Source organism: Tenacibaculum ovolyticum DSM 18103, from assembly GCF_000430545.1.
GTDB lineage: Bacteria > Bacteroidota > Bacteroidia > Flavobacteriales > Flavobacteriaceae > Polaribacter > Polaribacter ovolyticus.
On record NZ_KE387165.1, the window covers coordinates 116070 to 173740 of the forward strand.

The window sequence follows — 57671 nt, forward strand, 5'->3', positions numbered from 1 at the left end:
TGAATCATTTTTTCCTAAAAACTCTCCTACTCCTTCTAAATATTTTAAACCATACATATACACTATTTGCCCTAAAGCCATACCAATACCAGCTAATCCAAAACCATAGTGCCATCCATATTCCGCAGCTACAATACCTACAGCTAAAGCACCTAAGAAAGCACCTAAATTTATTCCAATATAAAAAACATAAAACCCTTTATCTCTTCTATCATCACCTTTTGGGTATAACCCACCAACCATTGTTGAAATATTTGGCTTTAAAAACCCTACTCCTATTACAATAAATAATAAACCTGTAAAGAAAGCCCATTGTGTATCAATAGCTAAAATACCATGACCGATACATAAAAGAACACCTCCTAGCATTACTGCTTTTTTCTGACCGATATATTTATCAGCAATCCAACCTCCTGGTATTGATGTTAAATAAACTAACATTGTATAAGTTCCGTAAAAAGATATTGTTTCTGCATTTGACCACCCAAAACCAGATTGAGGATTCCCTAATAATATAGGTGCTGCTAAATATAATGTTAAAATGGCACGCATACCGTAGTATGAAAATCGTTCCCACATTTCTACAAAAAATAATACATACAGTCCTTTAGGATGCCCCCAAAGATCTTCTTGCTTTACAGTGTTCATATTTGTTATATTTTATAAATTATTTTTAATGAAATTCGTCATTTTGGTATATAAATGTAAACGAGTATTACCACCATAAATTCCGTGATTTCTATCAGGATACATTCCCCATTCAAATTGCTTATTCGCTTGTATTAATGCTTCTGCCATTCTATAAGCATTTTGCACATGTACGTTATCATCACCTGTTCCGTGAATCAATAAATACTTCCCTTTTAATAACTCTGGGTAGTTTAATGGTGAATTTTCATCATATCCTGCTGGATTCTCTTCTGGAGTTCTCATATAACGTTCAGTATAAATACTATCATAAAAACGCCAAGTTGTAACAGGAGCTACTGCTATTGCTGTTGCAAAAACATCATTTCCTTTTAATAAACAGTTAGTACTCATATGTCCTCCAAAAGACCATCCCCAAATACCAATTCTCTTTGCGTCTACATAAGGTAAATCAGCTAGTTTCTTTGCAACTGCTATTTGATCTTCAGTTTCGTGTTTTACCAAGTTCATGTAAGTAACTTTTTTAAAGTCTCTTCCTTTAAATCCTGTACCTCTACCATCAACACAAACAACAATATAACCGTCTTGTGCTAACATTTGATGCCAGTAATCATTTGCTCCGTTCCAGCTATTCTTTACATTCTGCGATCCTGGGCCAGAGTACTGGTACATTAATACTGGGTGTTTTTTATTTGCATCGAAATTAGCAGGCTTAATTGTATACATATTTAAGTCGTTTCCGTTTACATTAATAGTAGAAAACTCTTTTTTACTTAAATTATACTTCGCTACCACTTCTTTTAAAGCTGCATTATCTTTTACCGTTTTTAAAACCTTTCCTGCATCATTTCTTAAAGAATACACTGTTGGAGTAAATGCATCAGAAAATGTATTGATAAAATAATGCATATTTTTACTAAACGATGCGCTATTAGTACCTAAAGGATTACTTAAAACTTTTTTATTCTCTCCTTTTAAAGAAATACTATAAACACCTCTGTTTATTGATCCATTTTCAACTGACTGGTAGTAAACTGTTTTTTTATCAGCATCAAAACCATAATAAGAAGTTACCTCCCAATTACCTTTTGTAACTTGATTAATCAATTCTCCTTTTTTATTGTAATGATAAATGTGATTGAAACCATCTTTTTCACTTGTCCAAATAAAACTATTATCATTTAAAAAAGTTAAATCATCATTTACCTCTACATAGGCTTTATCTGTTTCATTTAATATTAATGAAGTATCATATGTTTTAGCATTTATAAAATACATTTTTAAATCATTCTGATGACGATTTAAAGTACGTACTGCTAAAATATTATCATCTTTTGTCCAATTAATTCTTGGTATATATTCATAGTCTCCAAAAATAATTTTGGCAGTTCCGTTTGTTGCTAAAGAATATACATGTAAAGTAACCTTCGCGTTATCTTCACCTGCTTTCGGGTACTTAAAAACTTCTTGTGTTGGGTATTTTCCTTTACCATACACATCCATAGAAAATGTTTTTACAGCACTTTCATCAAAGCGTAAAAAAGCTAAATTACTTCCATTTTCACTCCATTCAAAAGCTCTTACAAAACCAAATTCTTCTTCGTAAACCCAATCAGTAATACCATTTATAATTTTATTTTTTTCTCCATCAGTTGTTACTTGAACAAGTGAATTACTTGAAAAATCTCTTATAAATAAATTATTATCTTTTGCATATGCTACTCTTTTACTATCTGGCGAAAAAGTGGGTCTTTGAATATCTTCTCCTATTAGCCTTAATGTTTTTGAAGCAATGTCATACATATAGAATGTCCCTAAAAAAGAATGACGAAATATTGGCTTAAAGTTAGTTCCTAAAATTAACTTCGTTTCATCACTATTAAAACTATATGATTGAAACGTTTTTAACTCGTTTAAATCTTTACTATCTACAATTGTTGCAACTTTCTCTAAAGTTTTATAATCGTATTTATCAACAGAAGAGCTACCTTCTTTATAGTTCAATAATGAATAATAATCTCCATTCATTGAATTTAAAGAGTTCATGTAATCAGCTCTAAATGTGCCTTTTCTCCATATATCTTCTAAAGAAATATCTTTTTTTTGTGCTTGTAAGAGCGTAGATATCCCTATAAAAAGTAGTACTATTTTTTTCATATTGAGTTGTTGTTTACCTAAAAAGTTTGCCAAGTTTACGGAAAAATCACCAAAAAACGCACCAAAAAACTAGAAATCCTAAATAAGAACTCTATTTTAACAAGATTCATTTATCTTTGGAGCACCTAAATTTTACTAAGAATGTCTAAAATTATTGCTGGATTTTCTAAACTTACGAAAGAAGAAAAAATAGACTGGTTAGCTAAAACATATTTCAATAGCCAACCTGAAATTACACAAACATTAAAACAGTATTGGAATGTAGATGCTAAATTACAGCAACTACATGATGATTTTATAGAAAATACTATTTCTAATTTTTACATGCCTTACGGAATTGCGCCAAATTTTGTTATAAATGGCCGTGATTATGTAATACCAATGGTTGTTGAAGAAAGTTCTGTCGTTGCCGCAGCATCTCTGGTTGCTAAATACTGGAGTACTCGAGGTGGTTTTAAAACTGAAGTTATTTCAACTACTAAAATTGGTCAAGTACACTTTATGTACGAAGGCAATAAAACCGATTTAGAAAACTACTTTAATCAGCAAAAACCCTTATTATTAAAAGCCACAGCTTCTATCACCAAAAATATGGAGAAACGAGGTGGAGGTATTTTAGATATTCAACTTATTGATAAAACAGATAAACTTAACAACTATTATCAATTACATGTCACTTTTGAAACAAAAGATAGTATGGGTGCGAATTTTATTAATTCGTGTTTAGAAGCTATGGCTAATCAATTTAGGCGTAATGATATTGAAATTGTAATGAGCATATTATCTAATTATGTTACTGACTGTATTGTTAAAGCAGAGGTTAGTTGTAAGATAGAAGATTTAGGTGGTGAAAACCCACAAAAATTTGCTCAAAAATTCCATCAAGCAATTCAGATAGCTGAAATTGAACCCTACAGGGCTGTTACCCATAACAAAGGAATTATGAATGGTATTGATGCTGTTGTTTTAGCGACTGGAAATGATTTTAGAGCTATTGAAGCCGGTGCACATGCTTACGCTTCAAAAGATGGACATTACAAAAGCTTAACACATTGTGAAATTAAAAATGGTATTTTTCGATTTTGGATTGAAATTCCATTAGCATTAGGAACTGTTGGTGGCTTAACAGCATTACACCCAATGGCAAAATTATCATTAGATATGATGCAAAAACCATCAGCAAAAGAATTAATGGAAATTATTGCCACTGCTGGTTTAGCTCAAAACTTTGCTGCTTTACGTGCTTTAACAACTAAAGGTATTCAGCATGGGCATATGAAAATGCATCTGCAAAACATTTTAAATCAACTAGAAGCAACGACTAAAGAGAGAGAAGTTATCACCACTTATTTTGAAAGTAAAACTGTTTCTCACAGTGCAGTTGTTGATAAATTTAACGAGTTAAGAAAATAGTGCTACTTATCGAGCGCAGTCGAAAAGTTTTAATTTTAATAAGGTATCGACTGCGCTCGACCAAACATTTGTAAATGAATTTTTATTCTAACGGAAAACTATTATTAACTGGCGAGTATGTTGTTCTTGATGGAGCAACTTCTTTAGCAGTACCTACAAAATTTGGGCAAAATTTAATTATTGAACCAATAGAAGAACCGCAACTTATTTGGGGAAGCTTTACGAATACTGGTGAATGCTGGTTTGAAGCCACCTTCGATTTACCAAAACTACGCTTAACCTCAGCTACTTTTAATTCGAATAAAGAAGGGAGCGCTGAGTTTATTGCAGAAACGTTATCGGATATTTTACTAGAAGCTAAAAAATTAAATCCAGAATTTCTAACTACTAAAAACGGCTTTGTTGTAAAAACAAATTTAACTTTCCCTCAAAATTGGGGACTTGGAAGTTCATCTACTTTAATAAATAATATTGCTACTTGGGCAAATGTAAATCCTTTTACCTTATTATGGAATGCTTTTTCTGGTAGTGGTTATGACATTGCTTGCGCAAGTAATAATTCACCTATTTTATATCAATTAAAAAAGAGCCTCTCAACTACGCTCGAGATAACACCTATTATCGAGGAGGTAGAATTCAAACCGATTTTTTTGGATGAGTTATTTTTCGTGTATTTAAATCAAAAACAAAATAGTAGAGAGGGAATTGCTCAATACAAACAACATAAAGAAGAAGCACATACATTAATTTCTGAAATTGACATACTTACTCAGGAGTTTTTAAAAGCAGACTCTTCTATAAATTTAAATAAAATAATATTTGAGCACGAACAATTAATTAGTTCAATTATTAAACAGACACCTGTAAAAAAACGATTATTCCCTGATTATTTTGGAGAAATAAAAAGTTTAGGTGCATGGGGTGGCGATTTTGTTCTGGCTACAGGAAATGATGACACCTTACCTTATTTTAAACAGAAAGGCTACGATACAATTGTACCTTATAAAGAAATGGTTTTATAATTTAATGTCATATCGAGTGAATTTACTGAAGAATGAAATAAATTTGCATCGAGATAATTTAATAAAAAGTTCTCGGTACAATTTTGAATAAAAATCAAAATTACTCGAACTGACAAAATACAAAATGAAGAAAGTAATTATAATTGGTGGTGGTGCAGCAGGATATTTCACAGCAATAAATGCAAAAGAAAATAATCCTGATTTAGATATTACGATTCTTGAAAAAGGAAAAGAAGTTTTACAGAAAGTTAAAATCTCAGGAGGTGGACGTTGCAATGTTACACACGCTTGTTTTGAACCTAAAGAACTCGTAAAGTTTTATCCTAGAGGAGAAAAAGAACTTTTAGGGCCTTTTCATCAATTTATGACCGGTGATACTTTTGAGTGGTTTGATAACAAAGGGATTCCTTTAAAAATTGAAAGTGATAACCGAGTATTCCCAGAAGCAAATACCTCACAAGCTATTATAGATTGTTTTGAAAGTACTGTTGATAATCTTGGAATTAAAGTATTGAAAAACCACGGAGTAAATTCAGTTAATCAACAGGCTAATAAGTGGATTGCAAAAACCAAAGATAAACAATTTGAAGCTGACTACTTAGTAATTGCAGCAGGTAGCTCTAAAAAAGTTTGGGACTTGTGTAAAACATTAAGTCATACTATTATAGAACCTGTACCTTCTTTATTTACTTTTAATATAAAAGATAAACGAATTATTGATTTAGGTGGAATATCGGTACCTAATGCTGATGTAAAATTAGTAGGAACTAATTTAGAAAACTCAGGACCTCTATTAATTACGCATTGGGGGTTAAGCGGGCCTGCTATTTTAAAACTATCTGCTTTCGGAGCACGTATTTTAGCTGATAAAAACTATCAATATAATGTTGTCGTAAATTGGCTAGGTCAAGATTTTGATGTCATTTTAAATGAATTAACTGAATTAAAAAAATCACAAGCAAGAAAACAGGTGAATTTAAAATCTCCTTTCTCAGATATTCCTCGTCGTTTATGGGAGCGCTTTGTTGCTGCTTCTGAAATAAAAACATCTCAAAACTGGGGTGATTTAAGCAATAAACAACTTAATAATTTAACCTCTCAATTAACAAAAGGGTTGTTTAATGCGAACGGTCGAACAACTTTTAAAGATGAGTTTGTAACAGCTGGAGGTGTAGATTTGAAAGAGATTAATTTTAAACGATTTGAAAGTAAATTACACAAAAACTTGTTTATAGTTGGTGAAGTTTTAAATATTGATGCCGTTACTGGTGGATTTAACTTTCAAAATGCTTGGACTGGTGGATTTATTTGTGCTAGAAGCATTTCTGAATAATACTATTTTACATATAAAAAAAGACCATTTACTAAATTTAGTAAATGGTCTTTTTTTATGTTGTTCGATTTTAGACTAAACCGTAGCTGACGCTTTCATTGACTTTCTATAAGTAAAAGAATTAAAAATATTTCTTTTACCAAAGTTATTAATAGACTTCGCGTTTATAAACTTAAGAAATATTTTTTTACTTACTCCAAAATATTCATATGTATTACCATCTGTAAAAGTCACCTCTAATAACATACTTTTATGCTGATAATCTTCTACTCTAAATTCAGTAATAGTAGTATTATATGCTTCTAAGTTATCTTCTTTTGTTTTTGGTGCTATACTTACTAAAAAATGATATCCGTCAATAATTTTAGTACTTACCTCTTCTGCTTCTAACTTTTTTTCTTCGTCTTGAAACTTATCTGGATGCCATTCTTTTACCAATCCACGATAAGTTTTCTTTAATTCTTTTAAATCAATCGCTCCTTCAACATTAAAAAGCTTCTTATATTCTTTGATACGTTTCATTTGTATGAAATAATTTAGCCCGCGAAATTAATCAAATTATCTGAATATGAGAGAGAAAGCTCTTTTTATTTAAAAGTTTTTATTTTACTTAAAAACAACACTTAATAACTCATAACTGTTCCAAAATACAATAATTGAAAAGTTTTTACATCTAACAATAAACAATTCATAGCCATCATAATACCGTAATTTGATTTATCATAAAAATGATATTGAAAATAATCTAATTCATTTTCATCAAAATCATAAAAAACATCAGCTGTCTTAAAATGATCATTATAAAAATTCTCTAGCTGAGATAATTTATGAACATTAATTTTAACTGAATGATTATATAAACTATCTATTTTCCTCTTAAGCTTCCTACCTTTATAAGACAAGTTTTTACTATCATTAAAAAGAACTTTTTTATAAAAATCACTACCTAACATGTCATATAAAACCTGCTCAGTATTTACCTCTTTCTGAATTGTCTCAATATATTTTGATAAGCTATTTGACAACCTGTTAAATTCTTGTATTTTTATTTTTGTATTTTGAAACATAAGCGGCTTAGCCGCTGCTTGTTTTTCGAAAAAAGAAGTTCTCCCTGCTATAAGTTCGTTATTTACCCGAATAGCCTCAGTTATTGATTTATGAGCAGTATATGTAGAAAAATTATACTGAGTGAAGCCTTTAAAAGAGAGAAAAATTGCGGTAAAAAAAAGAAAACTACCTTTCATTATAAATAATTTTAGTGAAAGATAGTCTATTTTAATTAACCTTTATATAAAAATTACTCCTCTTCATAACAATTAAAAACGATTGTATAACCGTACTCCACAGCTTCATTATACAATTCTATTTGATCCTCATCAACATCATCTATAGAATCTAGCGTAAAGTACTCTTCTTCTATTTCTGTCACTTTCCAACCTTCATCTTTTATATAATGTTTCGCTAGCTTAAGCGCTCCTTCAATATCTTTATAATCTATATACAAGCTTACATAAGCTCCGATAACTTCATCATAATGTTCTGATGATTTTTTTGGTTTTGCTAAGGCATTTATTAAAAACATAATTTTATTTTTTAAATTTTATTTAATTAAGCTAATTCTCCTCGATGAGGCTTTAAAGCGTCTCTAAAAATTTTCATATTACTTTCATCAACTATAATAAAAGCAATAGTATGCATAGGGTTAAACTCTTTATGATTTACCTCATGATAAGCTAAACCATCTATTTGAGCAAATTCTTTTAAATGAATACAATGGTGCTTTGCTGTTGCTAATCCATCTGGCCCTTTAAAATCCCAAATTAATTTTATTTTTCTACTCATTATGTTCAATTGTAAATTGCAAAATTAACGTATAATTTGCACTTCAACTCTTCTATTATATTTATCTTCTCTACCTAAAGGTTTTCTATACGCCATTCCTTTATAATAAAGCCTGTTTTTACGAATACCTTTATCTATTAAATATTTAAAAACTTTCTTTGCTCTGGCTTCTGAAAGATTTCTTTTCCCTGTTAATGAATTATAAGCATCTGTCTTAGGGTTATCTGTCTTAGGGCAGCAAATATGGCCTGTTATTTTTATTCTTACTTTAGAATTTTCTATTAAGAACAAATAGAGTTCTACTAATGATTTAGCACTACTTTTCTCAAAAGAATTTGTACCAGGTAAAAATAATACGTTTTTTAAAACTACCTCATCTCCTAACTTTAATTTAGCAAAATTATTTATTCTTTTTTCATCAATACCCTGAATCACTTCAATTAAAACTTTTCTATTATTATAGGTAACTCCTCTTAACTCTCCTCCTGCCTTACTATTTAAAACTTTATAACCTTTAAATAGTTTCTTAACAGCATTTACTCTTTTTTTTGAAAGAATTAAATTATAGTTACTACTACCTAATTCATCTGCGTATCCAACTAAATTTAACACTACTTTTTTTGAATTGTATTTATCTTTTATGCTATCTATTTTTCTTGTTTGCAATAAATCAACATCAAATTCATTAAAGTCAAAAAATATTTTATAAGTGTTGTTTTTTTGAGAATGAACTGTTGTACTTATAAATATAATTAAGAGTAAGATCGTTTTTATTTTCATAATATCATTTTTCTTTAGCAAATTATATAACAAAAATACCCAATTCAAAATTGAATTGGGTATTTTATTTTTCTGTAAAATATTAATTCGTATTAAAAAACTACGCTTCTCTTTTCCACAATAACAAGAGAGCTCCTAATCTCCCCATTAAAAAAATCACTAAACCAAAAGTTGGAGCATATAGACTAATCCTCATACCTCCCGCTAAAACTTGTGGTGCTATATCTAGTGCTATTGCAATCTTCTCCAATCCATCTAACCAACCTATAATAAAACATAAAACACCAAAAACAATAGCCAATAAACTAATTTCTTTTATTAAATTCGAAATTTTCTCTGTGTTATTTTTCAATCCTTTAAAAAAAAGGAGCAATATAAACATTAATAAAATTAATAATGGAAGCATAAACTCCAAAGGTGAATCTGTAATAAATTTCATAATATATTATTTTAAATTATTTTAGGTAAAAGTATACCCAAATCATATTTACTTTCATTTAAAATCGATGAACTAATAATTTAAGCAGGCAAATGACAAAAACTAATTTTTGATACCTAATCTGGTAAAACATCTTATAAAACAGTTACTTCATCTATTGTTACCCTTTATTTAATAAAAAAACACCTTTTTTGCATAATGAAAGAAAAAATTCTACAAATTTTGAAAAAATCCATTGTACATTTATTTTTTTGGACAATAGTATGGTATTTTTTTTATCTTTTTTTCAGTATTGGTACCAACACTCCTCTTTTCTTACTTTATTTTTCAACAACACTTTCCTTAATAGCAATAACCTCATCATATGTAGCGGGATACAAACTAATACCTGATTTCCTAATATTAAAAAATTATTGGAAATTTTCACTTTACACAATTTACCTTATAATTTTCATAATTTTTGGTGTTTTAATTACTGTTCTTTTTGGGTTTATTTTCTTTTTTAACTTGGAATATAAGCAAATGCCTGAACTAACAAAAAACACTTCTGTTATTTTTATCTGTGTTATATTAATAGTAGTATTCTTTTCTAGCTTTAAAATATTAAAACATAATTATAAATCAGGGGAAGAAAAGAAAATTATAGAAAACAAGTTCCTACATACTCAATTACAACTAAAAGAGCAAGAGCTTAAGTTTTTAAAAATGCAAATTCACCCACACTTCTTATTTAACACATTAAATACATTATATGGGTTTGCTTTAAAAAAATCTGACGATACACCCAGTATGATTTTAAAACTATCTAATTTATTAGACTACATTTTATATCAAGTAGATAAACCTTTCGTATTATTAAACGATGAAATTAAACACATTGAAAATTATATCTCTTTAGAAAAAATGAGATTTCAGGATAGTTTATATGTTATTTTCAAAAAAGAAACTCGTCAAGTAAATATTGAAATCTCACCAATGCTTTTATTACCATTTGTTGAAAATGCTTTTAAACATGGAACACAAATCAATGGCGTTTTAAAAGTTATTCTCGAGTTAAAAACAACAGAAGATTTTTTAATTTTTAAAATAACAAATTCAACAAAAATTAATTTTAAAAATAAAAAAGGAATAGGATTAGAAAATATTAAAAAAAGATTAGAAATGCTATACGGAACGGCCTATTCTTTAAACATTTATCATACTGAAAACTCTTTTAAAATTAAATTAAAAACTCCTTTAAAAAATGTCTAAAAAATTACAGTGTGTTATTGTTGATGATGAACCTGTAGCTAGAGAAATAATAGCCTCGTTTATTGAAAAAACTCCAAATATAGAATTAATTAAAATGTGTAAAAATGCTTCAGAAGCAATCCTTTTCATGCAAAAAAATGAAATAGATTTATATTTTTTAGACATTAATATGCCCGAAATTACAGGTTTAAGCTTAGCTAAAATAATTGATAAAAAATCAAAAATAATTTTCACAACTGCTTATAGGGATTACGCTGTAGATGGCTTTAACTTAAATGTAGTCGATTATTTATTAAAACCGATTTCCTTTGATCGCTTTTTACAAGCAATTCAAAAAGTATTTAACTTACAAATAAGTAAAAAAACTAATGATATAAAAAAAGAAACCTCTAACAACTATATATTTGTAAGAGCAGATAGAAAAATGGTTAAAATAAACTTCAATAACATCCTTTATATAGAAAGCTTAGGTGATTATGTTAAAATATTCACAGAAAACTCAATGATAACTACAAGAGAAACAATTAGCAATTTAGAAACAAAGTTAGCATCTTATAAATTTATTAGAATCCATAGATCATATATTATTTCGCTTGAAAAAATTACTTCTTACACAAATGAATTCATAGAAATTAGCAAAAAAGCATTGCCTATAAGCAGAAGCTACAAAAAATATGTTTTTCGAAAACTAGAAAACAAATAACCTCTATTTCACCAAAAAAAACAACAAAACATACATTATTACCTAAAGAAAGTACCTTATTACCATTAATTTGTTAATTGAAATTTTATTCTCTTTTTTTGAGAAAACAATTTAAATTTTCAAACTATGAGAGTAACATTATTATTGTTGTCTTTTCTGATTACGCAAATTACATTTGCTCAAGAAAAAACAATATCTGGGATTGTCTCAGATGAATCTGGGGGACTTCCAGGTGTTAGTATTATCATTAAAGGGACTACTTCGGGAGTAGAATCTGATTTTGACGGAAACTTCACTATTCAAGGAAAACAGAACGACATACTAATTTTTAGTTTTGTTGGAAAAAAGACAATTGAAAAAACAATTGGATCTTCTAACAGAATTAATGTTTCAATGGTCGACGATGAAAATCTATTAAACGAAGTTGTAGTTACCGCCTTAGGAATAAAAAGAGAAAAGAAATCTTTAGGATATGCAACTCAAGAGGTAAAAGGAGGTGATCTAACAAAGGTTAACTCAGGAAACGTAGCTAATTCTATTTCTGGGAAAATTTCGGGTATAGAAATTAGAAGAAATGGAAATATTGGAGGTTCTACAAATGTTATTATTAGAGGTAGTTCTTCTTTAAGCGGAACAAACCAAGCTCTATGGGTAGTTGATGGAGTCCCTTTAAATAACTCAAACACAAATACTGCTGATCAAAGAGCAGGTGGAAATACAGGTGGTTACGATTACGGTAATGCTGCATCAGATATTAACCCTGATGACATAGAAAGCATGAATGTGCTTAAAGGTGCAGCTGCTACAGCACTATACGGAGAGAGAGCTTCGAATGGTGTTATTATCGTTACTACAAAAAAAGGGAAAGCAGGTAATGGATTAGGTGTAACAATAAGCAGTGGTGTAACAATAGGATCTGTTGATTTTAACACACTTCCTAAGTATCAAAAACAATACGGAAGTGGATGGTGGAATCCATTTACTGACGCTTCTAACAATATTGACTTAGGGGATGGATCACATCCTTATGAACTTACAGATGATGCTTCTTGGGGACCTGCTTATGATGCTAACCTTTTAGTATATAGATGGAATTCATTTCATCCATCATTATCTACTTACGGAAAAGCAACTCCATGGACAGCTCCTGTAAATGATGCTAATAGCTTTTATCAAAATAGTATTGCATATACCAATACTGTTGCTTTATCTGGTGGTAACGACCAAGGTAACTTTAGATTTAGTTATTCTAAATATGACTTAGACCAAGGTATTCTACCTAACAGTTCTTATAATAGAGATATATTTAACCTATCATCTAGCTACAACCTAAGTGATAAAACAACAATTACTGCATCAGCAAACTATACAAAAACTAAAGGTGAAGGATTAAACGAAACTGGTTATGGTGCTGGAGGAAATAATTTTTCTAGTAGTATTCGTCAATGGTATTCTTCAAGTGTTGATTTTAACGATTTAAAAAAAGCCTATAACGAAACTGGTGAAAATACCACCTGGAATGTATGGGGGCCAAACAACTTAGGTGTAGCATTTCATGACAACCCTTACTTTCAAAGAAAAGAGAACTACAACAACATGAGTAGAAGTCGCTTTTTCGGAAACTTTAGCCTTACTAATGAAATTAAAGACTGGGTAAGTGTAACCGCAAAAGCAAGTATTGATACCTACAGTCAATCTCAGGAAGAAAGAATAGCTGTCGGTTCAAAAAGAAACGCTCAATTAGTTGGAGCATACTCAAGACTTGACCGTACATTTTCTGAAATGAATTTTGACTTAATGCTTAACTTTAACACTGAAATTACTGATCGCATATCTTTTCTTGGAATGCTTGGAGCAAATGCAAGAAGATCAAAAATTGATCAAACCCAAGCTTTTACCAAAGGAGGTTTAGTAATCCCAGGGATTTACGCTATTTCAAATTCAAAAGAAAACCCTAATGCTCTTACAGAAGCAGTTTCTTCAATAGGAACTAATAGTGTTTTTGCTAGTGCTTCTTTTAGTTATGATGATACTTTTTTTATTGAAGGAACTTATAGAATTGACAAAAACTCAACTCTACCTGCCAGTAATAATGTATATAAATATCCCTCAATCTCTGGAACATACCTTTTTAGCAAAAACTTAAAAACTGATTGGCTTTCTTTTGGTAAATTAAGATTAAACTATGCTGAAACAGGAGCTGGAACAGGATTTGATAACATCGTATCTGGCTATGATAAATTCACTAATTTCGGAGGTCAAATTCGTTTTTCTAATCAAAACACAAAGAAAAACGCAAATTTAAAACCAGAAATAACATCAGCATATGAAGCTGGTTTAGAATTAAAATTATTCAAAAGCAGAGTAGGTTTAGATTTATCTTTATACACAAAAAGTACAGTAAACCAAGCAATAGCTATTGGTTCTTCAGCTTCTACAGGATACACAAATGCATGGGTAAATGCTGGAGAAATTGAAAACAAAGGTATTGAAGTAAGTTTAAATGTAGTACCTGTTAAAACAGAAGATTTTTCTTGGGAGACACAAATAAACTGGTCTAAAAACAACAGTAAGGTAAAAAGTTTAAATGATGGAAGCCAACAAATGGAAGTAGGTCGTTTTCAAGGAATATCATCTGTTGCTAAAGTAGGAAGTCCTTTAGGATTAATGGTTAATACAGGTTACGAATATTTAGATGGTAAACGTGTAATTGGAAATGATGGGTATTACGTTCGAGTAAATGATCAAGTAATTGGTGATGTAAATGCCGATTGGTCTGGAGGTATCAATAATAAACTAAGCTACAAAAAACTTAGCTTTAGCTTCTTAGTTGACATGAAAAAAGGTGGTGATGTTTGGTCTTTAGATCAAAAATACGGTCAAAGAACAGGTATTTACGAAACTTCTGTGGGAGATAATAATTTAGGAAACCCTATGAGAAATCCAATTACTACAGGTACAGACAGTGGAGGTATTATACTACCTGGTGTATTAGCTGACGGAACTGTAAATCAAAAAAGAATTCCAGTATACTACAGTACTAAATACCCTGAACAACAATTTGTATACGATGCTTCTTACATAAAACTAAGAGAAGTTTCATTAAGCTATAGCCTACCTTCATCTTTCCTTGAAAAATCAATGTTCAACGATATTACTTTTTCAGCAAGTGGAACTAATTTATGGATTATACACAAGAATTTACCTTATGCAGATCCAGAAGCAGGAGCGTCTTCAGGAAACTTACAAGGTTTTCAAACAGGAGCAATGCCTAGCACAAAAGAGTATAGCTTTAATGTAAAAGTTAAATTTTAAAAAACAATAAATATGAATTTATTTAAAAAAATAAAAGCAATTATTGTCGTAGCACTATCAATAGTACTACTCAATTCTTGTGAGAATTTAGAAGATTTAAACGTTAACGGAAAAGGGTTTTTAAATACCGTTCCAGAAGCTTTAATGACAAAAGCTCAAGTATCGTATGTTACATTTTTAACAAACACCGATCCTAATAGCAATAATTTCAGAAAATATGTTCAACAATGGACAAATACTGAGTTTGCTGATGAAGACAATTACAATCAAGAAAACAGAAGTTTAGGTCTAGGGTTTTGGACTTTATACAGAGATGTTTTAGGGGAATTAAATACCGCAAAAAACCTTGTAACAAAACAAACTGTTACACCTGATAAGATTGCTGAGCAAAAGAATCAAATTGCTATCCTAGAAATACAAATGATTATAGTTTATCAAACTTTAGTTGATATTTTTGGAGACGTTCCTTATACAGAAGCTCTTGATTTTGAAAACTCTCCACAACCTAAATACGATGATGCAAAAACTATATACTTAGACTTAGCTAATCGCTTAACTGTAGCAATTAATACTTTAGACACAAGTAGTGGTAGTTTTGGTACTGGAGATCTTTTTTATGCAGGAAACACTTCTTCATGGAAAAGACTAGGAAATAGTGTAAAATTAAAAATGGGAATGCATTTAGCTGATATTGATGCTGTCTTAGCAAAAAACATGGTAGAAGCAGCTTACGCTTCAGGCGTTATTTCTAATAATAGTGAAAATGCTTTATTAGATTATTATTCAGAAGCAGGCGAAAGAAATCCAATATTTGCAGCTCTTACAACTGAACAACACTACGTACCTACTACCTATTTAGTAGATGAGATGAAAGCAAAAAATGATCCAAGAATGGACATCTTTTTCGACCCTTCGTCAAAAATTGGAGGTGAATATATAGGTTTTCCATATGCCGAAGCTGGTGCATTAGGTAAAAAATATGCAGATGTATCTAACACAGGTCCTAAGTTTAGAGACCCTACTTTAGCTGGTGTTCTTTTTGACTATGCTGAAACAAGTTTTTTACTTGCTGATGCCGCTGACAGAAACTTTAATGTTGGTGCAACTGCTGATACTCATTATGTAAACGGTATTACTGCTACTATGGAATACTGGGGTGTATCAAATGCAGGTATAACTACTTATATAACTAGACCCGATGTAGCTTTTGCAACAGCAGCTGGAACTAATAAAGAAAAAATAGCTTATCAGTTATGGATGGGGTATTACAATAGAGGGTTTGAAGCATGGACAGAGTACCGTAGATTAGACTTCCCTAATTTTGTAGCTCCTGCAACAGCAGTGGCGGAATCAAACGGAAAAGTACCAGTTAGAAACATCTACTCTAATCTTGAATCTACATTAAATACAGCCAATTACAATTCTGCTTCAACCGCAATTGGAGGAGACTTAATGACAACCAAAATATTTTGGGATGTTAATTAATAAAAAGATAAAATAAATATTGTGTAATTATTTGAATGTATATTTTTTTATCTAAAAAGAGGCTACCCTAAAAAGGTAGTCTTTTTTATTTTTTAATATCTACTACAACATATATCTTTGTCATAAATACTTAAAGCAATTGAACACAGTACAATTCATTCCAAAGTCATTAGAAAAAAAGGTGGAAAAAGCAACTTATACATGGCAAACACCAAGTAACATTGCCTTAGTTAAATATTGGGGAAAGAGCAATCCTCAAATCCCAAAAAACGCATCTATTAGCTTTACACTTAACAATTGTCACACAATTACAACAATCGATTTCGAAAAAAAATCGAATACAAATAAAGTTTCCTTTGAATTATTCTTTGAAGGAAAAAAGAAAGATGATTTTAAACCTAAAATCTCAGAATTCTTTAAGAGAATAGAAAAATACTGTCCATATATTTATGAATATAATATGGTTATTAATTCAGAAAATTCTTTTCCGCATAGTAGTGGAATCGCTTCTTCTGCAAGCGGTATGAGCGCTATAGCGATGTGTCTATTAAGTTTAGAAAAAAAACTAACTCCTAATTTAACTGAAGAGTACATTAATAAAAAAGCATCTTTTTTAGCTCGTTTAGGTTCTGGTAGTGCTAGTAGAAGTATTGAAGGACCTATAGTTGTTTGGGGAGAACATCCTGATATTATTGGTAGCTCTGATTTATTTGGTACAAAATTCCCGTATAAGATACATTCAATTTTCGAAAACTACTGCGATACCATTTTATTAGTTGATAAAGGAGAGAAGCAAGTTTCTTCAACAGTTGGGCATAATTTAATGCATGATCACCCATATGCTGAACAACGCTTTAAACAAGCAAACGAAAACCTAGCTAAGTTATCTAACATACTTCAAAACGGAAAAATTAAAGATTTTATTAATTTAGTTGAAAGTGAAGCCTTAACCTTACACGCAATGATGTTAACGAGTAACCCTTACTTTATTTTAATGAAACCAAATACACTAGAGGTTATTAATAAAATTTGGGAATATCGTGCAGAAAACGATAGTTCAGTTTGTTTTACTCTTGATGCTGGAGCAAACGTACATGTATTATATCCTGCATCTGAAAAGACTGAAATTGAGCTTTTTATTAAAAATTCATTAATTGATTACTGCCAAAAAAATCAGTATATTTGTGATAATGCTGGTTTTGGAGCTAAACTCCTGTAACCCTAAACCTTACTTTATGAAAAATTCAACATTACTAATACTATTGTTTATTGGATTTTTATCTTTTACAGCAAAAGCCCAAGATACTGCTTGGTTTGATGAAAATTGGCAAGAAACCTCTAAAGAGAATCATACATTTTATAGACCTACGCCAAAAAAAATAAAAGACGGTTATTGGATTGTTGATTATTATAAAAATGGTCAAATTCAAATGGAGGGCTATAGTACTATTAAAAAATCTAATGAAGAGCAGTTTGATGGCTTAGTCTTATATTATTACCAAAATGGAAAACCTTTTCATAAAGCAAATTATAAAAACGGAAAGTTAGACGGTGTTAGAAAAGCATATTATGAAACTGGAGAACTAAAAGAACAGGGACGATACAATAATGATAAAAGGCAAGGTGTATGGAAAACCTTTTACAAAAACGGAAAAATAGAAACTAAGGGGAAATACCGCAACAATGAAAAAGTTGGCGTTTGGAAAACTTTCTACAAAAATGTATACTAGTTTGTAAACTAACTCTTTTACTTGTACTTTTGTCTCGCAATTAAAACATCTATGAAAGGACCTTTATTTTACGCAAAAATATTACTCTTTGGTGAGTATGGAATAATAAAAGACTCTAAAGGGTTAGCAATTCCATTTAACTCATATAAAGGTGGTTTAAAAACGGTTAGCAACCTAACAGGTGAAGCTAAAAAATCTAACACTAATTTAGTTAAATTTTACAGCTACTTAAAAACGTTAGATTCAACTTTAGTATCTTTCGATTTAACTTCATTAAAAAATGATATTAAAAACGGAATGTATTTCGATTCATCTATCCCTCAAGGATATGGAGTTGGTAGTTCAGGAGCTTTAGTTGCATCAATTTATGATAAGTATGTTAATAATAAAATTACTGTTTTAGAAAATTTAACACGCGATAAATTATTAGCCTTAAAGCAAATTTTCTCTTTGATGGAATCATTTTTCCACGGAAAAAGTTCAGGGTTAGACCCTTTAAATTCTTATTTGAGTTTACCTATTCTAATTAACTCTAAAGAAAATATTGAGGCAGCTGGTATTCCATCACAAAAAGAAGGAAAGGGCGCTGTATTCTTATTAGATTCTGAACAAGTTGGAGAAACAGAACCTATGGTAAACATCTTTATGAATAAGATGAAAAATGAAGGTTTTCGCGAAATGTTGAGTGATGAATTTTCACTTCATACAGATGCCTGCATTGATGATTTCTTACATGGAAATGTAAAATCATTGTTTAAGAATGTAAAAAAATTATCAAAAGTAGTTTTAACAAATTTCAAACCAATGATACCTTCTGCTTTCCATAAAATTTGGGAAAAAGGAATTCAAACCAACGAATACTATTTAAAACTTTGTGGTTCTGGAGGTGGCGGTTATATCTTAGGTTTTACTGAAGATTATGAAAAAGCTAAAACAAGCTTAAAAGATTATAAATTAGAATTGGTATATCGATTTTAATCAATATTACCATGAGTACATTAAAAACGAGTACAATAGTCAAAAAACTTTTTAGTCTTTTATCTGTTGTTAGAGGATATAATATTTTAGTATTAATAGCAGCCCAATATTTGGCTGCTATTTTCATTTTCTCTGAGCAAAAATCAATAAAGCCTGTACTTTTCGACTGGCATTTGCTATACCTGGTTATAGCCACAATAACAACAGTTGCTGCAGGATATATTATCAATAATTTTTATGATAAAAATGCAGATAAAATTAACCGACCTATAAAATCTGGGCTAGACTCATACGTTAAGCAAGAAACAAAACTATCCTTATATTTCTTATTAAACTTTACAGGTTTTGGCTTTGGCTGGTTAGTTTCTTGGAGAGCTGCTTTCTTCTTCGCTATATACATATTCGGTATTTGGTTCTATTCTCACAAATTAAAAAGATATCCTTTTATTGGGTTAATGAGTGTAACCATATTAACAATACTTCCTTTTTTTGTGATTTTCGTGCACTATAAAAATTTTTCAAAAGTTATTTTTGTACATGCAATTTTTCTTTTTCTAATTATAATGATTAGAGAATTAATAAAAAAACTTGAAAACATTAAGGGAGCTATATTAAATAACTACAATACTTTTCCAGTAAAATACGGTGAAAAAAACACCAAAAAGTTAATCATTCTATTAATGATTTTAACATTAGTTCCGGTTAGTATTCTATTTAGCTATCCTGCTATTGAGTATATGAAATACTATTTCTACCTAACTGCAATTATTTTGTTTTTCATTGGTTTCTACACTTGGAAAGCAACAAAAACCAACCAATATCGACTGCTACACAACATATTAAAAGTATTATTATTAATTGGAGTATTCAGTTTACTATTTATTGACAAATCCTTAATTTTAGACAAAGTAGTCACAGCTTTAGATTAAAAATCAAATAATTACTGTACCTTTGCGCACTTTTTAAAATATTATTATGAATTCAAAAAACTCGTCGAGAGGACGACAGGCTGATAAGAACAGCAATCCTCGTGAAAAAAAATCATTTAGAACTGATAGGTCTGAAAAAAACGATAAACCTGAGAGAACTAATAACCTCTCAAGTAAAAAAAGATTTGCGACTAGCTCTTCTGATAATAAAAAACAATTTAAAAGAGACCATAAAAGATCTCAATCTAATAAACCAGTTCAGAATACAACTGAAGATGCAACTGGTATTCGTTTAAATAAATACATTTCCAATTCTGGAATCTGTTCACGTAGAGAAGCTGACACCTACATAGAACATGGTAGTGTTGCTGTTAACGGTAAATTAATGACTCAAATGGGCTACAAGGTACAACCTACCGATGAAGTACGTTTTGATGGAACATTAATTTCGATAGAGAAGAAACGTTATATTTTACTAAATAAACCAAAAAACTATATTACCACCATGGAAGATGATCGTGGTCGTAAAACGGTAATGGAAATTATTGCTGATGCTACCAAAGAGCGCATATACCCTGTTGGAAGATTAGATAGAAACACCACTGGTTTGTTATTATTCACAAACGACGGTGAATTGGCTAAAAAATTAACGCACCCAAAGCATAACGTCCGTAAATTATACCACGCTTCTTTAGATAAAAAATTATCAATCTCTGATTTAGATAAATTACGTGGTGATGTTGTTATCGAAGGTAAAAAAGTTTTTATTGATGCTGTTTCTTATGTAGAAGGAGAAAGAAAAACTGAAGTTGGAATTGAAATACATTCTGGAAGAAACCGAATTGTTCGTAAAATATTTGAAAGTTTCGGATATGCCGTAACAAAACTAGACCGTGTTGTTTTTGCTGGTATGACTAAACGTAATTTACCTCGTGGTAGATGGCGTGAGTTAACAGACCAAGAAGTTAACACATTAAAAATGTTATAAATAAAAAAAATCCCGAGTTTTAAACTCGGGATTTTTTATTTACATTTTTTTCACTTTATGATCTTCTTTAATTTCTTCATCTCGGTATTTACAACACGGATGTAAATTATCATAAGCTTCTTTTGTCGCTTTAATCTCTTTCGTATCATGCCCCACATTTGCTAAACTCTGCTGAATCGTTTTAACGCTTGTTTTACGTTCATCAACAATTAACTTTAACTCATGTGTGTTTACATTCCATTGCGCATATTTAACTCCTTTACAGTTTAAAGCAGCTTTTTCTATACGTCCTTTACACATTTTACAAACCCCATCAACATCTAAAGACACTTTAGCATTCTTCTTCTTTTGTTGTGCTGATGCTGTAACACTTATCAATAAAATCGATATTACTAATACTATTTTTCTCATCTTAATCTATTTTAAATCTTAAACCTGTATAAAAATTACTTCCAAATACTGGCGCATATATAATTGTTGTATCAAAATTTGAACCAAAAGGATCATCGCTACCTAAGATAGGATTTTTTTGTTTATAATTTGTAATATTCTCTGCGCCTGCATATATCTCAAACTTTTTTGAAAATACTTTTGTTACCTGTATGTTTACCAAATTATAACTATCAGAATACTCAGGCAATCTATATTCTATAGCATTGGTTTGTGTATTAGGCAATCGCTGCTCTCCCACCCAATTATAAGTAACATCAAATTTCCAATGAGCATCATTTTCTTTTTTCTCAGTTTCATAAGATACATTTGCAAAGAATCTATGTTTTGCCTGTAATGCCTTATCTAAATTACCAGACTTGTAATCAGTATTTACATCGTAATGTTTATATGAAAAACGAGTATTAAAATACGGTATTATATTCTGATTAACCTCTAATTGAAAGCTATTAGCAATACTATTTCCGTTTAAATTATAAAATGAAATTTCCTGTGGGTTTTCCCAATCTACTACAACCTGATTTTTAAAATCAGTTCTATAAAAATCAAACGTAATATCACCTTTCTTTCCAAACAACTTATATCCTTGCAAAAAAGAAACTCCATAATTCCATGCAACTTCAGGGTTTAAACCGTAAGCCTTATTACCCACACCATCAATTTTAACCTGTCTCGATGAAGCAAAAAACTGTTGGTTTTCAGCAAAGATATTTGCAACTCTCCTCCCCTTTCCTACTGAAGCTCTAAACACTCCTTTTTCCCATGCTGTATAACGAATATGCAATCGAGGTGTTAAGAAAGTTCCTAGCAAACTATGTTTATCTATTCTTAAACCTGCCGTTATACTTAAATCATCAGCATTATCATAAGCATACTCAAAAAAAGCACCAAAAGAGTTTTCTTTACGATCAAAATTACGAGCTACTCCTACTTTCACAAACTCATCATATTTATCATACGTAAAGTTAATCCCTGTCTTAAATTTACTACGAGTATCACCTATTATTGAATTAAAGATAAAATTACTGTAAAAACTTTGGTGTTGAATATTATAGTCACTTAAACCGAAATAAGAATCTTGCTTATGATTGCTATATGCTGCTTGAATACCCATGCTTTGAAATGGTAAATCAGGAAAAACATACCCCAATTTAGCAGAAGTATCAAAACGCTTCGTTTTAATTTCGCTCCCCCAAACAATATTAGAGCCTTTATGAATACCCGGATTAAAGTTAAATTGACCAACTTGCTTATTATCGTCTAAATATCTAAAATTAATAAAACTTACCCATCCTTTTTGTGCATCTACATATTGCCAACGATTCATTATATTAACTTGCTTTGCTAATGGATTGTCTAAAAAATCATCATTGTTTTTATCAAACTTCTCTCCCCTATAATTTCCATGAACATAAAGCCCAGTTTGCCATTTATCGCTTACCTTTTGATTAACATGAGTATTAAATTCCAATCTTCCTCCTGCCGAAGCATAGGCATTTGCAAAAAAGCGATGATTTGTATACGGCTTCACTAATTCGGCATTTATTTGCCCTGAAATACTTTCGTAACCGTTTACAACACTACCCGCACCCTTAGTTATTTGAATACTTTCAACCCAAGTACCAGGAGTAAAAGACAACCCAAATCCCTGAGAAGCTCCTCGTATAGATGGAATATTTTCTTGTGTTATCAACAAATAAGGACTTGTTAACCCTAACATTTGAATTTGCTTTGTTCCTGTTAAAGCATCAGAAAAATTAACATCTATTGACGGATTTGTTTCAAAACTTTCTGCTAAATTACAACAGGCAGCTTTTAGCAACTCTGCGCTATTAATCGTCATCACATTTTGAGATTGCAAGTATGATTTTTGAGTTGCATTTTTTTTCGATTCAATCGTCACCTCCTCTAAGGTATTATTTTCTTTTAAAAAATGATGCATTGGTTTTAAACCATTTACAATAATAGTATCAGTTTTAAACCCCACAAAACTAACAACTAGTTTTTTGTATGTTGATTTGTATGGTATATTAAACCATCCTTTTTCATTTGTTGTTACTCCTACATTTGTATTTAACCAATGAACGCTTGCTCCGTAAATTCCTAGATTATTCTTTGGCCCGTTTTTATCCATAATCATTCCCTTAAGTTTTTCTTGTGAAAAGGAAATTGTGGATACCAGTATTAGTATACTGAGTATATATTTTTTCATTATTTTATATCATTTTAATTCTACAATTCTTATTTATTAAAAAAAAGAACTATAAAATCATATGATAAAAACTTCGTGAAGTACTTGAATGTCTGAAACTAAATTTGGGGGGGAATAATATTCACTTGAAACCGTTTGTTTATCAAAATCTTGAAATAACAGCTCATATGAAGCATAAAAAGCAACAAAAAGTTTAACTTGATGAAAACTTATCTTATCTAAAGAAACTTTCTGTATTTCATCTTGCCCTTTAATTTGATGAACTTCATCTTTGCAACACTTCTTTTTCTTGATTATAGTTCCGCAATCATCTTTCATACCTTCATTACAGGTATCTGCTTCACCAACATAAGATACATCAACCAAAAAATCACCACAATAATGTTTTTCTACTGTAAAAGAAAAAGTAGAAAACAACACTAATAAAGCTAGTGTTATGGTTGATATTTTTGTAAATGCTTGTTTCATTGATTGCAAAGGTACAAAAAAATAGAATTTTATTTTTTAAAACAATTGTTAAATCTATTTTTGTAAGTTCTTAATTCAAAATACGAATAAGATAAAAACCAATTAATAATGAATTTACAAGAATTAAAAAATAACATAAACAAAATAGCAGATAGTAATTCTGTTAAAGAAGAAAAATTACAACAAATTTGTGACTACTTAGCTTCTGAAGTTTCTTATTACGACTGGGTTGGTTTTTATTTTAAAAATGGTGATAAAGATGAGTTAAAACTTGCACAATATAACGGAGAACCTACCGACCATACAATTATACCATTCGGTAAAGGTATTTGTGGCCAAGTAGCTGTTAGTAATGAAAATTTTATAGTCCAGGATGTACAAGAACAAGACAACTATATTTCTTGCGGATGGAAAGTAAAAGCAGAAATAGTGATTCCTATTTTTGTTAACAATGAAAACATTGGTCAGATAGACATTGACTCTCATACCATTAACCCTTTTACTTCAGATGACGAGCTTTTATTAAAATACACTTGTGAAAAAGTAGCTCTCTTTATATAATTACCCTCTAAACACTTGATTGTTAGGTTTTTTTTTCTTAAGTTTGCAAACTTATTAACCCCACATAATCCCCATATTATGAACCCTAAAAAACACCCCTCATACGCTGCGCTAGGCAATACTAGTGCTCGTACAGAATCTCAACAATCTTTACTAGAAAAATTTACATCATGGTTTCGTGATTTCTTAGAAAACGCAGAATAACCATTTTTTTCACAAGAAAAAACACCACCAAAATCCTATTAGATTTGGTGGTGTTTTCATTTACTAATAAGCCAAAATATTTATTGCGTAACCTTTACTGTTTTAGTAGCTTTGCAGGCTTAACAACACAACAACAATGAACAATACAAAAACTATTAAATCTGCTCTTATTTCGGTATTTCACAAAGATGGATTAGCTCCAATAGTGAAAAAACTTGACGAATTAGGTGTAACAGTTTATTCTACAGGTGGAACAGAAAGCTTCATCAAAGAACTAGGAATTAATGTCGTACCCGTTGAAGAAGTAACTTCTTATCCTTCAATTTTAGGGGGACGTGTGAAAACATTGCATCCAAAAGTATTTGGAGGTATATTAAATCGCCAAGATCATGATGGAGATATTACTGAGATGCAAGAGTATAATATTCCTCAACTAGATTTAGTTATTGTAGATTTATATCCTTTTGAAAAAACAGTAGCTTCAGGTGCTCCTGAACAAGACATTATTGAAAAAGTAGATATAGGTGGTATTTCATTGATACGTGCAGCTGCTAAGAACTTTAAAGATACTGTAATTGTTTCTTCAATGGAACAGTACGAAGGTTTCTTAAATTTAATTACAGAGAATAGCGGAAATACAACGATTAACGACAGAAAGAAATTGGCTGCAAAGGCATTTAACGTTTCTTCTCATTATGACACAGCTATCTTTAACTACTTTAATGAAGATGAGATTGCTTATAAAGCAAGTGAAAACACTTCTAAAACTTTAAGATATGGAGAAAATCCACATCAAAAAGGTTATTTCTTTGGTGATTTAGATGCTATGTTTGATAAGTTACACGGAAAGGAACTTAGCTACAATAATTTACTTGATGTTGATGCTGCTATAAATTTAATGAATGAATTTAAAGGAGAAGCACCAACTTTTGCTATTTTAAAACATAATAACGCTTGTGGTTTTGCTCAAAGAGAAACTATTTATACAGCGTATGTTGATGCCTTAGCTGGTGATCCAACTTCAGCTTTTGGAGGAGTTTTAATCTCAAACTCTAAAATTGATAAAGCTACTGCTGAAGAAATTCATAAATTATTTTGTGAAGTAGTAATAGCTCCTTCTTTTGATGACGAGGCTTTAGTTATCTTAAAAGGGAAAAAGAATAGAGTCTTATTAATTCAAAAAGAAATAGCATTACCACAACAAACTGTTAGAACCGCTTTAAACGGTGTTTTAATACAAGATAAAGATAACGTTACTGATAAATTAGAAGATTTATCTTACCCTACCAACAATAAACCAACCGATAGTGAGTTAGATGATTTATTATTTGCATCTAAATTATGTAAACACACAAAATCTAACACTATCATCCTAGTTAAAAACAAACAATTACTAGCAGGAGGAACTGGTCAAACAAGTAGAGTTGATGCATTATCACAAGCTATTATTAAAGCAAAGAGTTTTAATTTTGATCTAAATGGCGCTGTTATGGCAAGTGATGCTTTTTTCCCTTTTCCTGACTGTGTAGAAATTGCAAATAAAGCAGGAGTAAAAAGTGTAATTCAACCAGGTGGTTCAATTAAAGATCAATTAAGTATTGATTATTGTAACGAACATAATGTTTCGATGGTTTTTACTGGAACTAGACATTTTAAACATTAATAAGAATAATGTAAAATACCCGCAGATTTTTATTAGATTTGTGAGAATACATTAAAAATAAGTAAAACAACGGACATTATATGGGATTCTTCGATTTTATGACAGAAGATATTGCTGTCGATTTAGGTACAGCAAACACACTTATAATCCACAATGGTAAAGTTGTCATAGACAATCCATCTATTGTTGCACGTAACCGACTGACAGGTAAAATTATTGCTACTGGTCATGAGGCGAACAGAATGCAAGGGAAGACTCATGAAAATATTAAAACTATTCGTCCGTTAAAAGATGGTGTTATTGCAGACTTTCAAGCATCTGAAGAGATGATTAAAGAATTTGTAAAACAAATTCCTGCAATAAAAAAGAAACTTTTTCCACCTTCTTTAAGAATGGTTATTTGTATTCCTTCAGGAATTACCGAAGTCGAAAAACGAGCAGTTATCGATTCTGGACGTCATATGAACGCAAAAGAAATTTATTTAATTTACGAACCAATGGCTGCTGCTATTGGTGTTGGCGTTGATATTATGGAACCGAAAGGTAATATGATTATTGATATAGGTGGGGGTACCACTGAGATTGCTGTAATTGCGCTTGCAGGTATTGTATGCGACCAATCAGTAAAAGTTGCTGGAGATTTATTTACCAGCGATATTATGTATTATATGCGTACGCAACATAACTTATATGTAGGTGAAACTACAGCTGAGAAAATAAAAATCCAGATTGGTTCTGCTACTGAAGATTTAGACACCCCTCCTGAAGATATGATGGTACAAGGGCGTGATTTATTAAGTGGAAAACCGAAACAAGTACAAGTTTCATATAGAGAAATTGCTAAAGCTTTAGATAAATCAATCTTACGTATCGAAGATGCTGTTATGGAAACTTTATCTAAAACACCACCTGAATTGGCTGCCGATATTTATAATACTGGTATTTATTTAGCTGGTGGAGGATCTATGCTTAGAGGTTTAGACAAGCGTTTATCTAGAAAAACGGACTTACCTGTTTATGTTGCCGAAGATCCTTTACGTGCTGTAGTAAGAGGAACAGGTATCGCATTAAAGAATCTTGAAAAATACAAATCTGTATTAATCAAATAAATTGAAATGATTATTTATGCAACAGCTTATTTATTTCTTTCAGAGGTATAAAAACTTCTTGTTTTTTCTATTTCTAGAAATTATTGCTGTTGCATTAATATTTAATAATCATAGCTTCCATAGAAGTAAATTCATTAGCTCTACTAATTATATAACTGGGAGTTTACATGAAAAATCTTCAACTATTTCAGAATATTTAAACTTAAGAAATAGCAACGAGGAACTTGCTGAAGAAAATACAGATCTAAAAAATAAACTAGCTAAACTATACGCTCTTATTGATACTGTAAAAACTAGTATTAGCTATTTAGATTCAGTACAAAAGTACACATATATCAACGGAAAAATAATAAGTAATACATACAGTAATGCCAACAACTTCATTTCTGTAAACAGAGGAATCAAAGATGGTATTACTACAGAAATGGCTGTTATTAATAGCAAAGGTCTTATTGGTATTACAGACAATGTTGGCACAAATTATTCTAGAGTACAATCTATCTTAAATTCTAAAAGTAGAATAAACGCAGGTTTTAAAAACAATAATCATTACGGTACTTTAAAATGGAATGGTAAAGATTATAATACTGTTCAGTTAACTGATATACCACGCCAGGCTGTTTTTAAAATAGGTGATACAATTGTTACAAATGGTAAATCAGCTATTTTTCCTAAAGGTATTCCTGTCGGAACAGTTAATCAAGTCTCGGAAAAACTAACAGCTTCAAACACTATCGAAGTGAAATTATTTAATGACATGTCTAATTTAAGTCACATATATATAATTAAAAACTTTTATAGAGAGGAAATTAAAAAAGTAGAAAACAAAAATGAATAAGACAATTTACATCATATTTTTATTTATTTTCTTACTATTACTACAAGTTCTTGTTTTAAATAACGTACTATTTTTAGATTATATAAACCCTTATTTATATATTGTTTTTGTTTTCCTATACCCTTTAAATACAAACAGGGTTCCATTCTTAACCCTATCTTTCTTATTAGGCTTATTTGTAGATACCTTTTCAAATTCAGGAGGCATACATGCCTTTTCTATTTTATTTATAGCATATATAAGGTTATTTTTTGTCAAAGCTATTTTTAAAAAAAATGAATCTGATTACCTCTTATTTAACCTAAGACTACAAACATTTGGAAGTGTTTTTAATTATACGGTAATTTTAACACTTATCCATCACTTCATCTTATTTAGTTTAATTAATTTTAGCTTTTACAATTTTTCAGACGTACTTATAAGTACAATTTTTTCAAGTGTATTTACGTTAGTATTATATTTTCTAGGAAACTTTCTTTTTAGAAAAAAGCTTGTATAAAAAAAGCAATTAATTAAAGTCTTTTCATCAGAAAAAAAACAATAAATGAAACGGAGTTTCTTACTAATTTTCTTAATTACCGCTATTGGTTTAATTTACATTAGTAGGTTATTTCAACTACAAATTATTCGTGGGAAAAATCAGAACCCAACACAAAGTTCTGCTGTTAAAATTGAATATGATTATCCAGAACGTGGTCATATATACGATAGAAACAACAAATTACTTGTTGCTAATCAATTATCATACGATGTAATGATTGTTCCTAAAGATGTTGAACCTTTAGATACTTTAGAGTTTTGTTCTCTTTTAAAAATTGATAAAGAAAGTTTTAAAAAACGTTTTAAAAGCGCCGTAAAGTATGCTCGATGGCTACCTTCAAAATTCCTAAAACAATTAGCTAAAGAAGATTTTGCTTATCTACAAGAAAAGTTACCTAAATACAAGGGGTTCTATATTCAAAAACGTATTATTAGAAACTACCCTGTTAAATCTGCAGCAAATATTGTTGGTTTTATTGCTGAAGTAAATGAAAAGAAAGCTAAAACAAATGATTATTACGAACAAGGAGAATTAATTGGTAAACTTGGTATTGAAAAGCAATATGAACCTGCTCTTAGGGGTGTAAAAGGTAAAAAACATTTTAAAAGAAATAATTTAAATAAAATTACAGGCTCTTATAAAAACGGAAAATACGATACACTTGCTGTAACAGGAAAAGATTTAACACTTACCATCGATAGTGACCTTCAACAATACGGAGAGTTATTAATGACAGGAAAAAGAGGAGGAATTGTAGCGATTGAGCCTAAAACGGGTGAAATTCTAGCTTTAATAACCGCCCCATCCTACGACCCCAATTTATTAGTTGGTAGAAAACGTTCTCCTAACTCAGTAAAACTATTTAATGACACTATTAACATGCCTACTTTTGATAGAGGATTACAAGCAATGTATCCACCAGGCTCTCCTTTTAAAATACTTAATGGTTTAATTGGCTTACAAGAAGGTGTTGTTGATGAAAAATTTGGAGTTTATTGTCATCACGGATATAAATATGGTTTACGAAAAAATGAATTTATGGGATGCCATTGTGGTATAACAGGTAGGCTTATTCGTTTAAAAACTGCAATTGCAAAATCATGTAATAGTTATTTTGCAACAACCTATAAAAAAATCATAGACAAAACAGGAAACCCTAAAGAAGGAATGGATAACTGGAACAAACATGTAGAAAGTTTTGGTCTTGGTAATTATTTAGGCTATGATTTACCTGCAGGTAGAAAAGGAACCATTCCTGATGCCGAGTTTTATAACAAATGGTATAAGAACAGATGGAGATCTACTTATACTATTTCCAATTCAATTGGCCAAGGTGAAATACTTACCACCCCAATGCAATTAGCAAATATGACTGCTGCAATTGCAAACAAAGGTTATTTTCACACCCCACATATAGTAAAGAAAATAGATAATAAAAAAATAACTGACTCTATATATACTACTCGTAGAAATACCACAATAAACCCTGAACATTTTACAATTGCAATTGAAGCTATGCATGAAGTTTTTACAAATGGTACAGCTAGCTCAAGTCAGATAAAAGGTATTGAAATCTGTGGAAAAACAGGTACTTCTGAAAATAAGATTAAGATTATAAATGGCGAAAAAGTACAAGCTAGTGATCACTCTATCTTCATTGCTTTCGCTCCTAAAGATGATCCAAAAATTGCTATTGCTATTTTTGTTGAAAACGGTGGTTATGGTTCAACCATTGCAGCTCCAATCACTAGTTTATTAATTGAAAAGTACCTAAATAAAACTATCTCAAGAAAACATATTGAAGACCGCATGATTAATCTAAGTCTTCAAAAGGAATATGAGAAACTAATTAAAAAGAAAGATACCCTTGCGCCAGGAACGAAATAATATTTTTGAAGGCATCGACTGGATGCTTATTTTACTATACGCACTACTTGTTGGTTTTGGATGGATGAATATTTATGCTTCATCATCTACAGATGAAACAAGAGAAATATTTGACTTTTCGACTAAATACGGAAAACAATTTATTTTCATTTGCTGTAGTGTACCTGTAATTATTCTAGTTCTCTTTTTTAATTCAAAGTTTTACGAACAGTTTTCAAGCGTTTTATATATATTATCATTAATTTTATTAGCCGGAGTATTAATCTTCGGAAGAAAAATTAACGGAGCAAGATCATGGTATAATTTCGGAGGTATAGGACTACAGCCTTCCGAATTTGCAAAAGTATTTACAGCATTAGCACTCGCAAAATTAATGAGTGATAGACAATACGACTTAAAATTAATTAAAAACCAAGTAAAAACGTTTGTTGTTATATTTTTACCTGCTTTTTTTATTGCTTTGCAACCCGACATGGGATCTGTCTTAATCTACTTTTCCTTCTTTTTTGTTTTAAATAGAGAAGGGTTGAGTTTAGTCTACCTTATATTTGGTACTTTATCAATCATATTATTTATATTAACCATCTATTTTGGTGCAAATTGGATTCTTTTAATCTGTTTCTCAATAATTACATTAGCCATAATTTATGGTTTTTATAAAAACAAGCATTTTATTCGTTTCAATGCGATAAAAATAGTGTGTCTATATCTTTTTACAAGTATATTTATTTTTGGTATTGGATACACCTATGACAATATATTAGGACCTCATCAAAAAGATAGATTTGACATTCTTTTAGGTAAAACAACAGATCTTAAAAACAAAGGATACAATACTTATCAATCTGAACTAACAATTAGCTCTGGAGGTTTCTTTGGTAAAGGTTTTTTACAAGGTGATAGAACCCAAGGGAAATTTGTTCCTGAACAAGAAACAGATTACATCTACAGTACAGTTGGTGAAGAATGGGGTTTTTTAGGTAGTTCAATCGTTATCATTCTCTTTATGCTACTCCTATATAGAATCATTTACTTAGCCGAAATTCAAACAAATAAGTTTGGTAGAATATATGGTTATGGAATTGCTTCAATTATATTTTTTCATCTTATTGTAAACATAGGAATGGTTATCGGCTTATTGCCTACTATTGGAATTCCTTTGCCTTTTTTCAGCTATGGAGGATCATCTCTCTGGGGCTTTACATTACTTCTTTTTATTTTCATAAGATTGGATGCTCATAAGAAATACGATTGGTAATCAATTTACCTTCATACAAGCTATTTTAACAACTTGTTACAACATAAGTAAAGACTAGACTTAAACTATATAATAGAGTCAAAACATGAATCTATATTTAGTTAATTTTAATTGTATTAAGTAAAAATACAAAAGCTACTACAATAGGAGATATAAGCAACTAATTTAATTAACCAACTTTACGGGAGCTCCTCACACCCCAAAGTGATCACATACTAAATATTTTATTAACAAGATTTCATAAAAAATTAAATGCATAAAAAAACGTTTCAATAAAATTGAAACGTTTTTCAGGTATTTAAAAATACTTTTTTTTATAAAGCAGCTACGTGTTTAGCTAATTTAGATTTTAAGTTAGCTGCCTTATTCTTATGAATAATGTTGTTTTTAGCTAATTTATCTAACATAGACACAACTTTAGAAAACATTCCTTCTGCTTCTTTTTTGTCTTCAGTAGCTTTTAAGTTTCTAACAGCATTACGTGTAGTTTTATGCTGATATTTATTTCTTAAACGCTTTACGTCGTTACTTCTAATTCTTTTAATCGCTGACTTGTGATTTGCCATTATACTAATTCTTAATTGTTTATAAAAAACTTTGTAGTCCGTACGGGAATCGAACCCGTGTTACATGGATGAAAACCATGCGTCCTAACCCCTAGACGAACGGACCAAAACAATCGTTCTGATTGCGGGTGCAAATATATAAAAAATATCTATATCTGCAATGTAATTTTAATATTTTTAATCTTCTTTTGATAAAACTTTTAACTCTTATCTAAGTTAATTAAACTTGTAGTCCGTACGGGAATCGAACCCGTGTTACATGGATGAAAACCATGCGTCCTAACCCCTAGACGAACGGACCAGAACAATCATATTTCCTGATTGCGGGTGCAAATATAGAAACACTTTTTCACTTGCACAATGCTTTTTTAAAGTTTTTTATTTTTTATTAATTTAAATTCAACAAACACATAAAAACCAACTAATTATAAAATAATTTATTTTTCGTTAAATATTTGTTTTGAAATAAAAACATGGTAAAACAACAATAACACTCTATTAAAACATTAACTTATTAAAGAACCTAGATGAAAATTATTAGTCACTCTTTAGCTTTATCTTTTAAAATGAAGCATAAAAAACATTCTAGTTTAGTTATTTAATAACAACTGCATAAGACTATCCTAATATTACTAATAAAAAAACCTGCAAAAGCAGGTTTTTTTATTAGTATGCCTTTGCAAAAAGGACTCTTTTAGAAGATGGGTTGCCTGTAAAGACACATTTCCCTATTTCTTCTTTAGCATCGTTAGGAATACACCTAATAGTAGCCTTTGTTAATTCTTTAATCTTATCTTCGGTTTCAATCGTTCCGTCCCAATGGGCAGAAACAAAACCTCCCTTATTTTTTATTACGTCTTTAAACTCATCAAATGTATCAACCTCTGTTGTATGATTACTCCTATAGTCTAAAGCCTTTTTAAATAGATTTTCTTGAATATCTTCTAATAGTTTAACTGCAACGTCTACAACTTCATCAATAGCAACTGTTTTCTTTTCAAAAGTATCGCGACGAGCAACTTCAACGGTACCATTTTCTAAATCGCGATTACCCATTGCAATTCTTACAGGAACTCCTTTTAACTCATACTCAGCAAACTTTGCTCCTGGCCTATAAGTATCTCTATTATCAAATTTAACAGAAACCCCTTTTTTACGTAACTCCTTAACAATTACATCAACCTTTTCAGTAATTGCATTTAATTGATCATCTCCTTTATAGATAGGAACAATTACAACTTGAATAGGTGCTAATTTTGGTGGTAGCACCAAACCTGCATCATCAGAATGAGTCATAATCAACCCACCTATTAAACGTGTTGAAACTCCCCAAGAGGTTGCCCAAACATGCTCTTTTTTTCCTTCTTTAGAAGTATACTTTACATCAAAAGCCTTCGCGAAATTTTGTCCTAAGAAATGAGAAGTTCCTGCTTGTAATGCTTTACCATCTTGCATTAATGCTTCAATAGTTAAAGTATCATCAGCTCCTGCAAAACGTTCACTCTCAGATTTAGCTCCTTTAATCACAGGCATCGCCATAAAATTCTCAGCAAATGTTGCATACACTTCTTGCATTTGTTTTGCTTCAGATATTGCTTCTCCTTTTGTTGCGTGAGCAGTATGTCCTTCTTGCCATAAAAATTCAGCAGTTCGTAAAAACAAACGAGTACGCATTTCCCAACGGACGACGTTTGCCCATTGATTTATTAATAAAGGTAAATCACGATACGATTGTATCCAACCTTTATATGTATTCCAAATAATTGCTTCAGATGTTGGGCGAACTACTAGTTCTTCCTCAAGTTTAGCGTCAGGATCTACACGTAATTTCCCTTCATTATCAGGGTCGTTTTGCAAACGATAATGCGTTACTACAGCACATTCTTTAGCAAAACCTTCTGCATTTTTTTCTTCAGCTTCAAACAAACTTTTAGGAACAAATAGTGGAAAATAAGCATTCTCATGCCCTGTTTCTTTAAACATCCTGTCTAATTCAGCTTGCATTTTCTCCCAAATAGCATATCCGTAGGGCTTAATTACCATACATCCTCTAACCGCTGAATTCTCAGCTAAATCAGCTTTTACAACTAATTCGTTATACCATTTAGAATAATCTTCATCTCTTTTTGTTAAATGTTTACTCATAATCAAAAGTTTGGCACAAATATTGTTATTTAATCAACGTAAAATTGTCTATGCAAAACTACATTAAAAAGGGTACAAGCCCAACAAAGAAATACTATTTTGCGCTCCAATTTTCGAATTTGTTTTTTATAACCTTAAAAATTTAAGCAATGAAGTTACATTACACCAAGACCAAACTTCCTTTTTATATACTATCATTATTTATAATGACGACACTAGTTTCTTGCGGAACAATGCAAACTGTTGCTGGTAATGATGATGGAATTTATGCTGACGACGAACAACAAAAACAACCTCAGCGTAGAATTATTGTTGCAAATAATAAAGAATATAAAGAGCACGAAGAGAATTACTTCGCTAAAGAAGTTGAACGTCTAGAAGATTTAAATGGAACTGATATTATTACTGATATAGATGATTATTCTTCTGAAGACCCTCTTTATAATAATGAGCAGGACTTAATTAATGAAGAAGAATCGGAAGTAAGTATTAGCTACAATAATAATGAACCTTGGGGGTATAATAATAACTCTAGTGATGTTGTAATAAATATTAACACATCACCTCAATGGGGATACTACAATAATTGGGATACTTATTATGGTTATAATTACAACAGACCATGGTGGCGTTCACGCAACTCATATTACGGGGGTTATAATAATTATTGGCATCCTTATAACTACGGACATTATTACAACTATGGAGTCTATTCTAATATAGGTGGTGGTTTTTACAATTCTTTTTATTGCCCTCCTTACTACAGAAATAATTATTATCGTTCAAATAGATATTATAACAACTCAAGATATAATAATCGCTATTACAGATCATATAGAGGGTCAAATCCATATAGAAAAAATAGAACCGCATATAACTCACGAAGAAGTTATAATAAAGCAAGACGAAGTGCTACAAGCTCAAGAAGATCTTCAAAAGCTTATAATAGAAATAACAGAAGCACTCGTTCAAGAAGTACAAGAAGCTATAACAAAAAAAGAGCAACAAGAGGCACAAGAAATACGAGAAACTATAATAATAGGTCTACTAGAAACACTAGAAGTTATAACTCTCGTAAAAACAATACAACTAGAAATACAAGAAGTACAGGTAATGCAAATCGTAGTTATAATACAAGAGGTCAAAAAACAACTCGTAACACAAGAAGTGTAAATTCAACAAGAAAAAGCACTAGAAGATCACAAAGTAACGCTACTCCTAAAAGAAGCAGCAGAACTTACTCTTCTAACAGAAATTCAGAAAGCTCTAGAAACTCTTCTTATACTCCATCTAGACAAAGCTCAAATACAAGCACTAGAAGTTCTTCTCCATCAAGAAGCAGCTCTAATAGAAGCTCAAGAAGCTCTTCTTCTAGTCGTAGAAGCTCAAGAGGTGGTCGAAGATAATTTTAACCAAATTTTCTAAATAAGTTATAAAACTAATTTAACGAAAAACATGAAACGAATTTTAATTTTTGCGATAGTTATCGCTAGTACTCATACTGCCTTTTCTCAATCTTTAGGATATAATGATTTAGGTATTCTATTTTCTAAAGATGACAATTATGGAACTGCTCGCTTTGAAGCGATGAGTGGTGCCTTCGGTGCTTTAGGTGGAGATGTTTCTTCTTTAGGAATTAATCCTGCAGGAGCTTCAGTTGCTAAGAAAAGTGTATTTTCTGCTACACTAAGTAATCGTAATACAGAATACTCTTCTATGTATTATGGAAATACAACCAATATACAAGACAATTACCTAGATATTAGTCAGGCAGGTGGAATTTTATCTTTTGATACAGCATATAATTCTGAATGGAATCGTTTTGCTCTAAGTTTTAATTATAGAGTTAAAAAAGATTTTGATGGTTTTTACTCTGCTGAAGGAAATAGTAATAACTTATTTTATAGTGAGCATGTTGCTGATAGCAAAACTGTAAAAACACAGTTTGATGGTAGTATAGAACAATATAATTCAAGTAGAACCCAAGGACAAACAAGTGTTTTTAACGTTGGTTTTTCTGCAGTGCATCAAAATAAATTATTTTTAGGTGCTTCTGTAAATTTTCATGATATAGAATTTTACAGAGAAGCTTACTTTAATGAAGTAAACGATGACATTAATGGAAATATATTAGATGTTGAAAGCTATTCTGAGACATCTATACAAGGAAGCGGAATCTCTCTTGGCTTAGGTTTCATTTATAAACTAAACCAGAACCTTCGTGTTGGATTAGCATACGAAACCCCAACTTGGTATCAAGAAGTTATTGAAGATTACTATGATGAATTGATAATGAATGAAGTAAAAAACTTAAATATTGATTCAGATATTGATAATATAACTCCAGAATCATATTTATACAAATTTAGATCTCCTAGTAGAATTACTGCTAGTGGTGCTTATATATTTGGTAAACAAGGACTAATTAGTTTTGATTACACATATAAAGATTATAAAAATACAAAATTTAATAATGGTAATTTTTCTCAAGAAAATGCAAATTTCGCAAACAATTATCGCAATACACAATCGTTAAACATTGGTACAGAATGGCGTTTTGATAAAATGAGTATTCGAGGTGGATATCATTATGAAAAAGACCCTAACCTTCTTTTAGGAGGTAATACAAATAAAGATAATGTTAAAGGATATTCTGCTGGTTTAGGTTATAATTTTGGAAATATGAAATTTGATTTAGCGTATAGCAATTATGAAAACAAACAATATTACACTATTTATAATACTGAAGATTTAAATATAAAAAACAACACCTCAAGAATTTCAGCTACTGTTACTTTTAGCTTATAATCGTATAGATAACAACTTTATATAAAAAGTCCTGCTTTCGCAGGACTTTTTATATTCACATATATCAGTTTTTTACCGTAATTTTGCACTTCATTTTACAACTTATGAGCTCAATTAAAATAAACATACAGGAAACGAATAACGAAACCATTCTTAAATTTGTAAGTAATACAATTTTAATAAACGGTGGTAGTTATGAATTCAACAATATAGATGAAGCTAAAGATTCACATTTAGCACAACAACTTTTTTATCTTCCATTTGTAAAGAAAATATTAATTACAGCAAATTTTATTGCTATTCAACGTTATGACATCGTTCAATGGGATGATGTTGAAGAAGAGGTTCGTGAACAAATTGAAAACTATTTACAAGAAGGAAACACACTTGTAAAAGAAGAAATAAAGAAAAAAGATGCCGTTGAAGTATATGCCGAGGTTACACCAAACCCAGCTGTAATGAAATTTGGCTCTAACAAAGCACTTACTCAAACAGATGTTGAATTTAAAAATATTGAAGAGGCAAGTAAATCATCACCATTAGCACAAGAATTATTTAGTTTTCCTTTTGTAAAAGAAATTTTCATTTCTGAAAATTATGTATCTATCACAAAATACGATATGATAGAATGGAATGAAGTGCATCAAGAAATTCGTACTTTTATAAGAAGTTATATTCAAGATGGAAAAACGATTATACAAGAACTTCCGAAACAACAAACCAAGCAAAATGTTGAAATACCTAAAGAAGATTTAACTGAGACTGAGGCTAAAATTGTTGATATTTTAGACGAATATATTAAGCCAGCTGTTGCTTCAGATGGTGGTAATATTGCATTTCAATCATACGATAAAGAAACAAAAAGAGTTAGTGTAATTTTACAAGGAGCTTGTAGTGGATGTCCTTCATCAACCGTAACTTTAAAAAACGGTATTGAAACAATGCTTAAAGATATGCTACCAAATCAGATTAACGAAGTAGTTGCAATTAACGGATAATTCTTAATTTATATGTCAAAAACAATCAAACCGTACAAAAATTCTGAATTAGGGAAAAAAGAGCAGGTCGCTAAAATGTTTGACAATATTTCTGAAGACTACGATGGTTTAAATCGCGTTATTTCTTTAGGAATTGATGTTAGCTGGAGAAAAAAAGTAGTAAAATTGATTGGCGAAAATAATCCTCAACAAATTTTAGATATTGCTACTGGAACAGGTGATTTAGCTTTAATGATGGCAAAATTGAATCCTAAAAAAATTGTTGGTTTAGATATTTCTGCAGGAATGTTAGAAGTTGGAAAGCAAAAGATAGAAAAAGCTAACTTAACAGATAAAATTGAAATGATTGTTGGTGATAGCGAAAACATCCCTTTTGATGACAATACTTTTGATGCTATTACTGTTTCTTTTGGAGTTAGAAATTTTGAAAACCTTGATAAAGGTTTAACTGAAATATACCGAGTTTTAAAGCCTGGAGGTAAATTTGTAGTTTTAGAAACCTCTAACCCTACTAAGTTTCCTTTTAAACAAGGCTATAAATTTTACACTAATTTTATCCTACCTGTTATTGGTAAAATATTTTCAAAAGACAAAGTTGCATACTCATATTTATCTGAAAGTGCTAATTCTTTTCCTTTTGGAGAAGCCTTTAACAATATTTTACAAAAAAACGGGTTTAATAGTGCTAAGAATTTACCCGTAACTTTTGGTGTTGCATCAATTTATACCGCTTTAAAATAATATGTTAAAAAAACTCATTCTTCTCGGATTCTTCGGATTTATTTCATACAGCTCTCAAGCACAACGTGAAAAAATACTAAACCTCCCTAGTTTTGATAAGGACCTTTTTCATTATGGTTTTTATTTAGGTACTAATAGTAACAACTATAAAGTATCTTATAAGCCTAGTTCTTTTAATAATGCAGAAATAGAAGCTACATCTTCTATTGGTTTTAATGTTGGTTTAATTGCCGATTTACGGTTACACAACAACATAAACTTAAGGTTTGAACCTGGTTTAATGTCTAATACCAAAACATTAACATTTAAGCATATTTCTGGAGCAGATAATGTAAAAACTAGAGAAGTTGGAGCTACTTACCTACACTTACCAATAATATTAAAGCTAAGCACTAATAGACTTAATAATGTAAGACCATATGTGTTAGGAGGTATATCGTATGATTATAATTTTTCGAGTAATGAAAATAATGATAACGATAATTTTACTGGAGAGTTTAGAACAACAACAAGTAATATGATGTATGAAATAGGTGTTGGAGTAGATTTTTATTTCAGTTACTTTAAGTTCTCCCCTTCTATAAGAGGTGTTTTTGCGATTAACAATGAAATTGTACATGACAATAAAGCCTTAAGTCAATGGACAGATCCTATTGACTATCTAGGTACAAGAGGTGTGTTTCTACATTTATCTTTTGAATAATAAAAAAAGCTACTATATTAATAGTAGCTTTTTTTTATTCTAGTAACTACCCTATAAATAGAAACTAAAACACAAAGAAAATGACTTCCGTTTCCGAAAGTCATTTAAATAACCAAGAAGGCAGGAGTCCCCCGAATTCTACCTTCTTGGTATGTGACACAATTATTTATTTCAAGTCACATATATATCAAAAAAAAAATGATCATCTTTCGATGATCATTTCAGTAAAGAAAAACTTTACTAATAAGATAGAAGTCCCCCGAAATCTATCATATTCTTTTAAAATTTGATGTATCAAAGATATAAAAAAAACTTAAATTTATTTATTTTTTAACAATTATTTTACTATCTACGACGTCCTTTATAGGAAAGACTACTTTCTCATTAGCAGTTGTAACTGTTAAACATATATTATCTATTGCTGTTATAACTCCCTCAACATCACCTATAATTACCTTTTCACCTATTCCTATGTTTTTTCTAGAATAATAACCATAAAGTAATTTTGCTACAACATCTTTAGCTCCAAGACCAAATGCCAAAGTAAACGCCAAAAGAACAGAACCTATTAAAAGAGTTAAGTTACTTTTTATAACAGATGTATCTACACCGGCTTGATCTAATGCTGTTATTGATAAAAATACTACTATTAAATAAAAAGCAATATTACCTACTAAATTACCTCCTGAAATCTCAAAAGACTTAAACATCGTTTGAACAGCCTTCTTCACTACTGTACCTAAATAAGCACCAACAACAAATATTCCAATAGCTGTTAATAATCTCGGTAAATAAGCAAAAAAGTTTTTAATTCCTTCCGATACGATTTTTAAACCAAACATTTCAGCGCCAACCATAACTAATACAAAAATCAAAAACCACTTTAATACTGCTAATATTACATTAGTTAATACAATATTTATAGTTGAATTTCCAAATATTTCTGTTTTACTTAATTTTTTTGACCATTCATCTATTTTTGTTTTTGATAGTGCTTTTTTAATAACATATAAAAAAACTTTTATCAATAACCATGAAGCTACAACAAAACCTATAAACCCAGCTACTGTAGGTAACTTGTCTATTATACTTTCAAAGGTATCTTTAAAGGGTTTAAAAAAATTAATTTGTAATCCGTACATAATAGTTAGTATTAGTTCTTAGTCTATTTTAATTTATTCTTTAGTCGAAGCTTCCCCTCCACCTAATAGATCAACGATTGTACTGGGATATTTCACCACAAATAAATCAGCCATATCTATAGTTAGCTTTATCATAGCTACATCATTAAGTACTTTTTCTTTAAGTACTTCTGGTAACTCTTCGTTATGTAATATTTTCTTAAATGGGTTATCCATAATTATTACAATTCGTTATAGGCTTTTATAACTTTTCCTTTCGCTCTTTTCAAACGCATTTTTACAGCACTCTCTCCCAAGTCTAATGTTATTGAAATATCTTTAATACTCATATCATCTTGATATTTCATTAATAAAATCATTTTTTCGGAAGCAGCAATTATTTCTAGAGCCTTCGCTAATTTATCTGATTTTAATTCAAATAATGTAGCGTCGTCAATTTCATCTTCATTACTATTTTCTTTAATTTGATCAGTAACTACCGTTACTTTTTCTTTTCTTTTCTCTTTATTTCTTTGCACGTAATTTACACAGAAATTATAGGTAAAAGAATATAACCATGTAGAAAATTTCGATCTACCTTTAAAAGTTCTTAATTTTCCAAATAAAAGAATAAATACATCGTGTGTTAAATCTTGTGCTTCTTCTTTATTTTTAGAAAAACCATAACATTTATTATACACCACGCCAGCATAACGGTCATATAAAACTGCGAATAAATGAGTATCATTTTTTTCTACAATTTTACTAACCAGCTCTTCATCGCTTAGTTTTGTTATATCAAGACTTTTCAATAGCTAAGTTTGGTTCTTAATTTATAATTAGGCTTGCAATTAGTTAAGACCCTTTTATTTAAAAAAGTCACTTTTTATTCTTTTAGAGTTTCGCAAATTTAACACTTCTTTAACTAAAAAAGAAATTAAATAAAAAAGACTATTTAAAACTACTCTTTAATATTATTATGATATATAATTTTACCAATACCTAAATAAAAAACATTTACAAATAGGTTAATAAAACAAATCATCTATGTTCTAAAAAACGCTTTTCAAATAATGTAGTAAATTTAATATGCTAGGCATAAAATGTTATTTCAATATATTTAAAGGCAAACCATGTTTTTAACTTATAATCTACTATAAACTTTTACAACTTTTTGCTTTGCTCTTTTTATTCGCATTTTCACAGCACTGTGTCCTAAAGCTAACATTTCAGATATATCATTAATGCTCAAATCTTTTTGATATTTCATTAAAAGAATATTTTTTTCTGAAACAGGTATAATTGCTAATGCTTTTTTAAGTTTTTCAGATTTTAATTCAAAAAAAGTTACATCATTAACATCATCATTATTATCTTTAATACGATCTGTTATTACAGTAATTTTTTGTTTTTTCTTATAACTATTACGGTTCACATAGTTTACACAAAAATTATAAGTAAAAGAATATAACCATACAGAAAACTTAGAAGATCCTTTAAAAGTTTTTAACTTAAAAAACAATCTTATAAATACATCATGCATTAAATCTTCTGCCTCATGTTTATTTTTAGAGAAACCATAACATTTATTGTATACAAGCCTATAAAAGCGCTTATATAATATTGCGAACAACGCTCTATCATTTGTTCTAATTATTTCAAAAACTAAATCTTCGTCGGTTATTTTAATTGCTATACTATTCATTTTGGTTAGGTTTAGACCATAAATTAAATGAATGACTATTATTTAAAAAGTTAAAAAAGTTTAAATAACATTATGTATCGGTAAATGACCAAAAACAAACTTTTTAATAAAAAACAAACTTTTTTGTAACATAAACACTTTTTCTAACGTATAATGTTATGTAGGGAGATTGATGAATTAATAAAAACATTACTTAATCAGATGAGACAACTTAAAATTACCAAGCAGGTTACTAATAGAGAAACCGCTTCTTTAGACAAATATTTACAAGAAATAGGAAAAGTAGATTTAATTACTGCCGATGAAGAAGTAGAATTAGCACAAAGAATTAAAGCTGGTGACCAAAGAGCCTTAGAAAAATTAACTAAAGCAAATTTACGTTTCGTTGTTTCGGTAGCAAAACAATATCAAAACCAAGGATTAACATTACCAGATTTAATTAATGAAGGTAATTTAGGTTTAATTAAAGCTGCAAAACGTTTTGATGAAACTCGTGGATTTAAATTTATCTCATACGCTGTATGGTGGATTCGTCAATCTATATTACAAGCATTAGCAGAACAATCTCGTATTGTACGTTTACCATTAAACAAGATTGGATCTATTAACAAGATTAATAAGATGTATGCTTTCTTAGAGCAAGAAAATGAAAGACCTCCAAGTCCTGAAGAAATTGCTAAGAAATTAGATATGACAGTAAATGACGTAAAAGAATCAATGAAAAATTCTGGTCGTCACGTATCAATGGATGCTCCATTAATTGAAGGAGAAGATTCTAACTTATACGATGTATTAAACTCGGGAGAATCACCAAACCCAGATAAAACGTTACTACACGAATCTTTACGTATAGAAATTAATCGTGCCTTAGAAACATTAACACCTCGTGAAGCTGATGTTGTTAAACTTTACTTCGGTTTAGGTGAACACCAACCAATGACTTTAGAAGAAATTGGAGAAACTTTCGATTTAACTCGTGAGCGTGTTCGTCAAATTAAAGAAAAAGCAATCCGTAGATTAAAGCATACATCTCGTAGTAAAATATTAATGACTTACTTAGGATAGTAATCGCAGATTACATTAAGTATCTCACTCATATTTTTTAGAACATGAGTATATAAAATAAAAAACTCTCGAATTAATTTTCGAGAGTTTTTTATTAGAAGCTATTTCCTGCTTTTTGCTATATCTTTTTTTCATACTTCAAAAAAGGATGCCGCTTCAATCAGGGCTAAAATAAACACAACAGCTATTATATATTTTTTATAACACTAATTATTTATATTTGCAAGCTAACAATACAACAACAAACTAATGAGTAATTTAATTGCACCTTCAGTGTTAGCAGCAGATTTCGCTAACCTACAAAGAGACATCGAAATGGTAAACAATAGTGATGCCGATTGGTTTCATATTGATATTATGGATGGTGTATTTGTACCAAATATATCTTTCGGAATGCCAGTTTTAAAAGCGATTACAAAACACGCTAAAAAAACAATCGATGTGCATTTAATGATTGTAAATCCAGATCAATACATTGAAACCTTTGCTAATTTAGGTGCAGATATTTTAACAGTACACTACGAAGCTTGTACTCACGTACACAGAACAGTTCAGGCTATAAAGGCAGCAGGAATGAAAGCAGGAATAGCTTTAAACCCTCATACACCAATTGCTGTTTTAGAAGATATTATTCAAGATTTAGACTTGGTATGTATTATGAGTGTAAATCCTGGTTTTGGAGGACAATCATTCATCGAGAATACTTACAAGAAAATAAGTCAACTTAAACACCTTATTGAATTTTCAAAATCTGAATGTCAAATAGAAATAGATGGTGGTGTAACCGATAAAAACGCTAATAAACTTATTGAAGCTGGCGCTAATGTACTTGTTGCTGGTAGTTATGTTTTTAAAAGCGATAACCCTACCGAAACTATTAGAAGCTTAAAAGAATTGGTAAATTAAAATAAAGAAAAGAGGAGGTTTAAAAACCTCCTCTTTTTAGTTTAAAATTGTTCTAATAAATAATTAATTAAATCGGTTGTAGTTACAATACCAACTAATTCGTTATTATCAACAACTGGTAACGCATGAAATTCTTTTTTAGATAAAATTTCGGCAACCTCTTTTATTGTTGACGAAGAATTTACTGTTACTAATGTTTTTGCCATTACCTGATCAATAGTAAACATATTATAAACCACTGTATCTACATCTTTTTCATCTTCATCAGCAGCATCTGCAAAACTAATTCTTAACAAATCAGTATAACTCAACATTCCTTTTATTTCAGTACCGCTTACAACAGGAATATGTCTTATTTTTTCTTTCTTAAATAACTTTTCAGCAAGCATTAAATCATCACTACTACTTAATGTAATTACATTTTTACTCATAATAGCTGATACTGGTGTTCTTTTTTTCATAATTGTTCTCTTTATATAATCAGTTTACCTTTAATTTCAATATCAAATTTCAGCAATAAATTCAACTAAAAACCTGATTGAAATCATGCTTTATTATTTAATTTATTTGTAAATTATGCTTTATAAATACGCATTAAATTGATAGAAAAACTAGAACAGCATTACGGTTATTTATTTGAAGACGATTTAATTAAAGAAATAGCTGATGTTGCTATTTACAAGGAGTTTAAAGCCAATTCAATCATTATTGATATTGATAGCTATTTGGTTTCTATTCCTTTAATAATTAGTGGTGCAATTAAGGTTTTAAGAGAAGATAAAGATGGTGACGATCTTGTTTTATACTATATAGAAAAAGGTGACACTTGTGCCATGACACTTTCTTGCTGTATGGGTGCAACCAAAAGTAAAATTAAAGCAATTGCCGAAACGGATGTTACCGTATTAATGATTCCTAAAGGTAAAATGTCTGAATGGTTAAGTAAATACAAAAGTTGGCAAGATTACATTTTACAAAGTTATCATTCTAGACTTAACGAGTTTATTGAAGCTGTAGACTCTATTGCTTTTTTAAATATGAATGAACGCCTACATAAGTATCTAAAAGATAAAGCAATGGTTATTGGTGATGACACTTTAAATGTTACTCATCTGCAAATAGCAAACGACCTACATACTTCAAGAGTTGTTATTTCTAGATTATTAAAAGCTTTAGAAAAACAATCTAAAATTGAACTACATCGTAACCAAATAAAAATACTAGAACTTTAATTGTATTGATTTATAATTAAGCATTAGTTCAATTTTAGTATAAAGCTTAGGAAATTTTCGTTCTAAATCTTTTGGTGTTTCAAAAAAGTGTTCCATAATTACAGCTACAAATTCTAATTTATTTGTTAATGCATATTCTCTAAAGTAATTTGAATCTTTAATTACACTTGTATTATTCTTATCATTCATAAATGCCGTTATTTCTTTAAAAACTTTATAGAAAATTCTAGCACTAACATCTTTAGATTTATGGCCATGAAAAGTTAAAGCATGTGTAAATTCATGAATACCTAAATTCAAATTATCGTTTAATACAACATCTCCTAACAAAAAATCTTCCCAAGAGAAAACAATCATTTTAAAACCAGGATTAAACTCTCCTTTATGATACTGTTTTGTAATTAATGAATAAAAGTTATTAGGGTAAATAACTATTTTATCGAAAGTACTTGTTAAATACCTTCTCATTCCAAAAGTTAGCTTAACGTATGATGCTGCTATTAAAACTTTCATTTCGGGAGTTAATTCAAAATTTTCTCTTTCAATAAAATCATAATTTCGTATAAATCTAACTAGTCGATGCTCAAAATATTCTTTATGCTTAGTACTTAACCGCTGATAAAAAGATACGTTTTTTATTAAAAACGCTTTCTTTTTTCTTGGTAATTTTTTCTTGACTAAATAAAAATGTACAAAAATTGGTTTGTTAAATGCATATACATAAATAGATTCAACAAAATTTACTCCAACTCCAAAAAAACTAACCAAAAAAGTTAGGTATTTTATTATAGCTATATGTTTCATTATAAAATTAACTAAATTATTTTTTGTGAAACCAAAACGGTACTATTATAATGATTACTTTATCTAAAAAACCTTCTTTTATAAAGAAGAATCTATAACAAATATACTTTATAAATTTACGCTAAAACAAAAATACGTAATAACCCAATTTTCCCCTTCTAAGATATAAATACTCTCACCTATAGTTTTTACATTATTTAAATACAGACAGACTTGTCTGACTGTATTTAAATTTATACCTTTGTTTAATAAATAAAAAAATATGAGTACTCCTCGCGAGAGAATATTAGATGTTAGTTTAACCTTATTTCATCATCAAGGATATAATAAAACAGGTATTAACCAGATAATAAAAGAGGCAAAAGTTGCAAAAGCAAGCTTCTATCAACACTTTAAATCTAAAGATGATTTATGTGCTGAATTTTTAAACACGAGACATAAATATTGGTTCTCTGAATTACAAAAGTTTGTTTCTACAGTTAAAATCTCAAAAGAGAAAATACTAAGTTCATTTGATTTTTTAATGTATATGAATCAAAAAGAAAATTACAGAGGTTGTAGTTTTTTAAATATTATTTCAGAAATATCCGAAGATCAAGAGAGAATATTCATAATCATCCAAAACCACAAAAAGGATTTAAGAAACTTCTTTAAAGAACTAATTAAAGATGAATTACTGTCTGCTCACGTTTATTTACTTTTTGAAAGTTCTATTATAGAAAGTCAACTTTTCAAGTCCAACGAATTAATAGAAAAATCGAAAACAATAATTAATAATATATTATAATATTATGGAACAGAAACATCCTCTTCCTCCATTTACATTGGATACAGCAAAGCAAAAAATTAAAATGGCAGAAGACGCCTGGAATTCTCAAAATGCAGAAAAAGTAAGTCTTGCATATACAATTGATAGTGAATGGCGAAATCGAAGTACATTTGTTACTGGGCGAAAAGAAATTGTAACTTTTTTAGCAGACAAATGGGAAAATGAATTAAACTATAAACTAAAGAAAGAATATTGGTCACATTCAAAAAACAGAATTGCGGTTAGATTTGAATACGAATATCAAAATAAAAAAGGACAATGGTTTAGAGCATATGGTAATGAAAACTGGGAATTTGACAAAAATGGCCTAATGAAAAAAAGATATGCTAGTATTAATGACCATGAAATAAAAGAACAAGATAGATACTTGTAAAATATAATAGCCTAAATCTCTCCTATAACAACCTACACGAAATTATCACAATTAAGCTCAATACACTAAAGGGCTTTATATTTACACATGATAAAACAAATAACCTCTTAATAATTGTCTTATTAAGAGGTTATTTAATACAAAATGTGACCTCGAAGGGATTCGAACCCCCAACCATCAGAGCCGAAATCTGATATTCTATCCAGTTGAACTACGAGGCCAATATTATTTTAAGCTAAAGTTTGCTTAACAATGCTTGAAATGGTTTTTCCATCAGCCTGTCCTGCCAATTCTTTAGATACCATACCCATAACTTTACCCATATCTTTCATACCTGAAGCACCTACTTTGGTAATAACCTCTTTTACAACTTTCTCAATCTCTTCATTAGATAAAGCTTCTGGTAAAAATTGCTCTAAAATAGTAGCTTCTGCTAATTCAGGAGCAGCTAAATCGTCTCTTCCTTGTTCAGAAAAAATATCTGCACTATCTTTTCGTTGCTTAACTTGCTTTTGAACAATTTTTAACTCATCTGCTTCAGAAATCACTCCAGAACTTGTTTCGGTATTCGCCAACATAAAAGCAGATTTTAATGCTCTAAGAGCTGTTAAAGCTACTTTATCTTTCGATTTCATAGCTTCTTTCATCTTATCCATTACTTGTTTTTGCAAACTCATAGTTATAATTTTTTTTATGAAAAAATTCCCGACGAATCGGGAATTTTAAAATTTTATTACTTTTTTTATTAATCTACATTATCATGTAAAAATGAATTATTTGAACGTAATAAGTCGTTGTTATCTGTATTTAAAGCAGTATCTGACTTACTAATTTCTGAATCGGTATTAATATCTACCCCTAATCTTTTATAGGCTGGTTGACGTTCAATCTCATCAATATTTTTACTTACTTGATCGTTGAATTTATAATTAAAACCTTTCATTTTATCACGTCTTTCTTGCGTTCTCTTTTGCAACTCAGAAATTGTAATACTTAAAGGAGAAACCTCCTCACCTGAAGCTTCAATATTATTATTTTTATCTTCAGTTTTTGTTTTTACTTCAAACTGTAACGCTTCTTCAACTTCTTCTTTTATAACAGGTGTAGAGCTTTTTCCAATAGTTGGCTGTGCATTAAAATCATCTAATACATAACGTTTTTCAACTTCACGTACTTGAGGTTTAATTTCTTCAGCTGTTACATTAATGTTTTTTATTTCATTCGTAGTTTCAGCAACTTCGTTAACCGGTTCTATTTCTTCATAAGAATTAACAGGTAAATCAAACAATAAATCTTGTTGAATTGGTTGCTGTTTTACTTCTTTTTGAACTATTTTTTGCTCTGTAATATTAGTAATGATAAAATCGTCTTCAGAAATTGTTTCAACAGCAATTTCGTCATATACAACATTTACATTTTTTAAAACTTCAGTAGTTGGAATTAAACCTAACTTAGGTTCTTTTGGCTCTTCAACCTCTTCTTCTAATACATGAACAACTTTTGTTGGTGTTGTTGGTACTGAAAGAGGTTCGTTAATCGTTGGTGCAACTTGAACTTTTTGCTCTCCAAAGTTATACGTAGCCTTTTGTTCGTCTTCTAAAGTGTGAACAATTTTTTTTATCTCAGTATTCGTAATAGTTCCTTGTTGATCAGCTGTAAAACCTGTAGCAACAATTGTTACTGCAATACCATCTTCTAATGATTCATCTTCACCAACTCCCATGATTATGTTTGCATCATAACCTGCTTCATCTTGAATATAATCATTAATCTCTCCAATTTCATCTAAAGTTACTTCGTTAACACCAGAAACTATTAATAATAATACGTTTTTAGCTCCTGTAATTTTATTATCATTTAATAATGGAGAATCTAATGCTTTTACAATAGCATTCTTAGCACGATCTACACCTGTTTCTTTAGCAGACCCCATAATTGCAGTTCCACTATTAGAAAGCACCGTTTTAGCATCATGTAAATCTATATTTTGCTTGTAGTGATGTGTTATTACCTCTGCAATACCTTTTGCTGCAGTTGCTAAAACTTCATCAGCTTTAGAAAACCCAGCTTTAAACCCTAAATTTCCATAAACTTCTCTTAACTTGTTATTATTAATAACAATAAGTGAATCTACATTTTTACGTAATTCATCTATTCCGTTTTGAGCCTGCTTGGTACGCATTCTTCCTTCAAACTGAAAAGGCATTGTAACGATACCAACCGTTAAAACGTCCATATCTTTTGCTATTTTAGCAATGATAGGTGCAGCACCAGTACCTGTACCACCTCCCATACCAGCAGTGATAAACACCATTTTGGTATGTGTACTTAACATTTGCTGAATTTCTTGTATACTTTCAGCTGCTGCTTGTGCACCAACCTCTGGATTTGCTCCTGCTCCTAAACCTGATGTTAAGTGCGCCCCTAATTGAATTTTATTAGGTATCGGACTATTTTCAAGTGCTTGCGCATCTGTATTACAAATTACGAAATCCACACCGTGAATTTGCTGACTAAACATGTGATTTACTGCGTTGCTACCTCCCCCACCAACTCCAATAACCTTAATAGCATTCGATTGTGTTTTTGGCATGTCGAATGAAATGTTGTTTAATTCTGTGCTCATACTCCTATTTTTTTTATTCTTATTCACTAACATTCCCTCTTTTAGGGGACAAAAAAAAGAATGTCTATTTATATTTATTTATTCTGCGTTGTCTAAAAACTCTTTGAATCTTTCTGTAAATTTTTCAAAAATAGATTTAGACTTATCTTTTGTAACGTGCTTGTTATCATTTAAAACTTGTTCTGATTCGAATTCCGTTTCAATGTTTTCTTTATCCTTAACTCTTATGTCTTCATCTATAATTTCTACTCTCTCATTTTCATAAGAATTCTTTTGTAAACCTTCCATCAATAATCCTACTGCTGTTGCATAAGATGGACTTGATAAAACTTCATCAGACTCACCTGCTAAATGCTCATTAGGATATCCAATACGAACGTCCATTCCAGTAATATATTCTACTAACTGACGTAAATGCTTTAACTGAGATCCACCTCCTGTTAAAACAATACCTGCAATTAATTTTCCTTTTTGTGTTTCGTGCCCATAATTTTTTATTTCTAAATATACATGCTCGATAATTTCTTGAACTCTAGCATGAATTATTTTTGATAAATTTTTAAGCGTAATTTCTTTAGGCTCTCTTCCTCTTAATCCAGGTATTGAAACTATTTCAGTTTCTTTATTTTCTCCTGGCCATGCAGATCCGAACTTAACTTTTAATAATTCCGCTTGTTTTTCAATTATTGAACAACCTTCTTTAATATCTTCAGTAATTACGTTTCCTCCAAAAGGAATTACTGCTGTATGACGAATAATACCGTCTTTAAATATTGCTAAATCGGTGGTACCACCACCTATATCAATCAAAGCAACTCCTGCTTCTTTTTCTTCTTGACTTAATACTGCTGATGCTGATGCTAAAGGCTCTAAAGTAATGTCTGACAAACTTAAACCAGCACTTTTCACACATCTACCTATGTTTCTAATAGACGAAACTTGACCAACTACGACATGAAAATTAGCTTCTAATCGTCCGCCATACATTCCTATCGGCTCTTTAATTTCCGACTGACTATCTACTTTATAGTCTTGAGGCAATACATGAATAATTTCTTCACCAGGAAGCATCACCAATTTATGAACTTGACCAACTAAACTTTCAATATCATCATCATTAATTACTTCATCCGATTTTTCTCTCGTAATATAATCACTATGATGTAAACTTCTAATATGTTGCCCTGCAATACCAACAACTACATTTTCTATTTTCTGCCCAGAAACACTTTCTGCTTCATCAATGGCTTGTTGTATAGATTTAATTGTTTGCGTAATGTTATTTACCACACCTCTTTTTACACCTAAACTTTTGGCTTTACCAATACCTAAAACCTCTAATTTATCGTATTCGTTCTTACGACCAATCATGGCAACAATTTTGGTTGTACCAATATCTAAACCTACTGCTATTTTATTGTTCTCCATCTAGACTTTGTTTTGTGCACACAACTTGGTTGTGGTATTTTACATTTATTGTCTTATAATTTTTAATCGTTTTATCGACCAATGCTTTATTATAAAATGCAATAAGTTTTTTTATTTTCTCATTTTCATTTTTAAGCTTCCCAAAAATAATTTTATACGCCCCGCTACGAACAGTAAAAACATATTCCTTTTGAGTATTTTTTTGAATTGCAATAATTTCTTTCACTAAAAAGTCATTACTCTCAATTACTTTTATTAGCTTTATTAATTCGTTGATATCTTCAGGCTCCTTCATTCCTGAAACTAATGGCACTCTTGCTGAGAAATTTACTGACAACGGAATTTCTATTCCATATTTATCAATATAATAAGATTTACTCTTATCAACAATACGTGCTATTGGACTACGCTGCTTTATCACGGTTTTTAACACCCCATTTACGTTTAAAAAAACAACTGCTTTTTCAACGTACGGATTCTCCGAAACATTCGTCTCTAAAAAGTGTAAATTTACTACTCTTTTTGGTTGGTTTTTAACAAATTCTTTATTTTGTATTAACAATTTATCAACTATACTGTGTGTCAAAAAGTTATTATCTCCAGCTTCAAACTCTACTACTGTTTCTTCTATCTTTCTTACACCATTTCTAGCAGTTGTGAAGCTGTATAAAAAGCCCAAAAAGACTAACAACAAGAAAAAAGACAAATATGTAGCTACTTTTTTCATTTCTATTTTTTGTATTTCTTTTCTAAATCTACCTTTACTTTATCTACTAACAATCCAATATCTCCTGCTCCTAACATCGCTATTATTTTCGACTCAGATTTTAAGATTTCGTCACTTATTTTTTCTTTAATAACTAGCTTTTTTTTATCTAAGCTCATTTTTTCCAACAACCAAGAAGATGTAACTCCTTCAATTGGCAACTCTCTTGCTGGATAAATATCTAATAATAAAACTTCATCAAATTTTGAAAGTGCATTTGCAAAATCGTCAACAAAATCTTTTGTTCTACTATATAAATGCGGCTGAAAAACTGCCAATACTTTCTCATTCGGGTACATTTCGCGTATTGAATTTGAGACAGCACTTATTTCCGTTGGATGATGCGCATAGTCATCAATTAACACAATGTCTTCCGTTCTAATCTTATATGAAAACCTACGTTTAACTCCTTTAAAAGTTTTTAATTGCTCTTTTATATCATTCAATGAAACACCATAAACATCCGCCATTGCTAAAGCAGCTAAAGCATTCATCATGTTATGTTTTCCAGGTAAGTTAAACTCTATATTTTTTATTTCAGCCGTTGGAGTTTTTACATCAAAAATATATTTCCCTTTACCAATCCTAACATTATGTGCTTCATAATCTGCTGATTCATTTACTGCATACGTCAACCCTTCTAATGGCAATCCTTTTGCTACAATTAAAGTATCAGAAACCATATTCGAAAAGTCTCTAAATGTTTGCTGTAATATTTCATTTTCACCATAAATATCTAAATGGTCAGCATCCATAGAAATAACACACGCAATGTTTGGTGACAACTTTAAAAAAGACCTATCAAATTCATCTGCTTCAACAACTGATATCTTATCTTCTCCCAAAATCAAATTAGAATCATAATTCTCTGCAATTCCTCCTAAAAAAGAAGTTGCTTTATGAGGCTGCATAATGTGCCCTAAAATTGATGATGTTGTCGTTTTACCATGAGTACCTGCAACAGCCAAACAGAAAGTATTCTTAGTTATTTCACCTAAAATATCTGCTCTTTTTAAAAGCGTAAACTCATTATTTATAAAATAATTTAGCTCTTCATGCTCACTTGGAATTGCTGGGGTGTATACGACTAATGTACTCTCCTTATTTAAACACGAAATTGGTATATTTTTAACAGCATCATTAAAATGAATTTCTACCCCAATATCTTCTAAGCTTTTTGTTATTGGACTTGGTGTTTTATCATAACCAAAAACTTTTTTTCCGTTTACAGAAAAATAACGAGCAATAGCACTCATACCGATTCCTCCGATTCCAATAAAATAAACGTTATGTATTGTTTTAAAATTCACTAACCTATTAATTTTTCTATTTCGTTAACTATATCATTCGTTGCATTTGGCAACGCTAATTCATTTATATTTTCACTTAAACTTTGCTGCTTTCCTTTATCTTTTAATAATGTCTCAATTACTATAGGAAAAGTATCTAGTTCGTTTTCTTTAACTAGAATCGCCCCATGTTTATCTACTATAGATTTTGCATTTTTAGTTTGATGATCTTCAGCAACATTTGGTGACGGTATAAAAATTGTCGGCTTACCAACCACACATAATTCTGAAACAGAACTTGCCCCCGCTCTCGAAACAACAAAATCTGTTGCCGCATAAGCTAAATCCATTCTATTTAAAAACTGATGCACTTGCACATCCTCAACTTCATTATATTTTTTATATTCCTCGAAATACAACTTACCACATTGCCAAATTAACTGAACTTCTTGCTCTTTAAAAAACGCCAGATTCGCTTCAATTAATTGATTAATTTTTCGAGCACCTAAACTCCCTCCTAAAACCAAAATTGTCTTTTTTGTTTTATCTAACTCAAAAAACGCTGCACCTTCTTCTTTTTTCGCATGAACAAGTAATAAATCTTGCCGAATAGGGTTTCCTGTTTTTATAATTTTATCTTCTGGAAAAAAACGCTCTAAATTATCATAAGCTACACATATTTTACTTGCTTTTTTACTTAGTAATTTATTCGTAATCCCTGGATATGAATTCTGTTCTTGTATTACCGTTGGAATTCCCTTACCACTAGCAACCATAAGTGTAGGCCCGCTAGCAAAACCACCAGTACCAACAACTACATTTGGTTTAAATTTTTTAATAATTCTATAAGCATTCCATAAACTACTTAATAATTTAAAAGGAAATAATAAATTATTAAAAGTTAGCTTTCTTTGAATCCCTGAAATCCACAACCCTTTAATATCATACCCTGCTTGTGGTACTTTTTCCATCTCCATTTTATCACTTGCCCCAACAAACAAAATGTTGGCTTCAGGATACCGCAACTTTACTTCATTCGCAATTGCAATTGCAGGATATATATGACCTCCTGTTCCACCGCCACTTATAATAATGTTAATCGACTGTTTCATGTAAAATATCTAAAGGATTATCATCTAAAATTGTTTCTTCAGTTTCATTCTTAGAAGCACTTACACTTAATATCATTCCCAACGCAAAACAAGTCATCCAGATAGAGGTACCTCCACTACTAATTAACGGAAGTGTTTGCCCTGTTACTGGTAATATATTTACAGCTACCGCCATGTTAATCATTGCTTGAAAAACAATTGGAACTCCAACTCCTACGACCATTAATGTCGCAAAAACCGTAGTTGCTTTTTTTGCTGTAATTAAAATTCGAAGCAACAATAAAAAATAAATAAACATAACTACTATGGCTCCTACAAATCCATACTCTTCAACAATAATTGCATAAATAAAATCGGACGATGATTGTGGTAGGAAATTTTTCTGCACACTTTTACCTGGTCCTTTACCAACTACACCTCCAGTAGCGATTGCTATTTTTGCTTTTTCAACTTGGTAATTTTCTTTTCCTTCTGGCTTAGAAAAGCCTTCAATTCTACTCTGCCAAGTATTTACACGATTTGGCATTGCATCTGGGAAAGCTTTTGCTACTAGTATAAAGAACAACAAAGAAAAAAGCCCCATACTTACAATATAACCGATATATTTTAAAGGATATCCACCAATATAAGTTAACAACAATATCATTGAAAAAACAATAGCTGTTGTCGAAAAATTTGCTGGAAGTACTAAAACCAATACTAAACCTACCGGTAACCACAACTGCAATAAACTTTCTTGAAATACAATTACTTTTTCTTTATTTTTTGCCAAGTACCTAGAAACATAAACCATTAACACTAAACCAGCTAGTGTAGATGTTTGAAAACCAATGCCTACAAACGGAATCCGAATCCATCTACTTGCATTTGCACCTCCTATAACTTTTCCTTGCGCCAATGTAAACACTAATAATAAAACCACAACAGGTATCATTAAAACTGCACCTCCACTAAAGTATCTATAAGGAATTCTATGCACCCCATAAATCACAGCAAATCCAGTAATTAACAATACAATGTGCTTTACCAAATGCCCAAAAGTAGAACCGTTACCAACTACATAAACTAAATTAGTACTCGCACTATATATTGGCATAAATGAAAATATAGCCAATACAGCAACAATTGCCCATATAGCTCTATCTCCTTTTATATGTTGAAAAATGGTTTTCATTAATCAATTTTCTTTTTATAAACTTTTAACTGCTTCCTTAAATTTATCACCTCTATCTTCATAACTCTCAAACAAATCAAAGCTAGCACAAGCTGGAGATAACAAAACAACGTCTCCGTTCTTAGCAACCTTGTTTGCTACTTTTACAGCTTCTTCTGCACCTGCTGTTTCCACTAAAACATCTACAACACTACCAAATGTTTCAATAATTTTTTGATTGTCTAAACCTAAACAAACTATTGCTTTCACTTTTTCTCTTACTAACGGCAATAGATCTGTATAATCATTCCCTTTATCAACTCCTCCTACAATCCAAACTGTTGGACTATCCATACATTCTAAAGCATAAAAAACAGCATTCACATTTGTAGCTTTACTATCGTTAATAAATTGTACACCATTAATTCTTTGCACATTTTCTAAACGATGCTCAACACCTTCAAAATCAGACAAACTTTCTGCAATTGCTTCTTTTCTTACTTTCAACAACCTTGCCGCCATAGCTACAGCCATTGCATTCTTGGTATTGTGTTTTCCTTGTAGTGTTAATTCAGAAACATTCATTAATATATCCTCTGTTTTTAATTTCATAATTATTTTGTCTTGCCTTAAAAAAACTCCATATTCCAATTCTTTCTCTATCGAAAATGGAATTTTTTTTGCGTTAGTTTTATTTTTACTTAGCCAATTTTGCATGGCTTCATCATCGGAATCGTATATTAAAAAATCGTTTTCTGTTTGATTTTTTGTTATTCGAAACTTTGAATTTATATATTTATCGTAATCATAATCATACCTATCTAAATGATCTGGCGATATGTTTGTCATAATCGCTATATGTGGTTTAAAATCAACGATTCCGTCTAACTGAAAACTACTCAATTCTAATACATACTCTTCATAATTCTGCTCAGCAACCTGCTTCGCAAAACTATCTCCTATATTTCCTCCAACACCTATTTCTAACCCTGCCTTTTTTAGCACATGCCCCAAAAGCATTGTTGTTGTTGTTTTTCCGTTTGAACCTGTTATACCAACAACTGTTGCATTGGTATAGTCAGAAGCAAATTCAATCT

Annotated in this window: 57 protein-coding genes and 3 tRNA genes (2 of these 60 cut by a window edge); 30 read left to right on the plus strand and 30 right to left on the minus strand. The window is 30.3% G+C overall.

Annotation, left to right across the window (positions count from 1 at the left end; translation table 11 throughout):
- On the minus strand, positions 1-648 hold the 5' end (the start) of the coding sequence (locus H518_RS0116845) for a peptide MFS transporter (protein ID WP_028890159.1). Its footprint begins 756 nt before the window's first position; only the first 648 of its 1404 coding nucleotides appear in the window; it begins with the start codon at positions 646-648; its stop codon lies beyond the left edge, outside the window.
- A gap of 12 nt (positions 649-660) precedes the next feature.
- Positions 661-2805, minus strand: a complete 2145-nt coding sequence (locus H518_RS0116850) for a S9 family peptidase (protein ID WP_028890160.1) — start codon at positions 2803-2805, stop codon at positions 661-663.
- A 141-nt stretch (positions 2806-2946) separates the two neighbouring features.
- Between H518_RS0116850 and H518_RS0116855 the strand changes: the two genes are divergently transcribed.
- The 3 genes from H518_RS0116855 to H518_RS0116865 all read left to right on the plus strand — a co-directional run bounded on the left by H518_RS0116855 (position 2947) and on the right by H518_RS0116865 (position 6573).
- Positions 2947-4218: a hydroxymethylglutaryl-CoA reductase, degradative gene (locus tag H518_RS0116855; protein ID WP_028890161.1), complete on the plus strand. Its 1272-nt coding sequence runs from the start codon at positions 2947-2949 to the stop codon at positions 4216-4218.
- Positions 4219-4292: 74 nt separating this feature from the next.
- Positions 4293-5240, plus strand: coding sequence for a GYDIA family GHMP kinase (locus H518_RS0116860; protein ID WP_028890162.1), 948 nt, complete (start codon positions 4293-4295; stop codon positions 5238-5240).
- Positions 5241-5364: 124 nt separating this feature from the next.
- A complete protein-coding gene (locus H518_RS0116865; RefSeq protein ID WP_028890163.1) occupies positions 5365-6573 on the plus strand; it encodes a BaiN/RdsA family NAD(P)/FAD-dependent oxidoreductase in 1209 nt (402 codons plus the stop codon).
- A gap of 75 nt (positions 6574-6648) precedes the next feature.
- Here H518_RS0116865 and H518_RS0116870 read toward each other — a convergent pair whose 3' ends face one another.
- The 6 genes from H518_RS0116870 to H518_RS0116895 all read right to left on the minus strand — a co-directional run bounded on the left by H518_RS0116870 (position 6649) and on the right by H518_RS0116895 (position 9634).
- Positions 6649-7095 carry a KTSC domain-containing protein gene (locus H518_RS0116870; protein ID WP_028890164.1) on the minus strand — a complete coding sequence of 149 codons (447 nt, stop codon included), beginning with the start codon at positions 7093-7095 and terminating at the stop codon, positions 6649-6651.
- 101 nt (positions 7096-7196) lie between these two features.
- The gene (locus tag H518_RS0116875; protein WP_028890165.1) at positions 7197-7817 is read right to left on the minus strand and encodes a hypothetical protein; all 621 of its coding nucleotides are present in this window, start codon (positions 7815-7817) and stop codon (positions 7197-7199) included.
- 53 nt (positions 7818-7870) lie between these two features.
- Positions 7871-8155: a hypothetical protein gene (locus H518_RS0116880; protein WP_028890166.1), complete on the minus strand. Its 285-nt coding sequence runs from the start codon at positions 8153-8155 to the stop codon at positions 7871-7873.
- 26 nt (positions 8156-8181) lie between these two features.
- Complete coding sequence (locus H518_RS0116885) at positions 8182-8415, minus strand: hypothetical protein (protein WP_028890167.1); 234 nt, start codon at positions 8413-8415, stop codon at positions 8182-8184.
- Positions 8416-8439: 24 nt separating this feature from the next.
- Positions 8440-9195: an OmpA family protein gene (locus H518_RS0116890; RefSeq protein ID WP_028890168.1), complete on the minus strand. Its 756-nt coding sequence runs from the start codon at positions 9193-9195 to the stop codon at positions 8440-8442.
- 100 nt (positions 9196-9295) lie between these two features.
- Positions 9296-9634, minus strand: coding sequence for a hypothetical protein (locus H518_RS0116895; RefSeq protein WP_028890169.1), 339 nt, complete (start codon positions 9632-9634; stop codon positions 9296-9298).
- A gap of 522 nt (positions 9635-10156) precedes the next feature.
- Here H518_RS0116895 and H518_RS0116900 point away from each other — a divergent pair.
- From H518_RS0116900 to H518_RS0116940, 9 genes are all read left to right on the plus strand, one after another.
- A complete protein-coding gene (locus H518_RS0116900; RefSeq protein ID WP_240472531.1) occupies positions 10157-10885 on the plus strand; it encodes a sensor histidine kinase in 729 nt (242 codons plus the stop codon).
- Positions 10878-11588, plus strand: a complete 711-nt coding sequence (locus H518_RS0116905; RefSeq protein ID WP_028890171.1) for a LytR/AlgR family response regulator transcription factor — start codon at positions 10878-10880, stop codon at positions 11586-11588. The genes H518_RS0116900 and H518_RS0116905 overlap by 8 nt, the downstream gene beginning before the upstream one ends.
- Before the next feature lie 126 nt (positions 11589-11714).
- Positions 11715-14903 (plus strand): SusC/RagA family TonB-linked outer membrane protein, encoded by a 3189-nt coding sequence (locus H518_RS0116910; RefSeq protein ID WP_028890172.1) that lies wholly within the window; start codon positions 11715-11717, stop codon positions 14901-14903.
- Between the two features lie 12 nt (positions 14904-14915).
- Positions 14916-16388 (plus strand): SusD/RagB family nutrient-binding outer membrane lipoprotein, encoded by a 1473-nt coding sequence (locus tag H518_RS0116915; protein WP_081411213.1) that lies wholly within the window; start codon positions 14916-14918, stop codon positions 16386-16388.
- 139 nt (positions 16389-16527) lie between these two features.
- Positions 16528-17607, plus strand: a complete 1080-nt coding sequence (locus tag H518_RS0116920) for a diphosphomevalonate/mevalonate 3,5-bisphosphate decarboxylase family protein (protein ID WP_028890174.1) — start codon at positions 16528-16530, stop codon at positions 17605-17607.
- 16 nt (positions 17608-17623) lie between these two features.
- Positions 17624-18118, plus strand: a complete 495-nt coding sequence (locus H518_RS20125; RefSeq protein ID WP_051263827.1) for a toxin-antitoxin system YwqK family antitoxin — start codon at positions 17624-17626, stop codon at positions 18116-18118.
- A gap of 51 nt (positions 18119-18169) precedes the next feature.
- Entirely contained in the window at positions 18170-19096 is a 927-nt protein-coding gene (locus tag H518_RS0116930) for a mevalonate kinase family protein (RefSeq protein ID WP_028890175.1), read from the plus strand.
- 11 nt (positions 19097-19107) lie between these two features.
- A complete protein-coding gene (locus tag H518_RS0116935; RefSeq protein WP_028890176.1) occupies positions 19108-20025 on the plus strand; it encodes a geranylgeranylglycerol-phosphate geranylgeranyltransferase in 918 nt (305 codons plus the stop codon).
- Between the two features lie 46 nt (positions 20026-20071).
- The gene (locus tag H518_RS0116940; RefSeq protein ID WP_028890177.1) at positions 20072-21013 is read left to right on the plus strand and encodes a pseudouridine synthase; all 942 of its coding nucleotides are present in this window, start codon (positions 20072-20074) and stop codon (positions 21011-21013) included.
- 39 nt (positions 21014-21052) lie between these two features.
- Here the strand turns inward: H518_RS0116940 and H518_RS0116945 are convergent, their stop codons facing one another.
- Genes H518_RS0116945 through H518_RS0116955 form a run of 3 tightly spaced genes read right to left on the minus strand, consistent with a single transcriptional unit; the run spans position 21053 to position 24143 of the window.
- Positions 21053-21424 (minus strand): heavy-metal-associated domain-containing protein, encoded by a 372-nt coding sequence (locus H518_RS0116945; protein ID WP_028890178.1) that lies wholly within the window; start codon positions 21422-21424, stop codon positions 21053-21055.
- 1 nt (position 21425) lies between these two features.
- The gene (locus H518_RS0116950) at positions 21426-23675 is read right to left on the minus strand and encodes a TonB-dependent receptor (protein ID WP_028890179.1); all 2250 of its coding nucleotides are present in this window, start codon (positions 23673-23675) and stop codon (positions 21426-21428) included.
- A gap of 57 nt (positions 23676-23732) precedes the next feature.
- On the minus strand, positions 23733-24143 hold the full coding sequence (locus H518_RS0116955; protein ID WP_028890180.1) for an HYC_CC_PP family protein: 411 nt from the start codon (positions 24141-24143) through the stop codon (positions 23733-23735).
- A gap of 108 nt (positions 24144-24251) precedes the next feature.
- Here H518_RS0116955 and H518_RS0116960 point away from each other — a divergent pair, with 108 nt between their 5' ends.
- The 8 genes from H518_RS0116960 to rodA all read left to right on the plus strand — a co-directional run bounded on the left by H518_RS0116960 (position 24252) and on the right by rodA (position 32204).
- Positions 24252-24704: a GAF domain-containing protein gene (locus H518_RS0116960; RefSeq protein WP_028890181.1), complete on the plus strand. Its 453-nt coding sequence runs from the start codon at positions 24252-24254 to the stop codon at positions 24702-24704.
- Between the two features lie 78 nt (positions 24705-24782).
- Positions 24783-24908, plus strand: coding sequence for a hypothetical protein (locus tag H518_RS21510; protein WP_262509228.1), 126 nt, complete (start codon positions 24783-24785; stop codon positions 24906-24908).
- 136 nt (positions 24909-25044) lie between these two features.
- On the plus strand, positions 25045-26571 hold the full coding sequence (gene purH, locus H518_RS0116975) for a bifunctional phosphoribosylaminoimidazolecarboxamide formyltransferase/IMP cyclohydrolase (RefSeq protein ID WP_028890182.1): 1527 nt from the start codon (positions 25045-25047) through the stop codon (positions 26569-26571).
- Positions 26572-26651: 80 nt separating this feature from the next.
- The gene (locus H518_RS0116980; protein ID WP_028890183.1) at positions 26652-27680 is read left to right on the plus strand and encodes a rod shape-determining protein; all 1029 of its coding nucleotides are present in this window, start codon (positions 26652-26654) and stop codon (positions 27678-27680) included.
- A 16-nt stretch (positions 27681-27696) separates the two neighbouring features.
- Positions 27697-28518, plus strand: a complete 822-nt coding sequence (gene mreC, locus H518_RS0116985) for a rod shape-determining protein MreC (RefSeq protein WP_028890184.1) — start codon at positions 27697-27699, stop codon at positions 28516-28518.
- Positions 28511-29017 (plus strand): rod shape-determining protein MreD, encoded by a 507-nt coding sequence (gene mreD / locus H518_RS0116990; RefSeq protein ID WP_028890185.1) that lies wholly within the window; start codon positions 28511-28513, stop codon positions 29015-29017. Before mreC ends, mreD begins: the two co-directional genes overlap by 8 nt.
- 45 nt (positions 29018-29062) lie before the next feature.
- Complete coding sequence (mrdA, locus tag H518_RS0116995) at positions 29063-30946, plus strand: penicillin-binding protein 2 (RefSeq protein WP_028890186.1); 1884 nt, start codon at positions 29063-29065, stop codon at positions 30944-30946.
- Positions 30927-32204, plus strand: a complete 1278-nt coding sequence (gene rodA / locus H518_RS0117000) for a rod shape-determining protein RodA (protein WP_028890187.1) — start codon at positions 30927-30929, stop codon at positions 32202-32204. Before mrdA ends, rodA begins: the two co-directional genes overlap by 20 nt.
- A 314-nt stretch (positions 32205-32518) precedes the next feature.
- On the opposite strand, the gene rpsT is transcribed toward rodA, so the two are convergent.
- The 4 genes from rpsT to proS form a co-directional block, all read right to left on the minus strand.
- The gene (rpsT, locus tag H518_RS0117005) at positions 32519-32770 is read right to left on the minus strand and encodes a 30S ribosomal protein S20 (protein WP_028890188.1); all 252 of its coding nucleotides are present in this window, start codon (positions 32768-32770) and stop codon (positions 32519-32521) included.
- Between the two features lie 34 nt (positions 32771-32804).
- Positions 32805-32876 (minus strand) — tRNA-Glu (locus H518_RS0117010).
- Positions 32877-32999: 123 nt separating this feature from the next.
- A tRNA-Glu gene (locus H518_RS0117015) sits at positions 33000-33071 on the minus strand.
- 365 nt (positions 33072-33436) lie between these two features.
- A complete protein-coding gene (gene proS, locus H518_RS0117020) occupies positions 33437-34915 on the minus strand; it encodes a proline--tRNA ligase (RefSeq protein ID WP_028890189.1) in 1479 nt (492 codons plus the stop codon).
- Positions 34916-35064: 149 nt separating this feature from the next.
- On the opposite strand from proS, the gene H518_RS0117025 reads away from it, so the two are divergent.
- The 5 genes from H518_RS0117025 (at position 35065) to porT (ending at position 40165) form a co-directional block, all read left to right on the plus strand.
- Positions 35065-36321: a hypothetical protein gene (locus H518_RS0117025; RefSeq protein ID WP_155995260.1), complete on the plus strand. Its 1257-nt coding sequence runs from the start codon at positions 35065-35067 to the stop codon at positions 36319-36321.
- A 49-nt stretch (positions 36322-36370) separates the two neighbouring features.
- Positions 36371-37723, plus strand: coding sequence for an OmpP1/FadL family transporter (locus tag H518_RS0117030; RefSeq protein WP_028890191.1), 1353 nt, complete (start codon positions 36371-36373; stop codon positions 37721-37723).
- 104 nt (positions 37724-37827) lie between these two features.
- Positions 37828-38721 (plus strand): NifU family protein, encoded by an 894-nt coding sequence (locus tag H518_RS0117035; protein WP_028890192.1) that lies wholly within the window; start codon positions 37828-37830, stop codon positions 38719-38721.
- Positions 38722-38733: 12 nt separating this feature from the next.
- On the plus strand, positions 38734-39462 hold the full coding sequence (gene ubiE, locus H518_RS0117040) for a bifunctional demethylmenaquinone methyltransferase/2-methoxy-6-polyprenyl-1,4-benzoquinol methylase UbiE (protein ID WP_028890193.1): 729 nt from the start codon (positions 38734-38736) through the stop codon (positions 39460-39462).
- A 1-nt stretch (position 39463) separates the two neighbouring features.
- Positions 39464-40165, plus strand: a complete 702-nt coding sequence (porT, locus tag H518_RS0117045) for a type IX secretion/gliding motility protein PorT/SprT (protein ID WP_028890194.1) — start codon at positions 39464-39466, stop codon at positions 40163-40165.
- A 323-nt stretch (positions 40166-40488) separates the two neighbouring features.
- Here porT and H518_RS0117050 read toward each other — a convergent pair whose 3' ends face one another.
- The 4 genes from H518_RS0117050 to H518_RS0117065 all read right to left on the minus strand — a co-directional run bounded on the left by H518_RS0117050 (position 40489) and on the right by H518_RS0117065 (position 42991).
- Positions 40489-41307, minus strand: a complete 819-nt coding sequence (locus tag H518_RS0117050; protein WP_051263828.1) for a mechanosensitive ion channel family protein — start codon at positions 41305-41307, stop codon at positions 40489-40491.
- 33 nt (positions 41308-41340) lie between these two features.
- A complete protein-coding gene (locus H518_RS0117055; RefSeq protein ID WP_028890196.1) occupies positions 41341-41523 on the minus strand; it encodes a hypothetical protein in 183 nt (60 codons plus the stop codon).
- A gap of 5 nt (positions 41524-41528) precedes the next feature.
- Positions 41529-42098: an RNA polymerase sigma factor gene (locus tag H518_RS0117060; RefSeq protein WP_028890197.1), complete on the minus strand. Its 570-nt coding sequence runs from the start codon at positions 42096-42098 to the stop codon at positions 41529-41531.
- 332 nt (positions 42099-42430) lie between these two features.
- Positions 42431-42991 carry an RNA polymerase sigma factor gene (locus H518_RS0117065; RefSeq protein ID WP_028890198.1) on the minus strand — a complete coding sequence of 187 codons (561 nt, stop codon included), beginning with the start codon at positions 42989-42991 and terminating at the stop codon, positions 42431-42433.
- A 201-nt stretch (positions 42992-43192) separates the two neighbouring features.
- Here H518_RS0117065 and H518_RS0117070 point away from each other — a divergent pair, with 201 nt between their 5' ends.
- Both H518_RS0117070 and rpe read left to right on the plus strand, forming a co-directional pair.
- Positions 43193-44056, plus strand: a complete 864-nt coding sequence (locus H518_RS0117070) for a sigma-70 family RNA polymerase sigma factor (RefSeq protein WP_028890199.1) — start codon at positions 43193-43195, stop codon at positions 44054-44056.
- A gap of 249 nt (positions 44057-44305) precedes the next feature.
- Complete coding sequence (gene rpe / locus H518_RS0117075) at positions 44306-44962, plus strand: ribulose-phosphate 3-epimerase (RefSeq protein WP_028890200.1); 657 nt, start codon at positions 44306-44308, stop codon at positions 44960-44962.
- Positions 44963-45003: 41 nt separating this feature from the next.
- On the opposite strand, the gene H518_RS0117080 is transcribed toward rpe, so the two are convergent.
- Positions 45004-45423, minus strand: coding sequence for a CBS domain-containing protein (locus tag H518_RS0117080; RefSeq protein ID WP_028890201.1), 420 nt, complete (start codon positions 45421-45423; stop codon positions 45004-45006).
- Positions 45424-45561: 138 nt separating this feature from the next.
- Here H518_RS0117080 and H518_RS0117085 point away from each other — a divergent pair, with 138 nt between their 5' ends.
- A complete protein-coding gene (locus H518_RS0117085) occupies positions 45562-46194 on the plus strand; it encodes a Crp/Fnr family transcriptional regulator (protein WP_028890202.1) in 633 nt (210 codons plus the stop codon).
- Here the strand turns inward: H518_RS0117085 and H518_RS20130 are convergent.
- A complete protein-coding gene (locus H518_RS20130; RefSeq protein ID WP_051263829.1) occupies positions 46183-46998 on the minus strand; it encodes a zinc-dependent peptidase in 816 nt (271 codons plus the stop codon). The two genes, H518_RS0117085 and H518_RS20130, sit on opposite strands and share 12 nt — an antisense overlap.
- Positions 46999-47260: 262 nt before the next feature.
- Between H518_RS20130 and H518_RS0117095 the strand changes: the two genes are divergently transcribed.
- Together H518_RS0117095 and H518_RS0117100 are read left to right on the plus strand one after the other, a co-directional pair.
- Entirely contained in the window at positions 47261-47785 is a 525-nt protein-coding gene (locus H518_RS0117095) for a TetR/AcrR family transcriptional regulator (RefSeq protein WP_028890203.1), read from the plus strand.
- A gap of 4 nt (positions 47786-47789) precedes the next feature.
- Positions 47790-48200 carry a nuclear transport factor 2 family protein gene (locus tag H518_RS0117100; RefSeq protein ID WP_028890204.1) on the plus strand — a complete coding sequence of 137 codons (411 nt, stop codon included), beginning with the start codon at positions 47790-47792 and terminating at the stop codon, positions 48198-48200.
- A gap of 147 nt (positions 48201-48347) precedes the next feature.
- Here H518_RS0117100 and H518_RS0117105 read toward each other — a convergent pair.
- The 9 genes from H518_RS0117105 to murD all read right to left on the minus strand — a co-directional run.
- A tRNA-Arg gene (locus tag H518_RS0117105) sits at positions 48348-48421 on the minus strand.
- 9 nt (positions 48422-48430) lie between these two features.
- Positions 48431-48877, minus strand: a complete 447-nt coding sequence (locus H518_RS0117110) for a GatB/YqeY domain-containing protein (protein ID WP_028890205.1) — start codon at positions 48875-48877, stop codon at positions 48431-48433.
- Positions 48878-48945: 68 nt separating this feature from the next.
- Entirely contained in the window at positions 48946-50826 is a 1881-nt protein-coding gene (gene ftsZ / locus H518_RS0117115; protein ID WP_028890206.1) for a cell division protein FtsZ, read from the minus strand.
- Positions 50827-50904: 78 nt separating this feature from the next.
- Entirely contained in the window at positions 50905-52254 is a 1350-nt protein-coding gene (ftsA, locus tag H518_RS0117120; protein ID WP_028890207.1) for a cell division protein FtsA, read from the minus strand.
- On the minus strand, positions 52241-52981 hold the full coding sequence (locus H518_RS0117125; RefSeq protein WP_043707207.1) for a cell division protein FtsQ/DivIB: 741 nt from the start codon (positions 52979-52981) through the stop codon (positions 52241-52243). The genes ftsA and H518_RS0117125 overlap by 14 nt, the downstream gene beginning before the upstream one ends.
- Before the next feature lie 2 nt (positions 52982-52983).
- Positions 52984-54330 carry a UDP-N-acetylmuramate--L-alanine ligase gene (gene murC / locus H518_RS0117130; RefSeq protein ID WP_028890209.1) on the minus strand — a complete coding sequence of 449 codons (1347 nt, stop codon included), beginning with the start codon at positions 54328-54330 and terminating at the stop codon, positions 52984-52986.
- A complete protein-coding gene (gene murG / locus H518_RS0117135; protein ID WP_028890210.1) occupies positions 54330-55421 on the minus strand; it encodes an undecaprenyldiphospho-muramoylpentapeptide beta-N-acetylglucosaminyltransferase in 1092 nt (363 codons plus the stop codon). Before murG ends, murC begins: the two co-directional genes overlap by 1 nt.
- Complete coding sequence (locus tag H518_RS0117140) at positions 55405-56595, minus strand: FtsW/RodA/SpoVE family cell cycle protein (protein WP_028890211.1); 1191 nt, start codon at positions 56593-56595, stop codon at positions 55405-55407. The genes murG and H518_RS0117140 overlap by 17 nt, the downstream gene beginning before the upstream one ends.
- Positions 56596-56610: 15 nt before the next feature.
- Positions 56611-57671 carry the 3' portion of a UDP-N-acetylmuramoyl-L-alanine--D-glutamate ligase gene (gene murD, locus H518_RS0117145; RefSeq protein WP_028890212.1) on the minus strand. It continues 274 nt past the right edge of the window, so only the last 1061 of its 1335 coding nucleotides appear in the window; the start codon falls outside the window, past its right edge; the stop codon is at positions 56611-56613.

Excerpts from the sequence above, each read along its gene's own strand:
- H518_RS0116850 (WP_028890160.1), bottom strand. The coding sequence starts at position 2,805 with ATGAAAAAAATAGTACTACTTTTTATAGGGATATCTACGCTCTTACAA.
- H518_RS0116855 (WP_028890161.1), top strand. The coding sequence starts at position 2,947 with ATGTCTAAAATTATTGCTGGATTTTCTAAACTTACGAAAGAAGAAAAA.
- H518_RS0116860 (WP_028890162.1), top strand. The coding sequence starts at position 4,293 with ATGAATTTTTATTCTAACGGAAAACTATTATTAACTGGCGAGTATGTT.
- H518_RS0116865 (WP_028890163.1), top strand. The coding sequence starts at position 5,365 with ATGAAGAAAGTAATTATAATTGGTGGTGGTGCAGCAGGATATTTCACA.
- H518_RS0116870 (WP_028890164.1), bottom strand. The coding sequence starts at position 7,095 with ATGAAACGTATCAAAGAATATAAGAAGCTTTTTAATGTTGAAGGAGCG.
- H518_RS0116875 (WP_028890165.1), bottom strand. The coding sequence starts at position 7,817 with ATGAAAGGTAGTTTTCTTTTTTTTACCGCAATTTTTCTCTCTTTTAAA.
- H518_RS0116880 (WP_028890166.1), bottom strand. The coding sequence starts at position 8,155 with ATGTTTTTAATAAATGCCTTAGCAAAACCAAAAAAATCATCAGAACAT.
- H518_RS0116885 (WP_028890167.1), bottom strand. The coding sequence starts at position 8,415 with ATGAGTAGAAAAATAAAATTAATTTGGGATTTTAAAGGGCCAGATGGA.
- H518_RS0116890 (WP_028890168.1), bottom strand. The coding sequence starts at position 9,195 with ATGAAAATAAAAACGATCTTACTCTTAATTATATTTATAAGTACAACA.
- H518_RS0116895 (WP_028890169.1), bottom strand. The coding sequence starts at position 9,634 with ATGAAATTTATTACAGATTCACCTTTGGAGTTTATGCTTCCATTATTA.
- H518_RS0116900 (WP_240472531.1), top strand. The coding sequence starts at position 10,157 with ATGCCTGAACTAACAAAAAACACTTCTGTTATTTTTATCTGTGTTATA.
- H518_RS0116905 (WP_028890171.1), top strand. The coding sequence starts at position 10,878 with ATGTCTAAAAAATTACAGTGTGTTATTGTTGATGATGAACCTGTAGCT.
- H518_RS0116910 (WP_028890172.1), top strand. The coding sequence starts at position 11,715 with ATGAGAGTAACATTATTATTGTTGTCTTTTCTGATTACGCAAATTACA.
- H518_RS0116915 (WP_081411213.1), top strand. The coding sequence starts at position 14,916 with ATGAATTTATTTAAAAAAATAAAAGCAATTATTGTCGTAGCACTATCA.
- H518_RS20125 (WP_051263827.1), top strand. The coding sequence starts at position 17,624 with ATGAAAAATTCAACATTACTAATACTATTGTTTATTGGATTTTTATCT.
- H518_RS0116930 (WP_028890175.1), top strand. The coding sequence starts at position 18,170 with ATGAAAGGACCTTTATTTTACGCAAAAATATTACTCTTTGGTGAGTAT.
- H518_RS0116935 (WP_028890176.1), top strand. The coding sequence starts at position 19,108 with ATGAGTACATTAAAAACGAGTACAATAGTCAAAAAACTTTTTAGTCTT.
- H518_RS0116940 (WP_028890177.1), top strand. The coding sequence starts at position 20,072 with ATGAATTCAAAAAACTCGTCGAGAGGACGACAGGCTGATAAGAACAGC.
- H518_RS0116945 (WP_028890178.1), bottom strand. The coding sequence starts at position 21,424 with ATGAGAAAAATAGTATTAGTAATATCGATTTTATTGATAAGTGTTACA.
- H518_RS0116950 (WP_028890179.1), bottom strand. The coding sequence starts at position 23,675 with ATGAAAAAATATATACTCAGTATACTAATACTGGTATCCACAATTTCC.
- H518_RS0116955 (WP_028890180.1), bottom strand. The coding sequence starts at position 24,143 with ATGAAACAAGCATTTACAAAAATATCAACCATAACACTAGCTTTATTA.
- H518_RS0116960 (WP_028890181.1), top strand. The coding sequence starts at position 24,252 with ATGAATTTACAAGAATTAAAAAATAACATAAACAAAATAGCAGATAGT.
- H518_RS21510 (WP_262509228.1), top strand. The coding sequence starts at position 24,783 with ATGAACCCTAAAAAACACCCCTCATACGCTGCGCTAGGCAATACTAGT.
- purH (WP_028890182.1), top strand. The coding sequence starts at position 25,045 with ATGAACAATACAAAAACTATTAAATCTGCTCTTATTTCGGTATTTCAC.
- H518_RS0116980 (WP_028890183.1), top strand. The coding sequence starts at position 26,652 with ATGGGATTCTTCGATTTTATGACAGAAGATATTGCTGTCGATTTAGGT.
- mreC (WP_028890184.1), top strand. The coding sequence starts at position 27,697 with ATGCAACAGCTTATTTATTTCTTTCAGAGGTATAAAAACTTCTTGTTT.
- mreD (WP_028890185.1), top strand. The coding sequence starts at position 28,511 with ATGAATAAGACAATTTACATCATATTTTTATTTATTTTCTTACTATTA.
- mrdA (WP_028890186.1), top strand. The coding sequence starts at position 29,063 with ATGAAACGGAGTTTCTTACTAATTTTCTTAATTACCGCTATTGGTTTA.
- rpsT (WP_028890188.1), bottom strand. The coding sequence starts at position 32,770 with ATGGCAAATCACAAGTCAGCGATTAAAAGAATTAGAAGTAACGACGTA.
- proS (WP_028890189.1), bottom strand. The coding sequence starts at position 34,915 with ATGAGTAAACATTTAACAAAAAGAGATGAAGATTATTCTAAATGGTAT.
- H518_RS0117025 (WP_155995260.1), top strand. The coding sequence starts at position 35,065 with ATGAAGTTACATTACACCAAGACCAAACTTCCTTTTTATATACTATCA.
- H518_RS0117030 (WP_028890191.1), top strand. The coding sequence starts at position 36,371 with ATGAAACGAATTTTAATTTTTGCGATAGTTATCGCTAGTACTCATACT.
- H518_RS0117035 (WP_028890192.1), top strand. The coding sequence starts at position 37,828 with ATGAGCTCAATTAAAATAAACATACAGGAAACGAATAACGAAACCATT.
- ubiE (WP_028890193.1), top strand. The coding sequence starts at position 38,734 with ATGTCAAAAACAATCAAACCGTACAAAAATTCTGAATTAGGGAAAAAA.
- porT (WP_028890194.1), top strand. The coding sequence starts at position 39,464 with ATGTTAAAAAAACTCATTCTTCTCGGATTCTTCGGATTTATTTCATAC.
- H518_RS0117050 (WP_051263828.1), bottom strand. The coding sequence starts at position 41,307 with ATGTACGGATTACAAATTAATTTTTTTAAACCCTTTAAAGATACCTTT.
- H518_RS0117055 (WP_028890196.1), bottom strand. The coding sequence starts at position 41,523 with ATGGATAACCCATTTAAGAAAATATTACATAACGAAGAGTTACCAGAA.
- H518_RS0117065 (WP_028890198.1), bottom strand. The coding sequence starts at position 42,991 with ATGAATAGTATAGCAATTAAAATAACCGACGAAGATTTAGTTTTTGAA.
- H518_RS0117070 (WP_028890199.1), top strand. The coding sequence starts at position 43,193 with ATGAGACAACTTAAAATTACCAAGCAGGTTACTAATAGAGAAACCGCT.
- rpe (WP_028890200.1), top strand. The coding sequence starts at position 44,306 with ATGAGTAATTTAATTGCACCTTCAGTGTTAGCAGCAGATTTCGCTAAC.
- H518_RS0117080 (WP_028890201.1), bottom strand. The coding sequence starts at position 45,423 with ATGAAAAAAAGAACACCAGTATCAGCTATTATGAGTAAAAATGTAATT.
- H518_RS20130 (WP_051263829.1), bottom strand. The coding sequence starts at position 46,998 with ATGAAACATATAGCTATAATAAAATACCTAACTTTTTTGGTTAGTTTT.
- H518_RS0117095 (WP_028890203.1), top strand. The coding sequence starts at position 47,261 with ATGAGTACTCCTCGCGAGAGAATATTAGATGTTAGTTTAACCTTATTT.
- H518_RS0117100 (WP_028890204.1), top strand. The coding sequence starts at position 47,790 with ATGGAACAGAAACATCCTCTTCCTCCATTTACATTGGATACAGCAAAG.
- H518_RS0117110 (WP_028890205.1), bottom strand. The coding sequence starts at position 48,877 with ATGAGTTTGCAAAAACAAGTAATGGATAAGATGAAAGAAGCTATGAAA.
- ftsZ (WP_028890206.1), bottom strand. The coding sequence starts at position 50,826 with ATGAGCACAGAATTAAACAACATTTCATTCGACATGCCAAAAACACAA.
- ftsA (WP_028890207.1), bottom strand. The coding sequence starts at position 52,254 with ATGGAGAACAATAAAATAGCAGTAGGTTTAGATATTGGTACAACCAAA.
- H518_RS0117125 (WP_043707207.1), bottom strand. The coding sequence starts at position 52,981 with ATGAAAAAAGTAGCTACATATTTGTCTTTTTTCTTGTTGTTAGTCTTT.
- murG (WP_028890210.1), bottom strand. The coding sequence starts at position 55,421 with ATGAAACAGTCGATTAACATTATTATAAGTGGCGGTGGAACAGGAGGT.
- H518_RS0117140 (WP_028890211.1), bottom strand. The coding sequence starts at position 56,595 with ATGAAAACCATTTTTCAACATATAAAAGGAGATAGAGCTATATGGGCA.